Below are 54,776 nucleotides of genomic sequence, written 5' to 3' on the forward strand. Positions count from 1 at the left end.
GCGCAGAGTCAGGGTGCTGCGCCAGGACATGCCCGGGTGGCGGGCCCGAAGGTGCGACAGGGCTCGGTCGCCGAGGCCGCTGGAGAGGAAGCGGTCATCGATGTCGATGCCATTGATCACACCCTCACCGCATCCGGTGCAGACCCGATAGTGGACTTGGCCGACTACCTTGCGGACGTGGACCAAAAGCAGGCACTCCTGGCCAGGCCTGGGGTCGCCAGGGAGGTGAGTGGAGAGGAAATCGATGCCACGGTAGGTGAAGATCCTGAGGCGCCACCTTCTGCCGAGCCGTTCGCGGCGGCCATGCTTCGCCGCCCGCGGAGGCGCTTGACCGTCGGGGGCAGAACGGAAGAGGGCGCTCGTGAAACGTGCGGAGTCTCCGGACATAGACTTCGTGTGCCCAGTCGGCTGCTCCTGATGCTAAGTGGTCGGCTCTCGAAGTCCTTCGGGGGTGATCAGGCTGCAGGGGCGACGGAGGATTCCTCTTGTCGATCGGCTGATGTGTGTCGGTCGAGTCGGGCCAGCAGATCGTCCAGGTCGGAGGTGATGAACTTCCACTGGAACGGCTGTGCTGTGGCGTTGTAGCGTCTTCGAATGCTCGGACCTGGTCCCGGACCTGGGTCAGGTCCGTGAAGTCATTGGGTTGGACGACCTTGCGCTGGACGATTGAGAAGAAGATTTCGATCTGGTTTGTCCAGGAAGCGTGCACGGAGGTGTGGACCATGACCGCGTTCGGAAACGCCTTGGTCAGACGATCCATGGCCTTCTTCCCCCGGTGGGAGGATCCGTTGTCGACGATCCAGAAGACGCCTCTGGCGCTCGCGTAGGGCTCGGCGGTCATGACCTGGGTGACCAGAGCCATGAAGGGGACGATGCCGGTCTTCGGTTCACAGCGGCCCAAGACCTTCGCGCGGTGGACGTCGTAGGCGGCCAGGTAGGCCACCGCACCGCCACAGCCGTACTCGTGGTTGACGCGCATCGCCCGGGCCCGGCCCGGGGCCAGGGTCGGATGGCAGCGGCAGCGGGCCTGGACAGAGGTATTCTCGTCGCTGCAGAGGACGTACTCGTCCTCGCCCAGCGGGGCGCCCTCGAACGTGCGGGCGTAAAGGTCCAGGATGTTGGACCTTGCGGCGGAAGTCCGCGTCGCGGATGAAGATCCAGGACCGATACTGCCAGGGCTTGAGCGCGTCCTCGCGCACCCAGCGGCGCACGGTGGATGCGGAGATGCTGTCGGTTATCCCGCGCGCGGTCAGCTCGGCGGCCAGCTCCGGGCAGGACCAGCGCGACAGCGGCACGCCGGTCTCGGCGGGCAGCTGGCAGGCCAACCTTGGCCTCGCGACCTGCACGGGGGTGAATCGGGCGAGGCGCCCGGAGCGCCTGCGGTCGGACAGGGCCGGCAGCCCGCCGTCGGCGAACCGGCCGCGCCAGGTCCGGACCGTGTCCACGTGCAGGCGGGTCTCGGCGGCGATCCTGCCAGCACCCCGGCCGAGTGCGGCAAGGAGGACGACTGCGGCACGCTGCCGGGCCTGGTGCGCTCCCCGCCAGCTGGCGCCAGTTCGTGGACCGCGCAAGGCGCGAGGCGTACGCGAACGACCAGGGCCAGCCGGCCTCGCTGGTCGCGGTGACCGCCCGCTCGAACCGGTCGAAGGCGGACCAGGATCCGGCGGAGTGGCTGCGACGAGGCGGAGCGAGACCTTCTGTTCGACATCGAGGCCGGCTGCGGCGGTACGGACGTGGAGTTCACCCCCGCCCCCGTAGGCGCTCTCAGCCCGCCGGCCCCGCCATCTCCGGGTGCGGGGCCGGCGGGGTGGTCGAAGAAGACCAGGAGCCACTCATTGCCCCGGGTCTCCACGGTCAGGCCTGCTGCGCGGAGCGCTGCGGCCATGGCGCGGGCGTGTCGGACCGGGCAGATCGTCGGGAGAGGGCTGGCGGCTGCGGCGGGTGCCGCGCCGCCGGGGAGGTGGGCTGATGTCTTCGGCCAGCCAACCGACCTCGACTCCGCGGGCGTGCCGGATCAGGTGCACGCCCTCAGAGCCGGGGGTTCGTCGAGTTCCCCGTCCGCGCTGATCAGGACCGAGATGCCGCACCGCATGCCCACGTTGATCAAGTTCCTTCTCCCCTCACCCGCAGGCACCGTCCTGCGGGCCTCCATCGTGGCCCGGCCTCTGCCGGAGACGGATGAGGCGCGCTCTCGCCGCCGCCGCGTGAACGAGGGGAGGGGCCCCTGGCCGGGCGTGGGACAGGGCCCCCTCCTACGCGCCTCCGTGGGGGACGGTCAGGCACGCGTCGCCGCGGACAACGACCGCCGGTGCCGGCGGGAACGACGCCAGCAGAGGTGCCTGCGACAGTGGATGGTCCGTCCGCTGCGCACGCTCCGTCGGCCTTAGAACTCCTAACGCAATGACCTGGACACCTCAGGCGCTCCCGGCTCGCGGACCTGTCGCATAGGCCAGCGGCGGCGCGATCGCCCGTACGTCTGCCTGCTCCACCACCCACAGTCCGATGAACAGCGCGGCGGTCGCCTCCAGCAGCCCGGCGCGGTCCAGTCCGCCCCCGGCCACTGGCTCACAGCCCGTGTCGCGCACCAGCTTGCGTGTCAGTGCGAGTGCCGCCTCGTCGTCCCCGCAGATCGGAACGGTCAGGGGCTGGCCGTCGAAGACCGGCGGGTTCATCCGCCACACGTCCTCATGGCAGAGGTTGAACGCCTTGACGACGTGCACGCCTGGTGCCGCCGCAGCCAGTCGGAGCGCCGCCGAGGGGCCGCCTTCCGTCAGCAGCCGGAAGCCGGACCCGACAGGATTGGCGCAGTCGAGCAGGACCTTCCCCTTCAGCGCCGATTCATGCTCCCGAGCGACGTCCGCTCCCGCGCCGTACGGCAGCGCGGCCAGCACCACCTCGCCGAAACTCACCGCCGCCTGCAGGCTCCCGTGCCCCGCAGCGCCCCCGATGCGCGTCGCGAGCCGCTGGGCCTTCTGCTCGTCCCGGCCTCCGACGAACACCTCGTGCCCGGCCCGCACCCAGTGCGTGGCCAGTGCGTCCGCCATGTTCCCCGTTCCCAGCACACCGATCTTCATCGATACGCCCCTTTCCACATCCGTTCCAACCGCTTTCGGGACGACGTTAGGAAACCCGTCAGGCACCATTTGGTACGTGACGACCGACGCCTTCCTCGCTGACTGCCGCGCCCGCCTCGCCTTCGACCTCCTCTCCAACACCTGGAACGCCGTGCTGATCTGGGTCCTGCGGGAGGGGCCCAAGCGCCCCGGCGAACTACGCGATCTCATCGGCGGCATCAGCCCCAAGGTCCTGACCGAGACGTTGCGGCGGTTGGAGTTCAATGGGCTGGTGACACGGAACGCCTATCGCGAAGTGCCACCTCGTGTCGAGTACGAACTCACTGCTGTGGGGCAGACGTTGCTCGGCCCCATCGACGCACTTGGCGCGTGGGCCTTCGAGCACGGCGATGAGGTCATGGCCGCCCGGGAACGAATGAGCGGGTGAGCTCCCAGCCCGTGACCTTCCCTGCACGCGTTGACGTACTTTCATCGGGATGAATGCAAACGCCGCCAGCAGATCAGCGCGCATCCCAGAGTGAGGACCGCTCCGCGGATGTCGTCACAGACCGCCCTGGAGGCATACCAACGAAAGGTGATCACGGAGAAGCTCACCGAGTTCCGCCTGTTCATCACCGGCACCGTCGCACCCCACGCCGCCACCCACCCGGTGACAACTGAGTCCGGCACATCACCGCCCAGCTCAGATCCGTCGAATCCACTCTCGACCTCGTCAACAGCTACTGACTCACGGCTGCCCGGGGCCCGGCCTTCGGCGGGGCCCCGGGCAGCACCGCTCGAAGGCCCGCCACCATGCGCCGACGCCGCTACCCCTCCGACACCACCGACGCCGAATAGGCCCTGCTCGAACCCCTTCTCCCAGTCCCGGCCTGCGAGACACCCACCGGCGGCCAGCCCGCGAAGCACCACCGCCGCGAGATCGTCGACGCCATCCGCTACGTCGTCGACACCGGCTGCAAATGGCGGGCCCTGCCGGTGGACTACCCGCCCTGGCGGACCGTCTGGGGGTTCATGGCCCGCTGGGCAGCTGCGGTGTCATCGGCCAGATCCGCGACGCACTCTCGCAACGGATCTGCTGCGACCTGGGCAAAGGACCCCGCGCGGTCGCCACCGTCATCGACTCCCAGTCCGTTACAGCTGCGGAGACCGTCGGCCGTGACTCGCGCGGCTACGACGTGGGCAAGAAAATCAACGGCCGCAAGTGCCACATGGTGGTCGACACCCGCGGCCTCCCACTGCTCGTCATGGTGACCCCCGCCGATCTCCACGACAGCCACGTAGCCAAGGAAGTCCCCTTCCGCCTCCGCCTCATGCACCCCGCGATTACGATCGTCTGGGCTGACTCCGCCTATGCGGGCAAGCTCGTGACCTGGGCAAAGAGGCACCTAAACCTGTCTATCAAGACCGCCAGCCGGCCCAACGACTCCTCGGGATTCGTCGTCCTGCCCCGGCGCTAGGTCGTCGAGCGGACCTGGGCCTGGATGATGCATGCCCGCCGCCATGCACGTGACTACGAACGGCTCGTCCCACACTCCGAGACGCTGATCACCTGGGCCGCCATCACGCTCATGACCAGGCGACTGACCCGCAAAGGCCCCGGCACCGGCAGCTGGACAAGGAAGCCCGAGACATCCTCAGCAGAGCCCGCAGCTCAGTCCGCCGCGGGGACCGGTCCCAACTGACGTTCCGCCCCCTCAAGCCACGTCAGATACCAGCGGGTGAAAGTCATCGGAGCATCGTGCTCATCGAGGAGCGGCTTCAGGTCCTCGTCATCCGCCCTGTTGTCGGACCAGATTCGCCCACGCTCCGGGCCGCTGATGATCAGCCACTCGCGGGCGGCACACCCCAGCGTTGAGATCACGATCGCGCCGACAGTGCGGTCCGCCGACCACATCACGGGTTCCCAGCGCTCTTCCCATGCCTCAGTGGCGTCATCGAAGTCCTCGATGTCCTCGAAGTCCTCTTCCTCGGGGTGCTCGGCCAGCAGCGACTGGACAACTTCAGGATCGGCACCTTCACGCGGAAAGGGCTCGGCCAGACGGGACAGGTCAGCCAGATCGGCTCCATCCCCCTCCCACCGCCAGCGACCCTGAATGAGTCGTACCGTATACACCCCATACGAGGGCCCGGCACCTCCGGCGCCCACCCAGAGGAGGAAGTCGCGGTACTCCCCGGGCAGCGACACACCCATCTGACCTTCCAGGTCGGCCAGCTCTGCCGGGGTCAGGGGGTCCTCGAGGAAGAACTTGTGCCCGATCGCGCCAAAAACACGGTCACCGGCCGGCGCGGCAATGAGGGACTGCACCCGTTCCCGCACCCCCACCCATATCGAGTCATCCATGGGCCGAGCCTATGCCGCACGGCGAGGCGGGGCCGAGCAGGGTGGGCTCCGGCAGGCTAGCCTTCAAAAATACGCACTGAAAGAGCGTTTTGTCCCGGCGGGGGTGTTTGAGAAGTAGCCGAGTTGGCGACTTGGGGCTCGTCGCGTGACCTAGCGCTTGCGGCTGGGGCTCCACTCGTAGGCCATGGGAGCCGTCTCCACGACCTCGCTGGGCCAGGTTGCTCGAACCTGGTCGAGGTGTTGGTTGTGGTCCTGAATCCAGGTCGCCGGAGGTTCGATTCCGAGCATGACGCTCAGTCGGTCGGGGTCCTGGACCGTCAACGCCAGCTTCCGGTCCTCGTACATGAAGAAGTCGAGGCTCAGCCCGCGGTCGCCACCGATCGTCGCGCCTTCGCCCCGCACAAGCCGGGTCAGGTCGTGCTGCCAGGTGTCGAGGTCCTGCTGGAACAGGTAGATCTCAAGCCTGGCATCGACGAAGCTCGCAGAGACCAGGACATCGGCTCGGAGGGTGTCGTGGCCGGTCAAAATCCCGGGCTGATAGCGGCCGGTTACGCGGACGACGCAGCGGTTGCCCTCCGCGTCTCCCAGATCTATGAGGTTCACCGGGGTCGGTTCAGTCACCGTGGACTCGCTCTCTCGTGTAGGGCTGAGCTGCATCTTCGCCTATCGCCGGGTGGGCTTGTCGGACAAGTCTCGTGGTTCGGCCATGACCCATTCCAGTTCGGGGTGGATTGCTGGGTGAGCCTGCGGCTCATCAGGTCGATCATTGCGACGCGGATCATGGCCTCGGAGCGATGCGGATGAGTTTCGTAGTCACGGGTCAGGCGCCGGTGGTTCATGAGCCAGCCGAAGGTCCGCTCGACGACCCAGCGCCTGGGGATGACCTCGAAGCCCTTCTGGCCCGGGGCGTCGCGTGATCTCAACGTCGATGCCGAGGCTGGTGCCATGCTCGAGGGCCTTGGTCCGGTATCCGGTGTCGGCCCAGGCCTTGGTGATTCGGGGGGTCTCCCCGTGGCTGCGGCCGGACGCCGACACGTCCTCGGACCGCTCGTTCTGTCACACCTTCGGCCGCGGCCTGGGCAAGCACCAGATGGGTGCCCGGCTGGGTACTCGATCGTCGCGGCGCTGGAGACGGGCCGCACCTCGTGGACTGCGCTGCTGGACGCGATCTGGCTGGAGCCCGGCGCGGACCTGGCATCACCGCCGGCCAGGTCCGCGAGGTCATCGAATGCCTCATCGGGGCCGGCCAGTGGCAGGACGGTGTCCTGGACGTCCAGGTCGTGCCGGAGGACGGATACGACGCACCCCGCATCGCCCACCTCCTGGCTGACCTGCCGATTGAGGTTCTGGGCCGGCTCCGTTCGAACCGAGTGATGCGCAAGCCGGCCCCGGTGCCGTGGGTCTGCCCGCCGCAGGGCGCCCGCCCAAGCACGGCGGTGAGTTCGGCTGCGGCCGCCCCGAGACCTGGGGCGAGGTGGCGGTGGTGACCGTGACCGACACCGAGCGGTACGGGACAGCGACCGCGCAGGCAGGGGGCCGGCTCCACCCTCGACTGACCCGCCGGGCGGCATGGGGTGATCACGAAGGCCCTTTGCCCATCATCGAGGGCACGGTGATCAGGTTGACGGTTGCGGAACTGCCCAGCGGCGGGGTGAACAAGCCCGTCTGGCTGTGGTGTTTCCGCACCGGAGCCCGCCCCGAGGACGTCGACCGATATTGGCATGCCTTCCTGCGAAGGTTCGACGTGGAGCACACCTTCCGCCTGCTCAAGCAGACGCTCGGTTGGACCCGCCCCAGGCTCCGGGACTCCGCCGCGGCCGACCGCTGGACCGGGATCATCCTGGCCGCACGCGCTCAGCTGCGCCTCGCTCGCCCGCTCGCGCGGGACCTTCGCCGGCCGTGGGAGAGGCCGATGGAACCGAACAGACTTACTCCCGCCCGAGTGCGCCGGGGGTTCAGGAACCTGCGCGTGAAGGCTGGCACACCAGCTCGTGCACCCAAACCCACCCGGCCCGGCCCCGGCCGCCCACCGGGCTCGAAAAACCGGCGAACCGCCACCCGCTACGAGGTCGGACGAGTCCTCGCCACCGGCGAGTCCTACACCAGACCAGCACACCACAAGCTCGGCACCACACCCCGGAGAACTGGTCAACTGGCAAGCTGAGCTGCCACCCAATCTCACTGCCGTGGCCCCGACGATGTTGGATAGCCGCATGGTGAGACGTAAGAAGGAGAAGAAGAAGCGGCCCGACTGGGGCATTCCGAAGGGGATCGTTCTGTTGGTGACGCCAGAGGGCTGGCGCCACAGCATCCTCACCATGGAAGGCGGCATGCTCTGTGGGCGCCTGGACATTCCAATCAACACTGACCCACAAGACGCGCGGGCCGCCGCAGCCCGGATGGTGACGGAACTCGCGCACGACTTTCACGACGCCAATGTCGAGGTGAGCTGGGATCCGCCCCAGGACCCCTGGTCATGGACCGCTCAAGTCGCCCTTGTCGCCGGGGACGCACCTGCTTCGTCGGACACCGAAGGTTAAACGGCAAGTTCACTGCCTGTTTCTGAACCCCAGAGCAGCAGGTCAATCAGCCATTGCCCGGAATGCGAAGTTTGGGGAAATGTTCGTCGAACGGTCACCGTGACCGTTCGACGAACGGAACTGCTGGGGTGTGTGGGACGCGCGGGGCGGTCTTCGGGGAGACCTTCATCCGGAGGTCGGCGAACGCGGTCGGTGGACCGACTCAGCCTTGATCGTTCTCAAGTTGCCCAGCAGCAACTTGGCTCTTGACTCGCCTGGTGCCAGGCTATCGACCCCGCAGAGTGCGAGGGCTCAGAAATAGGCACTCAGCAGTACGTCCGGGCCTTCTTGACTGCGGGTTCAGCCTGCTGGGGGTCGGAGGTCACGTTGAGCAGCTGCTGCGCCTCCCTCAGGGCGTCGGCGAGGGGCTGGAACTTGGCGTCCGCCAGGGCAGCCGCCCTGGCCAGTTCCTCGGCGCCGACGAGGCGCGCCACCACGATGTCGAAGGCCTGCCCGCCGTCGGTGCCCGGCATCCGTTCCGGCAGTCGGCTCACGGCCGCACAGGCCAACTCGGCGTCGGTGCCCTGGACCTTGCCGGACGCCGCCCCGGACTGGCAGGCCGTCAGAGCCATCAACAGACCGACCGCGGCCACAGCACTCGTCGGACGCCTCATCAGTTCCCCCGCTCGAAGACTTTCGGCCATCCTCGGGGGCTTCGCTTAGGGGGCATAGTCCAATCCCGGCCAGCTTGCACGGCTACCGACCCCGCAGAATCCGAGAGTTCAGCAACAGGCACCGTAAGCCCGTGTGGGGGCGCTGGGCGCGGCGAGGGAATTGCCGTCAGGTGCTGGCGTTGCCGTGGTTGTCGATCAGGGGAACGAGGACCCGGACCCGTTCGTGAAAGTCGCCGACCCCCGTGGCCGGTACGCCGGCCAGGACCTGGTCGAGGCGGGCGAGGCGGGCGCGTGATGTTGAGCGGAGCCGGGCAGCGGGGACGCGGGCGAGGACATCCAGGGCCCGCTGAGCGGCGTCCGCGGGCTGGGTGGGCGCCTCGGCCTGCGCGAGGACCAGGGTGGCCGCGGCCCAGCCGGGGGTGGCCACGGCAGTGGCCGCGATGGACGTTTCGGCGGCAGAGCGTGCGCGGTTGTGGTGGCCGAGGGCGATGGCGGACTCGGCCTGGTGGAGGGTGTACTCGGCGGCGTCGAATCCGAACCGGCCCGGGGCGAACCCTGCGGGGTCGGCTTCGAGTTCGCGGGCGGCCGCGGCGAGCGCCGTGTCGGCTTCCTGCTCCCGGCCGAGACCGGCGAGGGAGGTCAGCTGCGCCCATGCGTGTGCCTGGGCTTTCGGCAGGCCGGCGGGGGAGTGGGCGACGGCCCGCTCGGCGTATGCCAGGGCGTTTTCGTAGCGGTTCTCGGCGCGGGCGACCATGCTCTGCGCGCCCAGGGCCCAGGCGGTCAGGCGTGCGTCGTCGGTGCGGGTGCGGGTGCGGGTGCGGGTGCCGTAGGCGGTGGCGGTGGCGAGGTGGGCGCGGGCGCCGGTGTGGTCGTCGAGGTGGAAGGCCAGGTTGCCCATCAGGGCCGAGAGCCAGCCGACGTTGCGGTGAAGTCCGCCCGCGACCTGCTCGTGGACGTGGCCGGTGACCAGGCAGTCGGTGAGCAGGCCGCGGGCGGCCCGATGAACGACCCCGACAAGGGCCGCTGCACGCGCCTGACCATCAGCAAGGCGTACGCCACCCACCCCCCGTGAGGCCCCGGCACGCCGTCACCCGGAACCCTGCCAAGGGGGAGGGTCCGGGTACGGCGCTCAGCCACACGGTGGGGCTGTCCCTGCGTCATGGCCCCGGTCGGTCGTGGGTGCGGTGGGTGTCGAGGACGAGGAGCCATTGGTCGTCGTGGGTTTCGACGGTGAGGCCGGCGGCGAGGGCGAGGATGAATGCGTGCCGCAGGCCGGGGAGGTTCGCCTGGACGGGCCGGGTCCGCCGTGCTCCCCGTTGACGATGGGCCGGAGCTCCCCCTTGACGACGCGCTCACTGGCTACGCACGGCCCGGCGCCCGGGCCTGTGGGGAGTGCGCCGCCGCCGAGGTCCTCGACCGCCTCTAGCCGGCGCCGGTCCGGATACCGTGCGGCCGGTCTGTGGGAGGGCTCAAGTGTGGATGCGGCTGTTGGTGCCGTCGTGGTGGTCGGCGGTCTCGTCGTCGAACCAGTAGTCGCCGGCGGCGAGGTAGCGGAAGGAGTGGCTGCTGTGTGCGGGCAGGGCCACGTTCGCGGCGCGGGTGCCGTCGCCTCGGGGTTCGAGGGGGTGGGCGGCGGGGTTCCAGTGGTTGAAGTCCCCGACCACGCTGACCGGCCCCTCGGGGGTGTTCTCGGGCAGGACGAAGGTGACCTGGGTCTTGCCCTTGAGCTGCTTGCGTTCCAGCACAGGTGATCTCCAGCTGTAGTAGGTCACGGGGCCTGTGCATCCTCGCCCCCCGCCTGTGTCAGGCGGCGGGCCTACCGGGCGGCGCGCCGTGTACAGGTCACCCAGGGGAGGGACCGACGGGCCGAGGTCGCCTCGGGTCCGTGGCGGGGCCCGGCCGGGGTGGCTTCCACCGGCCGGGCCCCGCCGTGTATGGACCTCTCGTCGCTCTGTCACCGTGCCACGGCCGACCCCGGGCCGCCCGGTATGGGGTCCGTGTGGGGGACCGCGGTCGGGTGCCGCCCCAGGTCAGCTGTCGGCGATTGGGAAGAGCGCGTCGGCGCCACTCATCTCCAGCAGGCGCCGGAACTGGGGCTGCGGGTTGCGCAGGCTGATCCGCCGGCCGTGCTCTGCCGCGGTCGGCCGTGCGTTGACAAGGACGCTCAGGCCCGAGGAGTCGCAGAACGACAGGTCGGACAGGTCGACGACGATCTCGGCCGGGCCGCCCGGCTCAGTGATCGCCGCGTGCAGCGCGTGGCGCAACATCGGCGCCCGGTCGACGTCCATCTCGCCACCCACGTGTACGACACGGCGCTGAACATCATCGGTCACGCCCTGCTCTCCCTTCTCAAGATCTTCTACGCAGCCCATGATGAGGCAGCCGGGGTGGGGACGGGCACCAGCCCGGAAGCGGGGATGCGATCACCGGGGGGAGGCCGTGAGGTGGAAGTACGCGTTGTCGGCTGGAGGCGGTGGTGTTCATGGCGCGTCCTGTGTGGGCTGGAAATCTGTCGTTCGGGCTGGTCAGCCTGCCGGTCGGGCTCTACACGGCCACCGACAGCCACACGATCCATTTCCATCAGCTGCAGCGTGGAACCGCGGACCGGATCCGCAACCGGCGGGTGAACGAGCGGACCGGCGACGAGGTGGCCCTCTCCGACATCGTGAAGGGTTACGACGCGGGCGGCGAGTACGTGCTGGTGGAGCCGAAGGAGCTGGACGAGATCGCGCCGGGCCGCTCCCGTTCGCTGGAGATCGAAGGCTTCGTCGACCTGGCGGAGGTCGATCCGATCTTCTTCGACAAGACCTACTACCTCGGGCCGCGGGGCGCCGAGTACCGCAACGTCTACGGCCTCCTCGAACAGGCCCTCGCCAAGACCGGCAAGGCCGGTATCGCCACGTTCGTGATGCGCCAGCACGAGTACTTGGTCGCCCTCAAGGCCGAGAACGGCCTGCTTACCCTTCACACCCTGCACTGGGCCGACGAGATCAGAGACCCCGCCAAGGAGATCGACAACCTCCCCGGTAAGACGCAGGCCTCCGCCAAAGAGCTGACCATGGCCGAGCAGCTCATCGAAGCCCTGACCATGAAGTGGGACCCGGAGCAGTTCCACGACACCTTCCAGGAGAAGGTCGCCGCCATGATCGAGGCCAAGAAGGCCGGCGAGACCGTCGAGAGGGCCGAGGCCCCTGCGGAGCCGACCGGCGTGGTCGACCTCATGGAGGCGCTGCGCGCCAGCGTCGAGCGGGCCGGGAGCCCCAAAGCCATCGGCGGCAAGGCAACCGCCTCCGGAAAGGGCGTCGAGAAGAAGCAGGGCGCGAAGAAGCGGATCCGCTCCGCGCCCAAGGAAGACCTGAGCGGTCTGTCGAAGGCCGACCTGTACAGGAAGGCCGCCGCCGTCGACATCCCCGGCCGCTCGCACATGACCCGCGACGACCTCGTGAAGGCACTGTCCGCATCCCGCAAGTAAGCGACCCAGGGAGGCATCCAGGGTGGTGTTGCGACCGCCGGTGGAGCCGATGCTGGCGCAGGCCGTGGAGTCGGTGCCGGGTCCCGGCGTCCTGGGCGAACTGGCCTTCGAGCAGAAGTTCGACGGCTACCGGGCCCTGCTGTTCACTCCCACCGGATCGGGGGATGGGTTGCTGCTGCAGACCCGGCGCGGGTCGCTGATCCAGGACCATTTCCCCGACCTTGGCGCCGCCGCGGAGAGCCTGCCCGACGGCCTGGTCCTGGACGGGGAGCTCGTCGTCTGGAACCCGAAGGTGGGCGAGCTGTCCTTCGAGGGGCTGCAGCGCCGCACCGCTGCGGGCGGCCGCAGCGCGCGCCGGCTCGCCGGATCGCTGCCCGCGTTCTTCATCGCCTTCGACGTCCTGCAGCAGGACGGAAGCGAGCTGATCAACTACCCCTACCGGCAACGCCGCCTCCGGCTGGAAGCCCTCTTCGCCGAACACCACCTCTCGGCGCCCTGGACGCTCTGCCCCATGACAACCGACCTGCTCAAGGCGCAGCAGTGGCTGGAGTCCTGGACCGAGATCTCCGGAGTCGAGGGCATCGTGGTCAAAGCGATGAACCAGCCCTACCGGCCAGGACGCAGAGGCTGGTACAAACTGCGCAAGCGGAACACCGCCGAGGCGATCATCGGCGGGATCACCGGCACCCTGATCCGCCCCCAGCTCCTCCTCCTGGGCCGCCGCGACGTCTGCGGCGACCTCCGCTCGATCGGCCGCACGGCCCCCCTGCGCGCCGAGCTGGCGCGCCTGGTCGGGGGGAACCTGATCGCGGCCGATGCGGGGCATCCCTGGGAGGGCTGGCGGTTCGCGTCGGCGTGGGGCAGCCGGGACGTCCTGGATGTGACCCTCGTCCGCCCGGAACTGGTCGCGGAGATCAGCGCCGACACCGCCGTCGACCAAGGAGGCGTCTTCCGCCACCCGGCCCGCTTCAAGCGGCTGCGCCTGGACGTGACCGTGGAGGAGGTGCCGCTGTTCGGCGGCGGCCCGAGCACGGCCACCAGCTGAAAGCTCTGGGTGAGCACCTGCAGGAGGGGGGAGGTGAGGCAGGTGCCCACGCGCGACGGCCGGAGCCGCTCACCGAGCCGGCCGCCATCTCCAGCGTAAATACACCGCCCCTGCGGAGTCACACCTGATCGCGGCGGGGGCAGATCCGGAGTCCGACAGCGCGGTCCGTATGGCGTCCGGGACCCTGTTGACGCGCATGGGCCGAATGCCGACGATGCTGGTAGACGTGAAGCAGCCCCAGGTCAGGGGAGGCAGCCATGCCCGCGACCATGTACGAAGAACGCGCCTACAGCCCTGACGCGGCGGCCCTGGAAGTCGACGTGGCCCCTGGACCGCAGCCCGGGACCGTCAGTGTCTGTGTGCGCGGCGAGGTGACTTCGACAACGCCGCCACCCTGCGCACAGCCCTCCTGGCTGCCCTCGTCTCCCACCGCGGCAGCCTCCTGGTCGACCTGAGCCAGGTTCACCTTCTGTGACTGCGCCGGGCTCCACACCCTCCTGACCGCCCGAACAGCCTCCCGGCGAGCCGGCCGAAGCTTGCACATCACCGCTTCCGGCCGGCCCGTCGAGCGGCTCCTCCAGCTCACCGACACCCGGGATCTCCTCACCTGATGCCGTGCTTCGTCCCGAAAGCGAGTGATCTCCATGACCGGCCCCGCACCTCTCGCCGGAAGCCCCCAAGCCGCACCCCCCACCCCCGGCAGGCCGGTGAAAGAGGCGGTCGCGTGGGCGGTGGGCACCCTAAATCAACGGCGAAGTCGGAGGACATCAGGTACTCGCCCAGCGTCAGCTGCTGCATTCCGTCGACGGCCAGGTCCTCATTGAATCCGGCGTGGCCGGCGACTGCCTGGCCGGCCAGGACCAGGAGGAACGCACCCCCGAAAGCGAGGGTGAGGCTGTTGTCCCGCCAGAAACCCCGCCGAGGGTCCTTCTCCCGCTGTTTCACCGGTGCATCGCCCCGATTGCCATGAAGTAGCCCAGCCCGCCCACGATGACCACCAGACAGGCGACGAAGAGGCCCCGCATCTCAGCCGCCCTTCACAGCACACTGGTAGGGCTTGCCCGAAGCCGGTTCGCAGCCCGCCGCCACGATCTTCCAGCCGTCGTCGAACTGCGAAAGGAACAACGTGTCCCCCTCAAGACGCAGCAGCGCCTGCCGGCCGTACACCTGCGTGGTGCGCACCGGGTCCGCCACCGGAAGTTCTTCGTCGGCCAGGGCCGACCCGCACGGCTTGTCACTGTCCTGTTCGAGCTGCCGGCGGGTCTGCGGGGCCAGAAGCGCGCACGCCGCCACGTAGTCGGCCCGGGCGAGCGTCTCCTCGAAGCTGGTGGCTGCCCGGCGCGCGCCGTCCAGCCGCGGTTCGGGCGCCCCACACCCGCCCAGCACGACAACCGTCGTCGCCACGGTCAGGGCTACCAGGGCCGGTCGCCGACGCCTCGTTGGCCGAGTGGGCGGGGCCGGATCGGTAGGTGTCATTTGCTCGCCGCGCTCGGCACTGCGAGGGGGTCGCGCGGCGCTCTGCCCTTCTCCGCCTCCAGCTGGTCGCCGATCTCGGTGAGGCGGTTGCGGCCCATGGCCTTGCGGACGTCGGGGAACCACTCCTTCACTTCTTCTTCGACGTGGTGGCGGACATTCTCCGTGAGGACGCTCATCTTGGCCTTGAAGCGTTCATCGGCCGGGTAGAAGACCTGTTCCTCGATCCAGGCATGGACCGTGAGCTCCTCGATCACTGCGTCCGCGATGCTCCGCCGCTCGGCGAGATCGCCGTCCTCAGCCTTCTCGAACCTCTTGAACAGCTTCTCCACGGTCTTGTGGTCATCACGCAGCAGCACGATCGCGTCCATGCCGTCCCCTTCTGGCAGCGGTCCCGGACCTGGCGGCGGGCCAGGCGCAGTGATCTACGATCCCCGTGCAGGGCAGCGGGTTTAGCGACTTGGTCCACGACGCCACGGCAGACCGCCCGCCCGGTCTAAGCCGCCTACTGAGATGCGCAGGGATTCCGTGACGGGAGGTGTTCCTCGCCGGCCAAGTCCCGATACGGCGCCAGCGCCGACGTGCCAGCCAGGACCGCCCGGCGCGCACCGACGTTCTCCCCGACCGCGGTGCGCTCGATGACGGCCTCGACCCGCTCCCCGCAGCGCAGAACGCCGCCGCAGCCGGCTCAGGAGCGCCGTGGTGAGGGCGCCAGCCCCCGCCGACGTCGACCGGGAAGCCGTGACTCTGCCCGAGCACCGACATCAGCCAGCCGCGTCCACCGCTGCCCGCCGCCTCGGGGCATCGGTACAGAAGGCGAAGACGTCTGGATTGCGTCGGTCGGCCAGCTGTCCGTCATCTACTTCGCCAACCGCGTGCTGCGGCGCCTGTCCGTCCTGGACCTCGTCTGGCTCAGCCGGCCAGACGAGCAGCGGTTGCATGACGGGGCGCCCGCGCGTCGGCCCTGAGGCCTGTCATGTGGAGCAGGAAGCGGTGCTGCGGCGGGTACGAAGCCGGCGGGCACTCTTGACGGCGTAGACGCAGACCATGATCGCGACCCCGGTGGCCGCGATCCAGAACCAGGCCTCGGCCACCGTGAGACTCAGCACGAGCCCGCCCATGAGCACTAGCGTCCCGACAGTCTCCAGTACTTCGAGGCGGGCCCTGGAGCGCAGCGCGGGGTTGGGACCGCGCAGCCGGCGGACCATGGGGAGGAGACCACGGGCTTGCAGGACGGCGAGACCGACAGCGATCCAGATGTACCGGTCAGGTATGTCCACGGCGCGCACTGTACCGTCCGGCGGTGACCAGGATCTGAATGAGGGTGCCTGGGGCCGGTGTGTGCTTGGTCGTTGAAGGCCTGGCACGCACTCCGGCACCTGGAGAGCGGCCATGCCAGGCCAGCGGCACCGCAGGACCTCGCGGATGTGCCGCCGGGTGGCGTTCCTCGCACTTCATGGGGCGGGCTGCTGCCGTCGGGTCCGCTGCCCGGGGGCCGGTGGTCTGAGCGCCGGTGCCGGGGGCTTTGTCGGGCGGTCCCCGCGGTTCCCCGGCCGGGGAGGAGGCCGGGGTGCGGGGTGTCCGAGTGCCGTACGGATCCGGGCGGCAGCCTGTCGTGCGGGCGGGCCTGCCCCGTGACGCCGGGGGGAAGGGGCGTCACGGGGGCGGGGGCCCGCTCCGGAAGCCCACCCCCACGGCAAGGCCTCCGACATCAACGCGTCTGACCCGGCGCCTCCTCCCCAAACATCTTTCTTTGCAGCAGTTCTGATTGGGCGTCATGTTCTGCTGCTTCCCGGGCCGCCCGCTTGTCCGCTTCGTTGCTGGTCAGCGTGCGGAAGTGACTTTTGTTCCGGATGCCTTGGCGTCTGGGGCATCGCACGCTGGAGGGCATGGCGGACCGGACGGAAATCCTGATCCATCCCGTGTCGCCGCGGGGCGGGCGCAAGGTCACCGTGCACGCGCTCGGGGTGGACGTGGACCTCGGCAGGGCGTTCACACCCGGGGACGTGTCGGAGTTCCTGCGCCGGGCCGGCCTGGAAGACGTGGACCTGTCCGAGGACGGCCCGATCCGGTGGGAGGGCGGAGGCCCCGGGGTGTGGACTGGTGACATCTGACCCTCCGGCATCGGGCACGTGATGTTCCAGGGAGCTCTCCTGCCGGCGGGCGCTGCCGGGCTGTACCCGTCTCTCAGGTGTGCAGGCGGCTGTTGGGGCCTTCCCCGTCCTCGGCGCTGTCGTCGTTGAACCAGTAGTCCCCGGCCGCCAGGTAGCGGAAGGAGTGGGTGTTCTCGGAGGGCAGCTCGACGGTGACGGCCCGCTTCCCGTCCTCGCGCGGGGTGAGCGTGTGGACGCCGGGCTGCCAGTGGTTGAAGTCGCCGACCACGCTGACCGGCCCGTGCGGGTTGTCGGCGGGAAGGACGAAGGAGACCGCAGTTCGGTCCTTGCGCAGGGTGCGCTCCAGCATGGTGATCCGGCTCCTGACGGCGCGGGGACGGTTTGAGTGCATTCATCCTCGGCAGCCAGGCATCCTGACGCATCCGCACCGGCCACGGCTCACCTGTCCGCCACGGTATGTAGCCGAGATGGTGCGAGATGTGACTCTGCGTGGCAGCGTGGCCAAGGAAGTACCACCTCACGCACAAGGAGTCGCCGTCATGGGCGGTATGCAGGACAAGCGCCGGGAACCGGGCAAGGGCCGCGAAGAACAGCAGCGCCCCCAGCACCAGCAGCGGCCCGGTCAGGACCCGGTCCACCCCGAGCCCGGCACCCCCTCCCGCGGCCGGCGCCCGGAGGAGATGGAGCGGCGCCGCGAAGAGGACCTCCTCCGCGACGAGCACGACCAACGCGAGGACTTCTGACCCCAAGGCGGTACCCCACGCGCGCAGAGCCCGGCCAGGCGCCCGTAGTCACCCGGCCGGGCTCTGTCACGCCGCCGCCGGCCCCCGGTCAGGCGCTCCCGTCCCCGCGGTGCCGGCGGCAGGGCATGGGCGCGGCGGGGCAGGTACTCGGGGCCGCGCGTCCCGTCCCCGGCGCAGCACACAGGACGGATGAACGCGCCCGCCCCAGCGGGGTCTGCGCTGTCGGCAAGACGCAGTAGACCAGGGGGATGGTCAAGTCCGGCACGGGGATCAACGACGTCGCGTACGCCAGCACCGCAGCCCTCCACGGGGACCACGCCACGGCCCGCCGGTCTCTGCCCGCGCCATGTCCGACCCCTCAGGTCGGCGACCTCCGCCAAGCTCTCCGGCGGCTGAGACGCCGTGGCCGCGCCCCGGCCGGCCCGGTGGGGCGGGATGTCCCGGCGATGGGTGTCCGGGCAGGGCCGCATCGCCGGGAAGGCGCCACACGGGATGCGGGGGGAGGCGACCGGTGCGGCAGACAGGTAACGCCGCATCGCGACGGCGGTCACGCACAGGGTTGTTCGATGTTGACGCGGCCCACGCCCTCGGCTCGGGGGGCCGGGGGCGAGGGGGCTGGCGCACCTGGAGCAGTTCGGCTGCACCGGGCCGGCGGGCGTGGTGGGATCGGCGGGTGAAGGATCCCTTTGGATGTGACGCGCCGGCTGTTCTCGCCTGTTCGGGGAGGGCGGATCGTGCGGCGGCGCGCCGGGCTGTGGCTTCCCGCGCCGTAGACGCGGAAGATCTGGTGCTGCTGCTTGACATGCTCGGCCTGCTGCCCGGCGCCGGCCCCGAGCGACCACGCCCACCGGAGGGGGAGGCGGACCCCTGTCGGTGAGGCCGAGGACACGTTTCCCCCGCTCGGCCGGCAGAGCCGGCCGAGCGGGCGCGGTGCCCGGTGTCCGGGGCTCGTGTCAGACTTCGCCGCGCCAGGCGCCGGTCTCGCTGCCGCGGTCTTCGACGTATTCCTTGAACCGCTTCAGGTCGCCGGTGATGCGCCGCTTGACCAGGCCGAGCTTGTCGCCGATGTTCTCTGCGAAGCCGTCCGGGTCGTAGTCGAGCTGCAGCATCACCTTGGTCTTGTTGTCGGCGAGGTGGTGGAAGGTGACGACGCCCGCCTGCTTCACCTCGCCGCCCAGGGTGGTCCAGGCGACGCGTTCGTCGGGGATCTGCTCGGTGATCTCCGCCTCGAATTCCTTGGTCACCCCGCCGATCTTCGTCACCCAGTGCGTCATGGTGTCGGTGCGCTGTTCGATGCGCTCCACGCCTTCCATGAAGTGGGGGAACGACTCGAACTGCGTCCACTGGTTGTACGCGGTGCGTACGGGGACGTCGACCTCGACGGACTCTTCGACCTGAGACATCAGAGCGACCTTTCGTCTTCGCCGGCCGGCGGCGGGCCGACCGTATGCGGGGAGCCTTTCCCTGGACGCGCTCGTGCCCGCGCTCGGCCTTTTCATCACCCCCGAACAGGCGCACTCATCCCGAAGTCGGTGCGTACAGCGCCGGGCCATGCCGACACTTGCCCGTAGCCGCCCGTCTGCGGACCAGCCCCGGTACGCAGCTCGGGGGTCGGGGTCCGGTGCTGGGAAGGGCATCCCTGCGTCCACCGCATCACCTTCACCGCCGGGACACAGCGGGTTCGTTCGCACCGGCCCCGTCGGCTTTACTGTCCGTCGCATGGATGATCACAGCGACGAGTTCCTGCTGCGCGTGCGTGCTGCGCTGGCCGAGGCCGGTTTCGAGCCCTCCGGCCCCGGCGGGGACGGCGTGCACCTGATCCGGCAAGCTCGTGGAGTGATGATCGGATGGTGGCCGGTGGAGATCACCCCCGCACCCGCCGTCCTCCCCCCGGACATCGACGATGCTGCAGAGCAACCTGCCCTGCGACACGCTTTCCGCCTCGCGGTAGCGGCCGCCCTGCGCGCGGCCGGGTCCGCGGTCGAGACGCGCGCGGACGACGGGCTCCTCGTCATTGACCCCGAGTACACCGGCAGGATGTAAAACGTCCGCAGCCACCACTTTTGGTGTGGGCCCGGAACGCGTTGCAGCCGCGATAGTGCCGCTGGGGTGTGCCCGCTGGTGCCTGGAAGTGTCGGTGCGGGTTGTGCCCGGCCCGCGTGCTGCTCGGGCTGGCGGCGTTCGTCAGGGTGCCGGGGGAGGGCTGCCGTGGGTGGGGACGATGGCGGTGATGGTTTTGCCGGTGCGGTGGAAGCGGATGAAGGTGCCGGGTGCGAGGGTTTTCACCACGCGCCATCCGAAGCCGCCGGGGGTGTGCGGTGAGGGCGGCCGCAGGTGCGGTGGGAGAGTCGAGCCGTCGGAGACCTTGATGGTGACCTGGCCGGCCCGGACGGTGATGTGGAAGCCGGTGACGCCGCCTGCGTGGCGGATGGCGTTGGAGACGAGTTCGCTGACCACCGTCAGCACGTCGGTGACCAGGGCTTCGGGCGCGTTGTGTTCGGCGAGGACATGGCGGGCGGTCTCCCGGGCCTGCGCGCAGTTCATCTTCGCCGGGAGACCTGTGCGGACTGACCGTGGCCTCACACGCAGCGCCTGCCCCAGGCGCTGCCAGAGATTCCGTCTGCCCGCTGCGAGCGGTTCAGCCGGCACGGTGGGGGGTGTCGCGGATGTCGAACAGGGTCAGGGCGCCGGTCATCTCCATCATGCGCCGCAGTTGCGACGGGAGCGGGCCCTGGAGGGCGACGGGGCGGGTGTTACGGAGGCGTATGAGGGCGTTGAGGAAGCTGGAGTCGCCGAAGTCAACCTGCCGGACGTCCACGACAAGGAGGCTGGCCGGCACTGGCTGGACGTCGCAGGCGTCGATCAGCAGGCCGGTGGTGTCGAGGTCGAATTCGCCGGAGCAGACGACCACGCGCACACCGTCGGCCTCGGCCCTGACCGTCACCTGGGGTGTCTTCACGCGTCCTCCCGAAGATGCGAGCGGATGGGCACGCAGTGACGGTAATGGATGTCCCTCGCGCCCCGGTACCCGGCTTGAGGGGGCGGTTCAGGGTCCGGTGCGGAGGGTGGAGAGGTCGCGAGGTGCCGACGGCCGGTCCGTCCGCTTGCGCAAGGGCTCCTGCGGCGGACGGCCACTGGGCTTCGACGAGGAGCGGTACAAGTAGCGCAACACCGTCGAACAAGTCATCAAAGGCTCAAGCACGCCCGAGTGGTGGCTACGCGCAACGACATACGCGGCCACGTCTACCTCGGCAGGTCACCGCAGCCGCCCTCGTCATCCGGCTCCGCGCGTGATCGACCGGACAGGTCCTTAGGTCGTGTCCGCAAAGTCCCGCCTGCGCGGCGGCCCTCCGGGCGGCCGACGCTACTTTGCGGACACACCCTAGCCGTGCTCGGGGGCGTCATGGACGGTCAGCGCTCCGGCGAGGTCCAGGTCGGCGGCGGTGCCGTTCGCCCCGGCGCGGACGAGGAGCACCGCGCCGAGTGCGGTGCTCCAGAACGTCCTGGTCTCCACGCTGAGCGGTCGGCGGGTTGTCCAGCCGCGACTGTCGAGGAGCCGGCCCATGAAACGTTCGGACTGCCGGAACAGTAGCTGGAGGTGCCGGTCGACCACGAGCGCGAGTTCGGGTTTGGAGACTCCGGCGGCGAGTGCCTGCGCGACCGATGGAAGCGAAGGCATGGCCAGGACGGCACGGGCGATGTTGCGCCGGAACGCCGCCGGATCGGGGGCCTGGCGACCGATGCGCTCGATCCGTCGGGCGTCGTGCAGCAGGCCGAGGAAGGCGGCGTGCACCAGCAGCGAGTCCTTGGAGCCGAAGTAGTAGGTGACCTGGTTGGGGAAGGCCCCTGCCGCGTTCGCGATCTCCGCGACGCTCACCTCGGCCCCGGACCGCTCCTCGCAGAGCCGCGCAGTCGCCTCGATCAGCCGGCGTCTGGTCGCGCGACCGCGGTCTCGTGACCGGGCCGATTTTGATCCTGCTTCGGTTCGCTTGTTCTCCACCTCTTAATTGTATGTGATACAACAAGGCGTCGTTCGCTTGTATCGCATACAAGAAAGGTCCAAGGGAAGATGTACCGCACTGAAGTCGTCGTGACCGGACTCGGGGCGATCACCCCGCTCGGTGGAGACGTGAAGTCCACCTGGGACGCCCTGCTCGCGGGCCAGTCCGGCATCCGCGGCAGCGTTCTGCCAAGGCACGAGGGCACTGAACTTCCCGTCACCGTTGCGGGCACCATGGCGGCCGACCCCGCCGAGCGGCTGCTACCGGTGCAGGCCAGACGGCTCGACCGCTCGCAACAAGCAGCCCTCACCGCGGCGGCCGAAGCCTGGGCCGACGCCGGTGCCCCGGAGGTGGACGCGGACCGGCTCGCATCGGCCGTCGGCACGGGCATCGGTGGCGTCGGGACGCTGCTCAAACAGGACGACGCACTGGAGGCGTCCGGGATACGGCGCGTGTCACCGCGCACGGTTCCGATGCTCATGCCCAATGCGGCGGCAGCACTGATCAGCATCGAATACGGCGCGCGGGCCGGGGTCTACACGCCTGTCTCGGCGTGCTCCTCCGGCGCCGAGGCGATCGCCCTGGGCGCCAGGCTCATCCGCGCCGGCGAGGCGGACGTGGTCATCGCCGGCGGGACCGAAGCCGCCATCACCCCTGTCACCGTCGCCGGCTTCACCCAGGCACAGGCACTGTCGCGGCACACCGGCGACCCCGCCTCGGCATCACGGCCGTTCGCTGCGGACCGCAGCGGATTCGTCATCAGCGAAGGCGCGGCAGTCGTGGTGCTCGAAAGCGCCGAGCACGCCAGCGCCCGCGGCGCCCACGTCCACGCAGTGCTCGCCGGCGCCGGAATCGCCGCAGACGCCCACCACATCACCGCGCCCGCTCCCGACGGCTCCGGCCAGATCGCGGCCATGCACAAAGCCCTCGCGCAGGCCGGCTTGGCCCCCGAGCAGATCAGCCACATCAACGCCCATGCCACCGGAACCGAGGTCGGTGACGTCGCCGAGGCACGCGCGATCGGCAAGGTCTTCGGCCGCGCCACCGTGACAGCCCCCAAGGCGGCTCTCGGCCACCTCTTCGGCGCCGCCGGCGCCATCGAAGCCCTCATCGCCGTCCTCAGCGTGGAGCACGACGTCATCCCGCCGACCCGTAACCTCACCGTGGTCGGCGTCGGCGACGACATCGACCTTGATGTCGTCGCGGAGCGACGAGACGTCCCCCAAGAGGCCGTACTCAGCAACTCCTTCGGCTTCGGCGGCCAGAACGTCTCACTCATCGTCACCCACGCACGGCACCACCCGTCCCGAACCGCCTCGACCACACCCATGACCTGCCCCGTCCGGCCATCCGCCCTCTGACCCCCTCGGTAACCGGCACCGGGCCCCAAGGGAGCCCGCGTAGGGTTCCCCCTACGCGGGCTTTCTGGAGGCACGGGCCGCGGCCTCGCCCGTACCGGGCGCGGTCGCCACCACTTTGAGCGGCATACTGCGGGCACCGGGTTCGTTGCCGCGCCGCTGTGATGCAGATGCCGAGGCGTGAGACGTGCCGACCGGTGGTCGGGGTGTGGAGGTCATAGGCCATGTTCTGCTCTTTGGAGTGTGTTTCCGGCGGGAAGAAGCCGCCGGAACGAGCTGGCCTCGTCGCGTTCGGGTAGGCCACGCCTCCAGTAGGCCCGGTGCGCAATCCACTGCCTGCCACGAAAAGAAGTGACTTGACGAACTTCCGGCCCAACCGGCCCTTGGTCCTACCCGGGCCACCGCCGGATGTGATCAGTCGCTGGCTGAGGGCTTCTCGTTCTGACCGTGGGCGAAGATCGGTAAGAGCCTGGTCCCTTCACCGGCCGGCGGCCGGTGGTTGAGCCCGGCGCGCAAGCTCATCGTGGACGATCCGGCCGACAAGAGCGCCGCCCAAGACCACAACTCCGACGCCGACGAGCCAGGTCTGTATGACGAGGACCGTTCCGAACGGGCCATATGTGACGACGCTGGACGCGATCAGCGGCGAGAAGACGAGCCGGGAGAAGATCCGAAGTCCGAGCAGCCCGATCATGGTGGCCACGGCCCCGGGCAGGAGAGCCAGCCACCCGACCCGGCCACCCAGCAGCAGCCGCTGGGACCAGCAGAAGACCATGGTGCCGATCACGACCGTGACGAACCCCCGCGGAGGGGAGTCGCGCCACGGTGGCGTGATGGCCGACATGTAGAGGACGACGACCAGCATGCTCAGCCACAGGACGTGCCGCCATCGGGCCCACCAGCCTGCCGGAGGCAGGTCCCAGATCCTTTCGTAGCCGCTTTGCAGCACGGTGCCGAAGGACAGGCCGAACACGGCGAGCAGTGCCAAGCCGAACGCCGTTGTCGTCCGCCACGCCTCGCCGGGCAGGGCGAAGAGCCGGTCGATCTCGGCCCTGGCGGCCGGTGACGCAGGGGCAAGGCCCCGTAGCCAGCTCAGTAGCTTCTTCTCCGGGCGTACGACCGCTACGACCGGCAGTACGCGGACACATGCCTCGCTGCCAGCCCTTACCGGCACGACGCCGTCCGGGCAATGGTCGAAGACGGCGTGTTGACCGTTACCCCGGTGAGCGGCGGGTCGACGCTGCGCCTGGGCCCTGCCAAGGACGGCAGCATGCACCCGCTACGCCCGCTCGACCAGGCGACCCGGGCGGTGCTCGACGAACACGGGTGTTGACGCGGCTCGCACGACAGTCGGATGTCAGGACGGTGTGACGCTCTTGAAGGCGGAGGCCGCGCCAGCGATGCCGCTGCCGTAGGGGGCGCGGACCCGGTCAAGGGCGGATTCCAGGCGGTGGAGCTTGTCGTCGCGGTCGTCGAGGGTGAGTTGGTGGGTGGCCTGCGCGGCGGGGCGAAGTCGTTCGGCTCGCAGGCCGATTCCTCGGACGCGAGCGCGCTGGAGACCCAGGTCGGCCAAGAGCTGGCGGGCGGTGCTTGCCAGGGCGGGGGTGTGTGCGGTGGCCTCGGGAAGGGTTCGCGTGCGCGTCGTCTGGGTGCGGTCGGCGTACGTCACGGTGAGCGTGAGCGCCTGCGCGATTTCGGCAGCTTCGCGCAGGCGCGCGCCGAGGTCCTCGGCGAGGGCAAGTACGGTGCGCTGGTGCCGGTCGGTGTGGAGTTCGTCCTGGTCGAAGCGGTGGCTTGCGCTCAGGGACCGTGGAGCGGCGGCGGGAATGACGGGGCGCTCGTCCACGCCGCGGGCCAGGTCCTGGATCTGGCGGGCGGGGCACCGAGGATTCGTTGCAGGGTCTCGGGCTGGGTGTCAGCCAGGTCTCCGACAGTGGTGATGCCTTATCGGGCGAGCGTCCGGGCTGTCTTCGGTCCGACCCCTGGGAGAGCAGCGGCCTGCCGGGGGCGGAGGAAGGCGGCAATCTGGTCGGGGGTGTCGCCGACGATGGTGGCGGAGCCGGGTGGAGCAACGGCGGCGGCCATGGCAGCGATCGATCGCGTGGGACCTGCTCCCGCCGAGCTCTGCACGCCGTGGAGCGCTGGGAGTCGCAGGCGTACCACGGCGACCAGCCCGTCGACGTCGCGGTCCCAGTATTTCAACGAGCCGCTGACGTCCATGTAGGCGGACCAGTCAGCGGGGAGAGGTTCGATGGTCGGGCTGATGTCGCCGAGCACATCCAGCAGATGCGCGAACAGCTCTTCGCTGCGCTGCTCCACATGGAAGTGGATCCGGACGATGGCCCGCGTGCGGCGGACCGGCCGCGTGGTGCTCAACCTGCGCTCCCTTGACTGCGGTGGCCGAGACGTGTGAGGTCGGCGGCACGACTGCCGGCAGGCTCAAGATCCGCGTAGGGGTGGAGCCGGGCGCCGGCAGTGCCGTCCGGGATGGTCCGTGAAGGCGTTGAGTGGGCGGGTGTGGGGGCGGGGGTCTGGCCGAGGAGGTCGAGGACGGCCTGAGGGCCGTGGGTGGCGCGGGTGGTCGCGAGGAAGTCGAGGTCCCAGAGCATTTCGCCCACCATGGTGCGGCGGGGACCGCGGGCTTCGACGGTGCCGCGGACCGGGAGCAGTCCGCTGTGGAAAACGGTGTGGGCACACTGCTCGTGGGTGTCCTCGAAGAAGGCCAGATCGACGAGGCCCGATCCGTCTTCGAGGGTGGCGAAAATGATCCGTTTCCCGGACGGGATGGGAGGGGTCTGGGTGGAGGCCCGAACGCCGGCGACGAGGACTTTCGGTCCGGGGTGCATGGCTTTGAGGTGGGCAGCGTCCGTGGCCCCGATCTCGCGCAGGAGCCGGTGATGGTCCTCCATCAGGTGGCGGGAGACGTCGATCTTGAGGACCCCGAGCTCGGCCTCCAGACGTTCGCGGGTGGTCATCTCCTTCAGCCCTGCGGGGCCGGCGGTCACCAGGGTGGTGTCGATAGGGAGCTGGCCGGCGCCGGGTTTGGGGCGGGCGTGGCGGTGCAGCTCGGTTGCCTGCAGCAGCAAGTCCCGTCGTGACGCCTCACCCTTGAGAGGGTCCAGTGCGCCGACTGGGATCGGCCGCTCGACGGTCGCACTTACCGGCATGTTTCCCGCCCTCGAACGCGCTCTCGTCCTCACCAGCACCGGCCCGCTCGTGCTCCTCGACGGCTACCAGACCCCGGCCGCGATCCGCCGTATGGGCACCACCCGGCTGACTCGCTGGCTCCGCGCTCGGGGTGTCCGCAGTCCGGAGGAGCTCGCGGCGACGGCAGTCGGGGCCGCCGAACAGCAGCACACCGCAGTCCTCGGCGAGACGGTCATCGCCCAGCTGGTGCGGAGCCTTGCTGGAGACGTGCGGGTGCTGAACGACAAGGTCGCGGAGGTCGACCGGGTCATCGAGGACCGCTTCCGCGCCCACGACCTTGCGGAGATCATCACGAGTATGCCCGGCATCGGACCGCTCCTCGGCGCCGAGTTCCTCGCCGGAGTTGGCAGCGACCTCACCTTCTTCGGGACCCCGGACCGGCTGGCCGCGTTCGCCGGGCTTGCGCCGGCGCCGCACGACTCGGGGAAGAAGAGTGGCAACCTCCACCGGCCCCGCCACTATCACCGCGGCCTCCAGCGCGTCTTCTACATGTCCGCGCTAACCAGCGTCCGCTACGGCCCCAACTCCCGGGCCTTCTACGACCGCAAGCGAGCCGAGGGGAAGCGCCATACCCAGGCCGTGATCGCCCTCGCTCGCTGCTGCGTCAACGTCCTGTGGGCCCTGATCCGTGACCGGCGCCTTTACGACGTGGTAGCACCCGAGCCATCCAGCCAGCCGTTGTCACAGCGATGGGATTTGTCATTGCGGTCCCAGAAACTTGCTGGTCAGCACCGGATCCATAGTGGATGCTGCACGCGTGATCGAGCGAGAGACCGCGGTTCGTATCGTCGAGGACGAGCTGGACCGCGAGACCCAGAAGTGGGCGGATCGGGGCGTGGCCCCGATCCGCACGACAGTGCTGCAGGTCGAGGAACACGAGCTGGTCTGGAAGGTGTACTGGCAGTCCGAGGAATACGCGCGTACCCGGGATCCTGCCACGATGTTGATCGGCCACGGCCCCTACCTGGTCGACCGCATCGATGGCGGGCTGCACCAAATTGGAGTGGTCTCCGAGATTGAGGGAGCCTGGGAGGCTGACTACCGCGCTCGCATCCGCGGGCAGGCCGTCCGCACCCCTGTGGACGATCTACACGATGAGGTACGCGAAGCCGCCGCTCAGCGTGGGCGCATGCAAGCGGTACGCATCCTGCGCCAGAGACTGCCCATACTGTCCCCATCGCAGGCCCTTGAGTACGTGAGCGCGTTGCTGCACGCCGATGCCCCAGCCCACCTTGTGGCTGTCGCCGTTGAACAACTCATCGAGCCCATGAACACAGTGCTCGCCGTGAAGACCATCCGTCGGGGAAGGCTCGGCTAGTGGAAACGACTCAGGGCGATTGACTTCTCCATTGGGTAGCCAGTTAGGGGTCTAGGTGGCCGGTGTTGGTGTCGAAGTTGGCCCGCAGGGTAGTGGTTGCAGCACTTTCCGTGATGGCTTAGTACGGCGGGACCGCCCGCCAGAGGTGTGAGCTGGCGGCATGGCTTCCGCCTTCGCCCAGACCCGCTGTGGGACCGGTGTGGTCCCACAACTGCTCAGGAGGTCGAGAGCCGGGCGGCCGACCTCACCCGCACACTTCTTCAACGATGTCCGCCCCACCGTCCTCGCCATCTGTGCCGCATGGCCCGCCGCCGCCGAGGCCTTCCCCGGTTTTGAGCATGTGGACCTGATCGCCGCCCTCGCCGAGGCCGCCCTGCACCGCACCCCCGCCGAACGCCTCGGACCTCAGGGCAGCGGCTGGCTGGCCCGCTCCATAGATCACCCTCCCGCCGCCGCACGGCAAGGCGCTGCCCTGATGAGCCTCGTCGTGCAAGTGCTCGATGACACGGACGGCAAGACGGCGCTCGCTCGAATGCTGTCCCGGCTCCCGTCACGCAGGGCCTACCGCCTGAGGACGCTCACACCGCACTGCTCACCCGCCATGAACGCCGCGATCGGCGAGAGCCTCCGCCTTGGGCGTGAAGCCGCCGGACCGCCCGCTCTCTTCCCCCAGCCGCCCACCCATCAGGGTCGCCTCGATCCGCGTAGCATCCCAGCCCCTGCCGGACGCCTGGGCAGCGCCGCTGGACGAACTGGGTGGGCCCGCGCGACTCCTGCGGCGCGATGCCGTGATCCGCCTGGTCCAGATGGTCCGAGGCGGATCACGAACCGGAGCGGTCCGCTACCTCGGCATCCCGCCCGGGACCCTGGAGTCCACCGCTCTCCGGATCCGCACCTGGCAGAAGGAACCGGGCAACGCCGACGCGTACCAGACAGCACTCCGACAGATCGCCGAGATCGCCATCTACGGAGGTCGGAGCGGCGCGGCATCGGCTGATTAGAGGGGGCAAACCGAGGCTGCGGCGTCCAGCAGCTGGCTCGCGAGCTACGCCGCGAGGTCGCGGGTGAGTCGGTCCAGGAGCTACGGTTGATTTACAGGAGAACTCGGAATTCTGCCCCTCAATCGGGCAGAGTTACGCTCTCCGGCCGAAAGCGTTCTTAGCTCAGGAAGAGCTGTAAAGCTCAAGGAGGGTCAGAGCACCGTGCTCTTAACACGGAGGTCATCGGTTCGAATCCGATAGGACGCCGTCGGCGGGCTTCCTTCCGCGTTCGGCAACGAGGGAAGCCCAGCGACCTTCACACGAGGTGATCGCGGGTGTTCCTGGTGACACAATTCCCGATCGCCGACCTGCGCCCTCTGCTCGCCCGGGAGACCCGCCGACTCGATGTTCCGTGCTGGCCGCTGGTGCAGTCAGGCGAGTTCGTCAGGTCCACCGGGCCCGTACGCGCCCGGAAGGAGGGCGGACTGGTCCCGTGGCGCGGGGAGGGCGTCTTCTGTGACGCCGCCAGCGTATTCCGCTTTCCGCCGTGTTTCTCGGGGGTCACCCTTGTGCCCGGGGACGAGCGCACATCCGGTTTCGCGTGCGCCTACCGGCGTCTGATCGCGGACGGGTTCGTCAGCACCCGGTTCGAGCTGGCCGTCGTCGGCGGAAGGTCAGGAAGACGGGGGCGGGCGAGGCTGCCCAGCCAGGACTTCGTCGCACTCCTGATCAACTGGCTCGATCTTCCCGTCGCCATCACGTCCTGCGGTGAGGGAGATCGCCGCAGCAGTTGTCATCTCGGACAAGCCGGAAGGCCGCTCACGGCGCACATGCTCCGGGCGACCACCAGATTTCCCCCCGCCGTCGACCGTTCCTGGCTCCAGCCCGGCAGACCACTGCTGCTGGCCGAGTACTCGCAGAAGGAAGCCGAGCTACCGCCCGACGCCATGACCGTGGACCTGGGGCAGGACATCGGGGTGCGCCTGGCGCACTGTCGGATCAGCTGCCGCGGAACGCTGGTGGGCGTCTGGCTGCTCGAACGGACGAGCCCGAGTCCGGATAAGGACGCCTTGCGCCGCCTGCGGGTGCACCTGCTCCGTCTCCACACGGAGTACGAGTGCGTGCGACTCGTACTCCGCTTCCTCACGAGACAGGCACAGGACGGCAGGAATACCGAGGCGGTAGCGCGTTTCCTGAATCGAGGACTCGATCTGCTGTCTAGCCCGCAGAGGTATGGGTTCGACCAGAATCCGATCCTGGCTGCCGCATACGAGGCAGAGCAACTCGTGACCGCGGACGAATGGCAGACCGTATTGCACATGCTGAGCGAGAAACGGGCGCACGAGCTGGCCCGGATCGACAACGCCACGTACGGATGGGCCCGCTTGGAAAGCGACGCCGCCGCAGGTGGCGGTTCGCAGCCGGTCTACATCGCGGACCGGATCGTGGTGGCAGGGAAAGGCGGAACCGTGAACGAGTTCCATACACGCGCAGGCGGGGACATCCACGGCGTCATAGGCAGCGGAAACATCGTGACGAGCAGCTTCAATCGGATAGACAGCTCGAACCTGCCCGACGAAGCCAAGGTCTTGCTGAAGCAGCTCACGGAAGCCGTCGCACTGACGGCGAGCAGGCTGCCCGCCGAAGAGGCCGAGCAAGTGAGCAGGGACCTCACCGCCTTCCAGGACGAAGCGCTGTCCGGAACACCGCGCAGGAATGTGCTCCAGGTCTTCGGGCAGTCGCTCCAGAAGGCGGCCGACTTCGTCGGCGACGTCGGCGCCCCGATCGCGAACCTCGTCACCGCCGTGATCGGCTTGATCGCGTAAGTCCCGTCCCTGGGGCGGTGTCCGCCGCGGCGGGACGCGTTAGGTCTATTCGTCCAGTAAGTACCCAGGCGCGGCCGCCGTCCGCAGAGAACTCCTGCTTCCAGCGTGCCCGCCCTGGCGGCCGAGGGTCGAGAAGGTGATGGCAAGCTGATCTCGTCGATGTTGCCGGCACCGCGAGCAGTGGCTGGGGCTACCGCGACGTCGAGGCCCCACCGGACCCGGTCACCGGGCTGCCCGCGGCGAGGCGCGGGCAGCATTCCTTGCCGCGCACTCCGGTACGGCCCGCCGAACTCGGCCTGGGCGAGGCGCTCGCGACCGTCCAGCTCAAGTCTCGGGTCGCCCGCCCTTTGGCGGGGCTGCGCGAGCACTGAGCATTCCAGTTGTCCGTTGGGGCCAAGTAGCGTGCTCCTTACCTTGTTGGCGGGTTGATTCCGGTCCTTCGTACGATCGGGAGACCCGGGGGCCTGGCGTGCGCATCGCAGCCCTGGACGACCATGGACGGATCGCTCTGGTGGAGGAGAACGTCTACGTGTGTGGTCAGCGGCTGCTGATGTGCCCTGGTGGCGGATGCGAGCCCGGCGAGGATCCACGGGAGGCCGCGCGCCGAGAGCTGGCCGAGGAGGCTGGCATCCGCGCCGCAGAGATCGAGCTGCTGACGATGATGTGGCGGATGTCCGCTGGCGCGCGTACCCGTGAGCATCTGTACTGCGACAGCGGGCCGCCGCCGGGGACGGCGTCCGTCCACCAGCCGACGGCCGCGGCGACGGCTTCCGGACTACACCGGCCCCGGGCCCGGAGCAAGCCGGACGAGGAGGCGGGGACGCCGGTCCGTCACGGTGCGGCGGGGGTGTTGGCGGTGAACGGACACCGGGCTGCCCGGTGGTCTTCGGGCGGTGGGTCCGCAGCGGGCCGGTGGTCGCCGGGCCGGTCGCCGGGTGGGTGGGGACGGACCGAGACGTCGAGGGTGAGGTCGTGGGGCTGGAGGATGGTACGCGTGTGGAAGACGGGTGTCGTGCCGGGTGATCGGGTGACCTCGTAGTGGGGGGTGAGGGTTGCGGTGACGATGGTCATGGCGGTGGTGGCGAAGTGGGTTCCGAGGCAGTTGCGCGGCCCTCCGCCGAACGGCATGAACGCGTACTTGGGCAGCGGGTTGGCGGCGCGGTCGGTCCAGCGGTCCGGGTCGAACGTGGTGGGCCGGTGGTAGTGGCGGGGGTCGCGGTGGAGGACGAAGGGGCTGACGGCGACCTTCTGGCCGGGGCGCAGGGGGTAGCCGGCGAGTTCGGTGGGTTCCTCGATGGTCCGCTGGAGGAACCAGAGCGGGGGGTAGAGGCGCAGGGTCTCCTTCACGACGGCTTCGGTGACGGCCAGCCGGGGCACGTCGGCCGCGGTGGGGAGCGCGCCGGCGAGTTCCCGGTCGGCCTCGTCCCGTACCCGCCGACGGACTTCCGGGTGCCGGTCGAGGAGGAGGAGCAGCCAGGCGAGCGCGGCGGCGGTGGTCTCGTGGGCGGCGAAGAGGTTGGCGACGATGACGCTGGTCGCGCCCTCGTGGGTGAGGGCGCCTTCGTCGCACGCGGTGTTCAGGAGGTCCGCGACCACGGAGGGCGAGTCGTCCCGCCTCGTCGTACGCCGCCGGCGTATCAGGGAGGAGACTTCGTCGGCTAGGTCGCGCCCGGCGCGCTGGAGGCGGCGTCGGCGCAGCGCGTGCCAGCGGGCCGGCAGGGGCAGTGTGGGGGGCAGCAGCGCGTCCTGCAGGCGGGCCAAGAGGTCGGGGACGTCGCCGGTCTCGGGCCCGAGGCAGAACTCGGCGATCAGGTGGGCGGTGAGGTCTTCCAGTGCGGGGATCGCTACGATCCTGCCGCGTGCGTGCCAGGTGTCCGCGTGGCGGACGACGGTCGACGCGAGGCTGTCCCGGGCGGCGCGCATGCTGGTCCGGTTCAGGCCGCGTCCCGCCAGGCTGCGGGCCCGCATCCACAGGGCCAGGTCTTCGGAGCCGCGGCTTCCGTCGGTCGCCTCGCCCAGCAGGTCGCTGGAGATGCCGTAGGTGGTGTTGGTGTGCTTGAGGACCTCCTCAGCCAGGGCGGGCGAGTTCACGATGTACAGGTCGTCGTCGAAGCGGACCAGGTCGCCGTACTGCTGCTGGTCGAGGAGGAAACCGAGGTGGTCCCGCTCGAACGCGCGCCGGTTGCCGTACCGCCCGGCCCCCGAGGGGCCGGGCGGCACACGGGAAGACAGCATCTGCTACCGCGCCTGTACGTAGTAGTAGTAATACGCACTGGAGTGGTCCGACCCTCCGAGCGTGCTGCTGCGTTGCACCTTCGCCCCGGAGGGATCGTTGGCCAGGTGGGCGGAGCTCGACGCGGCCTGTGCCGATCCGGCGCTGAGGAGCGCGGCGACGGCGGAGGCGGCGATGAGGAGCGACTTGCGGAGGGGGATCAGGGCAGCCATGGCTGTCCTCCTTCGGGGTGGGATGGGCGGCGGTTCCGCCCGGTTCGTTGCCCTTATTAGTCCACCCGCGGCATCCGGGGGTCATGCCCCGGGAACGCGTGGCATGACCCCCGCGCCCGCGTCTGCCACAATGCGGGCTTTCGCGCGCCCCCGGCTCCGCCCGGCCGAGGCCGCCCCCACGCCCAGCGGAGCGGTTCAGCCCGAGGACGTGGTCGGGCGGCCCCGCCCGGCGGAGGACGTCCCGAAGGCGGGAGCGGCCGCGGCGCCGCCCGTCGTGGCGGGGCGCGCCGGGACTCCACCGGAGACCGGGATCCCGTTGCCCGCCGGGGTCGGTCCGGCGGTGGTGGCCGGCCGGGCCGCGCTGCGCCCGGTGCGGGGCGAGGTCCTCGCCCACGGTCACGCCGGGGACCAGGCTGCCGGCCCCCAGCAACCCACCGACTCCAGCCTGAAATTCTCAGTAATGGTGGAGTCGGATGTTGCAACTCTCGGAATAGATCCTGACGGCCAGATCGGTCTGGCCACTCATGACTGAGGACCGCTTCACCGCGGCACGTGCAAAGGCGGGCATCGCCCATTTCCCTCCCGCAGGGGCCGCCGCGGGTGCCGTGCGCAGGGCTTCGGCGATCAGCAGCTCGTTGTAGTAGTGATACCGGCATGAAAGGTGTGGAAGGGGCGAAGGGTGAGCGAGAACGTCTACTTCGACATCACCATCGCCGACAAGCCCGCAGGGCGGATCGTCTTCAAGCTGTTTGACGATGTCGTTCCCAGGACCGCCCGGAACTTCCGCGGGCTGGCCACCGGCCAGAACGGGTACGGCTACGCGGGTTCCGGCTTCCACCGGGTCATCCCCAACTTCATGCTCCAGGGCGGTGACTTCACCCACCACAACGGCACCGGCGGCAAGAGCATCTACGGGGTCCAGTTCAAGGACGAGTTCACGCTCAAGCACACCAAGCCTGGCCTCCTATCCATGGCGAACTCGGGCAAGAACGCCAACGGCTCGCAGTTCTTCATCACCACCGTCGTCACGAGCTGGCTGGACGACGCGCACGTCGCCTTCGGCGAGGTCGTCGAGGACATGACCGTTGTAAAGGCAATCGAGGCGTTGGGCTCACAGAGCGGCACGGTCAAGAAGCCAGTGAAGATCGCCGCGTCGGGCACGGCCTGATCAGATCGGCTGTTGGGGGAACCTCTCCATCGGCGCCCGCGCCCCCGCTCACCGTGCTACCTGGGCACAGTCAGTTCCCTACCTGCGATCTGGATTCGGAACAGGCAGTAGTTGGAGGGCGTCGCGCTGGCCTCAGGGCAGACGTTCGATTTCGATCTCTCCATGGCGCCTCCCGAAGTGGGGCTCTGGCACGACTTCCGTGAAACCACGCCGACCGGGCTCGTGCCCACCTCTGGATGAGCCGTGACCTGCCGGTTCACCAGGACTGCCGACCGCAGCCCCTGAGGCTCGCTTCGACTTCACGGAAGTTGTGCCAGAACCCGAGAAGTGGCAGCACTCCGCCGGATCGCGCAGGCGAACCTGTGGCGCACACAAGGGGATGGCTCCGCCGTCGGGGTGCGACGGCGGAGCAGGTCAGCCGGTCCTGCTGCTCGTGCGGGCGCCCGTCGGGAAGCGGGTGAATCAGGCGTTGCCGAAGAACAGGTTGCCCGGAGCGTCGGGGTTGTCCGAGAGGTAGTACTCGCGGACCGCGCGGATGAACTCCATGCGCGAGATGGAGCCGTCTCCGTCGGTGTCGAGCTGGTGGAACACGTTCATCGCGTCGGGCGAGTCGGTCCGCCACACGTCCTTCAGGAAGCGCGCGAACTCGTCCTTGCTGATCTGGTTGTCCTGGTCCACGTCGATGACGTCGAAGATGACGTGCCCGGCACCGTCGGCGAGGTTGAGCCGGCTGGTGTCGATGGACGCGAGACGGCTGGCCGTGACGAACTCAGCCTTGGTCAGCCTGTCCTGCTGCGTGCCCGCGTGCCGCAGCAGCTCCAGCCAGTGCGTCTGGAAGAACGCCTGGAGCGCCCGGGCCCGGCGGTCGTCCTTCTGAAGCTTGTAGGCCGTGATGTACCGCTCGGCCAGCTTCTGGTAGTCCGTCCAGTCCAGGTAGCCGTCCTGGTTGGCGTCCAGGGTGTCGAACGTGCGGTCATGCTTGCCGGTGATGACGTCCTGCGCCGTCGTGGTCATGGTGGCGAGTCCTTCCGTGATCTTGCTTCGGGAACGCCAGCATGGGGCAAACCATCCGGAATTTGCACTGCACACCGCATACAGCACCCGATTTAGTGATCGTTTTCGAGCCACTGCACAGTGCGTGCCACAAGCGGATGAGGTGAGTCGGCCCAACACCCGCTCGCCGACGCCCGGCCATGGAGCGCCGTCCTCCCCGAGGTGCTGGCCGCGGTCGGGGAGCGGGTCGTGCTCGCCTACAACAGCGACTTCGACAGGCGGATGACCGTCGGCCACGCCCAGTCCAGGCCGTCTTCGCTTGGCGCAGGCGTGGCAGTGCCTGATGAAACGCCGCTCTGTGTGGCTGAGCACCACCAGCCGCCTCTGGCTCGGCGGCGGGCACCGCGCCCTGGGTGACGCGGTGGCGGCGCGCGACCTGCTGCTGTCCCTGCGGGAACGGCCGCCGCACACCCTGCCTGCGCCGCTGCGCGATCAGGAACAGGCTCCGCCAGCGTGAGCCGACGGCGCTCTGGGGCCGCCGGGACGACCTCGGGGCCCAGTCGCGGTGACCGGACTGCCAGAATTTCGCCGACGTTGCCAACACCACCTTCGGCTGGGGGAAGCCTGTGAGCGACAACATCGACGGGGAGGCGACCAGGCTCCCGGACGGCACCCTCGTCCTCCCTCTGCCCACGGTCACCGCGATCTTCCGGCAGATCGCGGACGGGGCCGAATCCCGGCAGTCGGGGCGAGCCGCGGATCCCATCTCTGAGATCCGCGCGATCGCCGACCAGATCGATGCCGCTGGTCTCATCGATCTGGTCGGGCCATCCGCACAGCCGCCCGCTACGGCCGCGTCGACCTGCTCTGCATCGACGAACTCGGCTACATGGAACTCGACCGCCGCGGAGCCGAACTCCTCTTCCAGGTCCTGACCGAACGCGAGGAGAAGAACAGCGTCGCCATCGCCTCCAACGAGTCCTTCTCCGGCTGGACCAAGACGTTCGACCCCCGCCTTTGCGCGGCCATCGTCGACCGACTCACCTTCGGCGGCAACATCATCGAAACCGGCACCGACTCCTACCGCCTCGCCACCACCCGAGCACGCGCCGAACAGCAAGCAGCCGACTGACAAACACGCCGAGCAGCACCACACAGGACGGTCAGCCAGAGAACAACCGCCGTACCTCTTCGAGACGCGCACGCTGATCATCGATCCAGCCAGTCGCCGGAAAGAGGGGCACGCTGACCGTCACCTGTGACGACGGCCCGTCATGGACTGATACCGCGATCACGCCAGGACTCACCGGCTTGATCTTGAACTGCACGGTCCGTCCCGAGTTCAGCCACGACACGAACCGATTCCCCGCAAGCGCCCCCAGAGCTTCCTCCCAGTCATCGAGGTCATCGGACGTCACATAGACAGGGAAGCTGCCCTTGACTGTCTCGGTCTCCACAACGAACTCACAGTCCAAGACATCCCCGCCTGGGGCAGGCCGCTCCAGCACCCGCAGCGAGACAACGTGACCGCTCGTCCCCGGCGGATCGGCCAGATAAATCAGCTCGCCCAGATCGTCTTCCACCACAGCCCCTCCCACCGGCCTCGAACAGAAGCATCTTTCCTGAGCCCGCCGACACACACGGCGCCGAGGTGGGTGTTACTGATTCTCGCCAACATTCCGCAGCCAGTTGATCACCTTCTGCTGCCGAAACTCCACGACAAACGTTCTCCGTTGCCACCTAGGTCCCGCCCACGGACTGCTCGGACGTGGCCGAGTGGGCGGCGGCGCAGTACAAGGCCGGAATGCGCGGCGGCCGCGATGTCGCCGCCGGGGTGTGCCCGCTGGTCCTGGAGGTCCCGGTGCGGCTGTGGCCAGCCCGCGTGCTGCTCGGGTTGGCGGCGGTCGTCAGGCAGCCGGGGGAGGGTTTCCGTGGGCGGCGAGGTGGCGACATGCCGTCGTGGCGCAGCGACAAAGCGATGCTGCCGACCCTCGCACCCGGCGCCTTCATCCGTTCCACCGCGGCGGCAAAACCATCAAGGTCCGAGTCCTGGCTCCAGCTCCGCGACGCCGGCGATCGCAGCTGCGGCCAAGAGTCCTGAGCGCCGCATCGGCCGAATGCCGCCGCCCTGGGGTGCCGTACGCGGGTCCGGGGGAGGGCGCGCGGGCAGGAGACACGTCTGCGGCGGGGTGGTGTTGCCGGTCTCCTGCAGCGCCTGCCGCGCGTTGTCCAGGTCGCTGTGGAGGACAAGGAGCCGGTCCTTCGCCTCCACGAGTTCCCCGCACATCGGCACTCCGGCTCGGACCGGGGTCGGCGCCGTCTCGGCCCTCTCAAAGAGTGCGTCGACTGCCTGGGGCCGTACCTCGTCGAGTCGGGGATCCCCTTCGAGGCCCGAGCAGACGTCGATCACCGCGTGCGCGATCGCGCGTGTGAGGTCCCTGCCGTCCATGACGTCGTGCATCCGCCGCCGGTCCGGCGCCGGAGTTCCGGCCGGGAGCATCTCGGGTGTGACCGCCTCGTGCACGGCCTTGATCGACAGCCCCGCTGTACCGGCGTACTCGTGTAGGAGCTCGGCCAACGCGTTGATCTCCACGACCGGACCCTTCGGACTGGTTCAGCTCCGCCCCGCCCGTCTGCCGTTCTCCACGACTGAAGCCGTGGGACCGCCTAAGTGGGCCATCAGGGCCTCCGAGAGGTCCCAGGAGCTCGCCGGCGTATGCAACCGAAGGCGGGCCGGGACGCCAACTCGCCTGTGCGAGCTGGCGATTAGGCCATCCCTGCGGGGGCTGAAGGACTGCGTCCACCGGGTGGTCCGGGACGACGAGGCCCCGTCCCGTAGTGGAGCAGAAGATTCCGAGTTATGGCCCTCGGCGCCGGGATCTCCGGTGCCGCCGCTCGGTCATGCCCTGTTGTTGCTGGGTGGCTGGAACCGCTAGCATCCATCCGAATTGAACGCGCTCAAATTTCGGGGGGATGGTGCAGAAAGAGAGGTTGTGCCGCCGGCCCGACGGTGTGTCGTGGTCGGCGTGCGCGGTGGTGGTCGCGGGTCTGGTGGGGACGCGCGCCTGGACCGACACCTCTGTGCCAGTGCCGGAGTTCGGTGAGATGTTCACGCCGGTGTGCGTGGCGCTCCTCGGTACTGTTCTGGCATGCATGCCGCTCGTGGTTGCCGTGCAGCTGCGGCGGCGGCCGCGTAACACTGCGGCTGTGTGGTGGGCCGGGGTCGGCGGCCCTCGTGCCGGCGTTCCTGATGGTGCTGGCCGCGGCGGGGGCGGGCATGTGGCTCGTCTGCTGCGTCGTCGTAGTGCTCGCCTCCTGCGCGGCCACGCTCGCAGCTGTCCGGGGCGAAGGGCGGGGTTCGCCCCGCGCCGCCCGAGCAGCGGGGGCCGTTGCCCTCGTCGTTCTCCTGGCGGCAGCCGGCTCCCTCTCCGGACCGTACACGGACTATCCAGGAGTCTGGGCCGCCCCGCAGGGCGACGCGTCCCTTTCCCTGACCGAGCCGCAGGGGCCGGAACAGGGCGGGCAGTACACCCTGCGGATCGGAACCTGCACCGAGCAGGGCGGGTGGGCCTTCGACTACCCGCTGACCTCGGAGTCGGTCCTGATCTGGCTCAGCCGTGATGAAGCGACCGCGTGCCTCCCCGGGGGCTCGTCGATTCTTGCGTACATCGCCGGCGGAACCCAGATGGCCCCGATCATCCAACTCCCCGGGCTGCGCCTGACCAAGCAGTCGGGCGCCCAGAGGGCATGACGGCTCCTCCTGCACGGCCGGTTTCCGGTCCGGGGCGGGTGGCCTGTGCCTGACGCTGGCCTGGCCCGCCGACCTGCGCGGCACTGCCGCCCCGGGGGCCGGCGGGTGGGGTGGTCCGCCACGGGATCGCGTACGCGGGTCCGGCTGATCGCGCTGCGGCGCGCTCCCCATCACCAGCTCGGCTTTGTGGTGCAGATGTGCACCGTCCGGTACGTCGGCCGGTTCCTGGTGGACGACCCGCTGGACGTGCCGTGGTCTGTGGTCGATCACCTGGCCGGGCAGCTGGGGATCGAGGACCCGTCGGTGGTGAAGCGGGATGCCGAGCGGCCGAAGACGGCGTACGAGCACGCCTGGGAGATCCGGGACGCCTACGGCTACCACCAGTTCGAGGACCCCGCGTGGGGCCGGAGGTTCCGTACCTTCCTGCACGGCCGGGCGTGGACGCACGCCGAGGGGCCGGTGGCGCTGGTCAACCAGGCGGTGGGGTGGCTGCGGCGCAACCGGGTGCTGCTGCCCAGGGTGTCGGTGCCGGCCAAGCAGGTCGCCATGGTGCGTTCGGTGGCGGAGAAGCGGCTCTACGCCACGGTGGCCCGGGCCGCCGGGCGGGCGGACGGTGCGCTGCCCGGCGACCTGGTGGCGCTCCTGGCCGTGCCGGAGGGCGCGCGGGTCTCGGAGCTGGAGCGGCTGCGTCGGCCGCCGACGCGGACGACCGGCACCAGCATGGCCGAGGCGCTGGAGCGGGTGGCTCTCGGAAACGACCGTTTTTGAGACCGGCGCAGACTCGGTAGAGCTTGAGATCGCAGGTCCGCGAGCGGCCGGTCGATCAGCGGGGCAGGATGCGCAGTACTGCCTCGCGTTCGCCGCTGAGCCGCAGGCCTTGCTGTACTGCGGCGCTCAGATCGAGGTCGCCGAGCAGGGTCGCAGCCAGCAGGTGCGGCGGTCCGGTCAGTGACGCGGTGGGGTGGTCGACCCGGCCGACGTGTGTGTGCACGGAGCCGTCCTTGACTTCGATGACCAGGTCCTCGTTGCCGTCGGCGTGCAGTTGCAGGGCGATTGCCGGCTGGTCGGGGCGGTGGTCGGTCAGTGCCCGGGCGGGCATGTCCAGCCAGTGGGTGCGGAAGGTGTTGTTGCCGTCCGGCTCACGCAACAGCGGAATTCCCCATCGGCTCAGCTCCCGCAGCACCGGCTCCAGCTCGCGGCCGCGCTCGGTGAGGGAGAACAGGGTGGTGGCCACCGGCGGCGGGGCGGCCTCGCGGTGGATCAGGCCGGCTTCCTCGAGTTCGCGGAGCCGGTCGACCAGCAGGTTGCTGGCGATCCCGGGCAGTCCGTTGCGCAGGTCGGTGTGCCGGCAAGGACCCAGGGCGAGCAGTTCACGGACGATCAGCAGGGTCCATCGGTCGCCGACGGTGTCCAGTGTTTTCGCGATGCCGCAGTACTGCCCGTAGGTGCGCATGCCACCACCCTACATCGTGGTGTTGAGATTCAAAACTCTCTTGTTGACTTTCTCAACAACGTCGGTCTAGCGTCGCTGCCCATGACCCCCACACTTTCCGTGCGTCGGCTGGCCTGGGCCGGCGTCGAGATCCGTCTCGGCGACACCCGCCTGCTGATCGACCCGCTCGAGAACGTCGCTGCGCTGGCGCCGGTGATGGGGCCGCCGCACCGGCCGGTCGACCCGGTCGATACCCCGCCCGGCACCCACGCCCTCATCACCCACCTGCACCCCGACCACTACGACCACGACCTGATCGCCCGGATCGCGGCCACCGGCACGATCGGCTGCCACACCCCGAGCGCGGCGGCGCTGCACGAGGCGGGCATCACCCCCGTCGCCCAGGACCTGGGCCAGTCACGCCGCATCGGAAAGCTGACCGTCACCCCGGTGACCTCGCTGGACTGGCGCGGCAACGACTGTGACCAGGTCGCCTGGGTCGTCGAAGGCGCCGGCCGGCGGATCATCCACTGCGGCGACACCCAGTGGCACGGCAGCTGGTGGCAGATCGCCCGCGACCACGGCCCGTTCGACGTCGCGTTCGTCCCGGTCAACGGCGTCATCGCCCACTTCGAGGGCTACGCGGCCAACGTCCCGGCGACCATGACCCCCGAGCAGGGCGTCGAGGCCGCCGTCGCACTAGGCGCCGGCACCGTCTGCGCCATGCACTACGGCCTGTTCCACAACCCGCCGTTCTACACCGAACAACCCGACATCGAGCAGCGCTTCCAGCACGCCGCCGACGAGCGCGGCATCACCGCGGCCATCGTCGCCGACGGCCAGCCCGTCCTGTGACCATCAGAAACAAGGAGCAACACATGAAGATCGTCCTGTTCGGTGCCAGCGGCAACATCGGCCGGCCCACCACCGAGGAACTACTGCGTCGCGGCCACACCGTCACCGCGGTCACCCGAGCCGGCCACGTCGACGGCCTCGAGCACAAGGCCCTGACCGTGACCACCGGTGACGTCACCGACCCCGCCGCGGTCGCCGGCCTCGCCGCCTCCCACGACGCCGTACTGTCGGCCGTCGGCCCCCGGATCGGCCAGGAGAACGACCGCGCCACGATCGTCGGTGCCGCCCGTGCGCTGATCGACGGACTCCGCCGAGCCGGCGTCACCCGCCTGGTCACCATCGGCGGCGCCGGGAGCCTACGCACGCCGACCGGCGCCCGCGTCATGGACGACCCGGACTTCCCCGCGCTGTGGAAAGCCAACGCCGAGGCCCAGTCCGAAGCGCTCGACCTCTACCGCGGCGTGCACGACCTCGACTGGACGTACGTGTCTCCCGCCGCGGTCATCGGAGCGGGCGAGCGGACCGGGGCCTACCGCAGCGCCGGGGACACCCTGCTCACCGACAACGACGGCAACAGCCGCATCTCGTACGCCGACTACGCGATCGCCCTGGCCGACACGATCGAGAGCGGCACCGCGATCCGCCGCCGCATCACCGTGGCGTACTGAGCCATGAGCAACGACGCCGCCGGCCGGCACACCCGATTCATCGTCCTGCTCGCAGCGCTCGTGGCCCTGGGACCACTGTCCATCGACGGCTACCTGCCCGGACTGCCGGACCTCGCCGGCGACCTGCGCGCCAGCGCCGCGGCCACCCAGCTCACCATCACCGCCTGCCTGGCCGGGCTGGCCATCGGGCAGCTGATCGCCGGGCCGCTGAGCGACACCTACGGCCGGCGGCGTCCGTTGCTGGCGGGCCTCGCCCTCTACACGATCGCCAGCGCGCTCTGCGCGGTGGCGCCCGACATCCGGACCTTCGTCGGCCTACGCCTGGTCCAGGGCATCGGCGGGGCGTTCGGCATCGTCATCGCCAACGCCATGGTCCGCGACCGCACCTCCGGAACCCGCACCGCACGTCTCTTCTCCGCACTGACCTTGATCACCGGCCTGGCGCCGGTGTTCGCGCCGGTCCTCGGCGGCCAGCTACTGCGCGTCACGGCCTGGCCGGGGATCTTCGTGAGCCTGGCCGTACTCGGCGCCGTGATGCTGGCGGCCTCCGCCGCAGGACTGCCAGAGACCCGGTCCTCCGCGTCACGCCAGCCGCTGCTGGCTGTCGTCGGGCAGCTGCTCAGCGACCGGGTCTTCACCGGGTACGTCCTGGCCAACGGCCTGGTCTTCGCGGCGATGTTCGCCTACATCTCCGGCTCGCCGTTCGTCCTGCAGGAAATCCACGGCCTGTCACCGCAGCAGTACAGCGCCGTGTTCGCCGTCAACGCCGCCGGACTCATTGCGGCCGCCCAGATCAGCGGCCGGCTGGTGGCCCGGGCCGGCGCCCGCGTGCTGCTGCTCGCCGGTCTGCTGGGCGCGACAGCCGGTGGCACCACGGTCCTGGGCACGGTGCTGACACAGGCACCCCTGCCCGCGCTCCTGATCGGCCTGTTCGTCCTGGTCTCCAGCGTGGGCCTCGTCATGCCGAACGCCGCGGCCCAGGCCCTGGCCGACCACGGCGGACACGCCGGGTCGGCAGCCGCTCTGCTCGGCTTCAGCCAGTTCATGATCGGCGGGGCACTTGCTCCACTGGCCGGCGCGGGTGGCGCCACCGACGCCTTGCCGATGGGAATCATCGTCGCCGTGCTGCCGGCGCTCGCTCTGCTCACACTCGGCGTCCTCACCCGGTCGATGCCCGGAGAGCGCACTCGCAGGCCGGCTCGCCAAGGACTTGCCGGGCACCGGCGACCGCGCACGGCCTCCCACGGCACCGCGAGCGGGTCCTCACCCAGGAACCAGCCGATGTAGCGGACCGTAACAGACGCATCCACGACGACCCTGGATACGACGGTTCGCCCCGTCCCAACGTCCGGGGCGTCTGCGCCGGAGGCCTCCGTGCTCTGTTTGCTTTCTCGCAGCCGAACCTTGCCCACGAGCCCGCGGTCGCCGCGTCCTGGGACCTGTGGCACAACTTGTCCGCCCTCCGCTCTCCTGCCGTACCCCTCGCGGTCTTCGTCGATCACTGGTGAAACGACCCGGGGTTCGTAGGCCCTGACGGTCCCCAGGAGCACCCGGTGATCGGTTACGACGGAACCCGTGCCGAGTACATCCTGGGCTCACTCGATCACATCCACCGGACACGGACGTGCTCACGTTGGACGGTTGGTGGTTTGAGGGCGGCAGCAACGCCGTGCACGCCTCCTGTGATCCGGGTTCCTGCCCTCACGACCCTCCGAAGCCCACCGTATGGCGTGGCAGCGAGGCGTACTTCGCGGACCTTCCCGGCGACACCATCCTTGTCCGGCTCCGCTGCCACGCCGGATACCCACTCCCGGCGCACGCTCCACGGAATGTGAGCCAGAACCCGAAACTCGTGAACACAACCCAGCGCCCGGTTGGCCGCCCGGATGACACCCCTGTCGCTGGCCCATGGCCTGGGCAGCTGCCGCCATCGGCATCAGGAAAGATCTCGTGCATAGCGGGACGCCTTCTTCCCAGGCGGGAAGACAGCGATAGGTGCGGTGCCTGCACCCCCCGGCCGACAGCCAGGCCCGGCAAGACGCGGCGATGCACCGAGACGGTCACTGTGCCGTGTGAAACCTCAGGCCGCTCCACGCTGTGCACGACGGCGCTACCTCCCGCCGATGCCCGCGGATAGATTCCACGAGTCCTCTCTGCAGGAGGGGTAATTCGTGCCGTCGGCCGGGCCGTTAGATGGACAGTTCATTCGCAGTTCTGGCCGCACCGATCCGTTCGGATCATTCACGCTTTTCTCACGAGGGGGGACTCGTGCGCAGAAGAAGTGCACTTCCTATGTGTGCCATGGCGTCTTTGTCTCTGCTGCTACCGCAGCAGATGGCCGGGCGACACATGCGGCAGCATCGCCCGCGGCGGGGTCCGCAGTCGTCGATCCGCCCCTGGCGGACGGCCAAGTCCAGCAGGTCGGTCCCGGCGTGTACTCGACGGCGGACAAGTTGTTCGAGATCTACGAAACCGATGTGGCAGTGGGCCGGATGAGCCGCAGTCACACCGTCACCGTTCAGCGGGACGGCGTGTCCAAGCCGGAGTCCGCACCGGTGGCCCGTGCGGACATGGGGATCTTGGGCCCGGGCTGGGAAGCCGAGTTCGTGGGTGGCCAGCTCAACCGCAAGCTGGAGCAGAGCGGCAACACGGCCGTCGTCACCGACCTCACCATGAACGCCGCGGTCACCTACGCTCTGAAGAGCAGTCTCGACTTCCCGGATGGGGGGCGGGGTCAGGAAGTACGCGACCCCCGAGGGCGACACCCTCACCGAGACCACCCGGTTCAACGAGGCGACGGGCACGATGGTGTCCACCGCCGTCGAGAGCGCCAACGCGGCCACCTCGGTACCGGACGCGGACCTGTCCGCTGACGCCGATGCCACCGCGCCCAGCAATTTCGCTCAGCTGGCACCGACCTACACCTGGAAGCAGGTGGGTACGGGAGCCAACAGCTGGCGCGTCACCGGGGTCGGTACTGCCGCCAACAGCGCCCTGTCCACGGTCACGTACGACACCGCGGGCCGGGTCGCCCCCGTCAAGGACGCCGAGATCGGGGAAACCACCTCCCGGCTCCTGACGGTCAAGTACTCGACCGCCACCACGGCCACCGGCACGACCCCCGGGGAGTTCACGGGCCGAGTCCGGGAGATCACCCTCACCGAGGGCGCCGCGGTGCAGACCCTCGCCCGGTACCCCTACGACGCCACCGGTCGGCTCCGTTCGGTGGCCAACCCGGCCGAGGGAATCGACGCGGCTTCCTCGTATTCCTACGACACCACCGGGCGGGTCTCCGCGGTGGCTACGCCGGCCAACGGCAACTGGGAGCTGACGTTCCCGGTCGGCTCGGCCTCGCCGAACGTCGAGCCCGTCGGTCCCGCGCGTCCGGCTGCGGACGCACCGGCCACGCGGCGGCGGGATCACCGACCCCGCCGCCGCCAACCCGCTGTCGACGGACTTCAGCAACGGAGAGATCACCGACCCGCAGGCCTACCCGCGCCACTGCTCCGCCGCGACGGACTGGCTGTGGTACCTCAAGAGGAACTGTGCAGCCGGCTTCAACTTCCGCACCGCGTGCGACATGCACGACTACGGCTACGGCCTCATCGGCAACACGTACAAGGGCTACTCGTACTACCTCGACCGGAGCAAGAAGTCGAACGTCGAGAACGCTTTCCACACCACGATGAGGACCTACAGCTGCAAGGTGTACTTCATCCTGAGGCGGCCAGGCTGCAACAACTGGGCGTACGCCTACTACAAGGCCGTGAGCAACCAGAGGTGGGGCGGCAACCCGAAGAACGGCGCTGACGCCACGTAAGGGCGCCGGCTCTTCATAACAGCGTGCCGCACATCAGCCGGACCGGGTGCGGCCGGGCATGACGGGGCCGGGGCGGAACCTCTCCGCCCCGGCCCACCCCTCCGACCAGCCCGTGCACCATCTCGGCTACCTCGCTTCGCCAACTCGGCATCGCTGCGATCCGAATCGGGTCCCGCTAGACGAGTCAGGACGTGCCCCGGCCTCCGCGGCAGTTCCCTTGCACACGACGGCCGGATGAACTGCCACAGCCGTGATGACGACGAGGTCCCTCGGCGCTTCGGATCGATCCGTGCAGTCGCGCCGCTCATTCCCGCGGCAGCTGCAGAGCCACCCTCGGCGGCCATGACCCGATGCCGCCGACCACATTCTTCCTTCCTGGTGCGAGCCCGCACCCGCTATATGTTCATGGAGCAGCAAGTGAAAATTCGCATGGGCGGATTGGTCGCCGCCGCAGCAGCGGCCATGGTGATCACCGCGATACCGGTGGGCATCAACCCCCTGTCCGGAACCGCCACCGCCTCCGCCGAGGAGGGCGGACCGGTCGACCCTCCGCTGTTCGACGACACCCAGGACGGGGGTACGGTCCGCGTCAACGTCGTCACCGCCCAGCGGGCCGACCTGGCTTCCGCCGCCGGTGCGGGCGAGACCCTCGTCTCGTACGACACCCTGCCGATGGTCACCCTCCGCGTGGACAGGGCGGGCCTTCAGGAGCTGAACACCAGGCCGGGCGTCATCAGCGTCACCGAGGACGTCCCGGTCCCGCCCACACTGAACGAATCCACCGTCAAGATCGGCGCCGACCAGGCCGTCGCCGCAGGCAAGACTGGCGCCGGCACCACTGTCGCGATCCTCGACACCGGCGTTGCCGTCAACCACCCGTTCCTCTCGGGCCGCGTGAGGACCGAAGCGTGCTTCTCCGTCAATGACGCGGAGTCGGGCGTCTCGAGTCTGTGCCCCAACGGCTCCGACCAGCAGGACGGCGCCGGCAGCGCCGACGCCGACAGCGGCCCGTGCGTCACCACGGGCATCGACTGCTCTCACGGAACCCACGTCGCCGGTATCGCCGCCGGCAACGGAGCCGGCATGAGCGGGGCACCGCGGCACGGTGTCGCGCCCGGTGCGGACATCATCGCCGTCCAGGTGTTCTCCAAGTTCGACTCCGACGACTTCTGCGGAGCGGGGATGAGCCCCTGCGTGCTCAGCTACACCAGCTCCCAGATCAAGGGTCTGGAGAAGGTCCTCGCGCTGAAGAAGGCAGGGACCAACGTCGTCGCGGCCAACCTGAGCCTGGGCGGCGGGCACTACACAACCCCCTGCGACCAGGACTTGCGTACGGTCGTCGTGGACACCCTGCGTGCCGCCGGCGTTGCCACGGTCGTGGCCGCCGGCAACAGCGGTCACACCGATGCCGTCAACGCTCCCGGCTGCGTTCCCTCCGCGATCACGGTCGGCTCGACCACCGACGACGATCAGCTCTCCGCCTTCTCCAACCGCGGACCGCTGCTGGACCTCCTAGCCCCCGGCACGAGCATCATCTCCTCGCTTCCCGGCGGCGGCTACGGTTCGAGGAACGGCACCTCCATGGCCGCCCCCCACGTCGCCGGGGCCCTCGCAGTGCTGAAGCAGACCTACCCCGCGAAGAGCATCGACCAGCTCGAAACGATGCTCGAGAACGACGGCAAGGCCATCGCGTACGAAGGCGCCACCACTCCGCGGATCCAGCTCGGCCAGAGCGTGACGCCCGCCGCTCCCGGCGACATGACCGGCGACAAGAAGCCCGACCTCGTCGCGATCGACGACACCGGCAAGCTGCGCCTCTACCCCGGCACGGGTACCGGCGCCCTCGGTACGCACAGCATCATCGGCACCGGCGGCTGGTCGGGATCTTCCGTGACGCACCGCGGCGACTGGACCGGCGACGCCAAGGAGGACATCGTCGCCCGCGTCGGCGGGGAACTGCGGGTCTACCCCAACCGGGGCGACGGCACGATCGGCGCGCCGATCAAGATCGGTAGCGGCCTTCCCACCACCGCCCAGGTCGTCGGCGCCGGCGATGTCACGAAGGACGGCCACCCCGACCTCCTCGTCCAGCACTCCAACAAGCTGTACCTCTACGCTGGTGCCGCGGGCCCCGCGCCGTCCGTCGCCGCCCCCGTCGTCATCGGCACGTCCGGGTGGGACGTCATGGACCTGACCGCCCCCGGTGACGCCGACAACGACGGCCGCATCGACCTGCTCGCCCGCGACACCCGGGACGGCATCCTCTACCACTACCTCGGCCAGCCCGACGGAAAGACCTTCAGCGACCGCACCGAGTACGGCCGCGGGTACACCACCGCTTTCCGGCCGCTGATCGCCGGCGCCGCCGACGCCAACCGGGACGGCATCGCCGACATGTGGGCCACCGCCCCCGACGGCACCCTGAAGTTCTACAAGGGCGACACCTCCATCCACGGCCCGGTCGACGGCCCGAGCATCCAGGTCGGCAGCGGCGGCTGGGGCGCCATCAAGTCCATCAGCTGACCCGGCCCCTCGCGGCTGCACGACGTTCCCAGGCGGCCAGGAGAGCCACCCACGCTTCCGGCCGGGAGCGCGGACAGGATGCATGTCGGCGCGGGCCGCCGCCACCCGGTGGCGGCCCGCGCGCCGGCGGCCGTCGAAGACGACCTGGAGGACTGCACGTGCAGCAGGACCCACCCATCCAGGGTTCGCTGATCCCCTTCACCGAGGACAGCGACTTCCAGCCCGCCGGCAGCCGGGCCGCCGACCTCACGTCCCTCGGCTATGCCGCACCCCCCATACCCCGGCCCGGGTCTGTTCGATCCGGTGGTCGGCGGCGGATCGGTTCACGTCGACCTGGAGAACGGGTACGCCGTGCCGGCGGGCGTCGGAGACGAGGTCGTGCGCGCGGCAGAACCCGTACGCGCCGAACCCTTTGATGATCTCCCACACCTCCTCCAGCACGGCGGGTGCGTAGCCGCGGGCGCCGGCCTCCCGCTCGAACCAGCCCTCCAACAGCGCCAGCCGCTCGTTGCCAGCGAGCGCGCGGCGGGCAACCTCGGCGAGCGCACGGTCGCAGCCGGTCAGGACGAAAAGCCGCCTCCCGGTCCCGGGTCTCCCCGGCCGCCTCCCGCTCCTGCTCCATCCCCCCGCGGCCGCGGATCTCGGTACGCCGGTCCCGGCCGCACCCTGCTCTGCACACGACACCCCCGCGCTGCGCCGGCGCGAGGACGCTATAGCCTCCCGCCTGTGACACATCGCCGCAGTCGGACCGGGAGCCCTCGTCGCCACGAGCTGCCGCACTACCAAGTGATCCTGGACAACACAGACTGGGCGTCGCTCGCCACCGTGTGTGGGACGGGTGAAGCCCTGCCGACGGAGCTGGCAGGCATCCTCAACCCCGACCCGGCCGTGAGGGCGGCCGCTACCGACAACGCCCTGAGGGAAGTGACTCACCAGAACACCATCTACGAAGCCACCGGGCCCGTGGCGCTCTTCACAGCAGCCATCCTCAACCATCCGATCATCGCGGCAGACGACTTCAGGCACGATGCCGACACAGCACCGTACCGCCCGACTCTCATGAGACTGCTTGAGTGGCTCGGCGACACCGCCTACGACGCCAACGACGAGTGCTTCGCCCTCAGTGAGGGCCACTGCGACAAGGGTTTCCTCTACGAGGACAGGGATATGCGCGCGTTCAGAGACCTGCGCCCGGCCATCTTCTCCGCTGTCCATCCCCTTCTCGGTCACGAGAACGCAGAGGTACACGGCGCGGCCCTCCTCGCTGCAATCCCCCTCACAGAGCACCCCTTCCTCAGCACACACCGGGCCCTGCTGGTCGACCACGCTCGGCGACTGCTGGCAACCAGCACCGACCGCCACCACAGAGACCGTGTATTGGACGCCATGAGAGCCTGGGGTCACGACACCACCGCTCTGGAGAACGCGGACGACATCGCAGCCCACGAGCGCTACGTTCGTCTCAAGGCGGAACGTGATTCCTGGTCGGCGGCCGACGGCGCAGACGGCTACTCCGAAGACCCACCGTTCTGACTCAAGGGCACGCATCGCCCCCAGAATTCCTGAACTCGTTCATCGGGTGGGGGCTGGAGGCAGCGGATGCTCCGTAAGGACGAGGTCCACGACCTGGGTCGCCCCGCGCCGAGGGTTGGAGCGCCGGGAGTCCTGGACGGCAGCGGCTGGCGACGGCACTCGCCCGAGGGGACACGAACCGCCTCGGCTGCGATGCCGGGCGCAATCGCCGACTCTGCCGGCGTCACCGGTTTCTTTCAGGGTTTGATTCTGGTGCTGTGCTGATGGTCGAGCCGATTGACGCGTGCGACGTTCTCCCGGTCCTTGGCGTTAACGGTTCGAATTGCCCCACGTTTCCGGTCGCAGCTGGCCCAGCCCTGGCGCTCGGTAGGGGCGGCCTGATGTCGCGGGGTGGTCATAGGAGGGAATGCTGCGCATGACGACTTGAAGAGCACCGACTGGGCGGCAGCACTGGGTCAAGGTCGCGTCCTGGGACACTGTCAAGGACGGCGATCGCCGAATCTGCGCCACTTGCGAAACCGAGGTCTGCTCCTACCAGTTCCGTTTCCATCCGCGACGACGGGCAAGGCATCCTTCAGGTTCAGCCATGATCGTGCTCTCGTCCGACAGTCAGCCGGCGTAACCTTCGACGGGCCATCGTCCGAGCTCACGAGCATCTGACACCTCTCCCTCCGCGTTTGTGGCACCACCGATTGACCCCGGTAGGAAGTGGAGCACTACCGATCCGGCTCGTACGAACGGCCCCTCGGGAATCAGTGGACGACAAACCGCCCACATGGGGAGTTCCGGCTCCGATGGCACGAAGAGCATCGAACATGCCTTATGGCGAACGAAGTTCAACGAACTGGCTGATTCATCCGTAGCCGCTCAATCGGTGTACCCACCAGACTTCTCGGTGGCAGCCCGAGCCTTGAGGGTGCAGGCCGCCCCGCAATCTCGCCTCAGTCGAAGGAGGGGTAATGAACCGTCGGACAAAGTTCAGCCTGGCAGTAACGACGGCACTCGTCGGTGCAGCGCTTGCACTCGCGCCCGCGGCCCATGCCGACGACGTCTCGATCAGCGGCTACGACAACTGCGGGCCCGGCTGGATCTGCTTCTACTCGGAGAGGGATGGGGGCGGACAGAAATGCCAGTGGTCCCAGAGCTCCACCGACACCCGTTCCCAGTGTTCATGGATGCGAGCCGGCACGAACACCCGGTCCGTCTACAACCGCACCAACAGCAGGTTCCACTACTACCACAGCGTCAACTACACGAATCGGATCGGCAGCACCACCGCCGGCACCAGGGGAAATCTCGCGGGGACCTACACCATCGGCTCCCTCTGCGCCGGCTCCTGCCCGGGCTGACATCGGCCTACGGTGCGTGTGCCGGGACGAGATCCACGACAGCCGGGCCGCGAGCTGCGCGAGGCTCCAGGGTGTCGGGGTGGGGTGGCTTCGGGGGCGTGTGGGCCCTCGCCTCCTGACCCGTCATGGCCTCCAGGACCGGCGGGGCTGCGCCCCGGCGCCGGCCGGGGTTTGCCCGGCCGGCGCTGGTGGGGGTGCGTGGTTGGCTGTCCGTCAGGGGCAGCTGATGCGGGTGTCGCCGGTGTCGGTGGTGCAGGTGTCGACGCCGGAGCCGCCGTTGGCGGTGTCGTTGGCGCCCACGCCGTCGGTGGTGGTCAGGCGGTCGTTGCCGTAGTAGCCGGTGAGGACGTCGTTGCCGCGGTCGCCGTTCATGGTGTCGTCACCGAACCCGCCGTCGAGGTTGTCGTTGCCCGGGCCGCCGTAGACGGTGTCGTTGCCGAAGCCCGCACGCACGGTGTCGTTGCCGGAGAGCGCGCAGATGACGTCGTTGCCGTAGCCACCGGTGAGGGTGTCGGTGCCGGACGTGCCGACGATCGTGCAGCCCCGGGCGTTGTTGGCCGAGGTGGTGGCGGTGGCGCTGTTGTCGCCGGTGTTCGGGTCCTGCGGCGAGCCGGTCACGGACGCGGTGTCCCGGAGGGTGCCGGTCGTGCGCGGTTCGGCGGTCACGGTGACCGTGGCGCTCGCGCCGGGGGCCAGGCTGCCCAGGGCGCAGGTCGCGCCCGTCGCGGTGGTGGTGCAGGTGCCCTGGGAGGGCACGGCCGAGATCAGGGTGCCGCCGGCTCCGGAGAGAGAGTCGGTCAGGGAGACGCCCGTCGCGGTCGCCGTGGAGGAGACCGCGTTGGTCACCCGGACCGTGTACGTCGCCTGGTCGCCGATGCTCACCGTCGTCGTACCGGACTTGGTGACGGACAGGTCCGCCGACTGCGGCGGGGGCGTGGTGCCGCCACCGCCGAGGTAGCGGGCCACGCCGCGGTCGGCGGCGAGGCTGTTGGCCTGGCCGACGACCCCGCCGGCGACGATCTTGCCGTCAGGCTGCAGGGCCACTTGGGAGGCCTGCTCGGAGGGGCCGCCGAAGTCGGTCGTCAGCCGGCCGTCGCCGTCGAAGGAGGCGTCCGCGGCGCCGTTGGTGTTGTACCGGGCCAGCGCCCAGTCGCCCGCGTACCGGCCCGCGACGACGATCCGGCCGTCGGACTGCAGGGCGACGTCCGCGGCGTCGGCGATGTCCGGCCCGAAGGTGGTGGTGACCCGGCCGGCGCTGCCGAACGTCGGGTCCACGGCGCCTCCGGCGGTGAATCGGGCCAGCCCGAAGACGTTGTCATCGCCGGTCGCGACGACGATCCGGCCGTCGGACTGCAGGGCCACGCCCCGGGCCCTGGCCCCGAAGCCGGGGGCCGCCCGGCCGTCGCCGTCGAAGGTGGGGTCGAGGCTGCCGTCGGTGTTGTAACGGGCGAGCGTGACGCCGCCGGGGCCGGCCCCGGCGACGACGACCCGGCCGTCGGGCTGGAGGGCCAGGTCGGCGGCCGAGGCGAAGGTTCCGCCCGGGAAGGTGGTGACGGCCTTGCCGTCGCCGTCGAAGGTCGGGTCCAGGGAGCCGTTGGCGTTCCAGCGGACCACGACCCAGCTCGCGAAGCTCTGGCCCGCCGCCACGATGCGGCCGTCGGGCTGCACGGCCACGGTCATGGCGGTCTCGATCGCGTCCGGGTCGATATCGGTGACCGCCTTGCCGCCGGTGCCGAAGGTCGGGTCGAGGCTGCCGTCGGGGTTGTAGCGGGCGGCCACCCAGTCGCCGTTGCCGGCGATCGAGGTGGACCCGCCGACCGCGATGATCTTGCCGTCGGGTTGCAGGGCCAGGGCCCTGGCCTCGTCGTTGTTGAAGTCGAAGTCGGTGTTGACGATGCCGTCGCCGCCGAAGGTCGTGTCGAGGCTGCCGTCGGCGTTGTAGCGCACCAGCACGAAGTCGCCGCCGGTCTCGTCGAAGTAGCCGTCGCCCACCGTGATGATCTTGCCATCGGGCTGGACGGCCATGCCCGAGACGTTCTCGTAGCCGGTCACGTCCGTGACGACCTTGCCGTCGCCGCTGAAGGCGGGGTCCAGATCGCCGGGAGCCGCCGTGGCCGCCGTGGGCAGTCCGAGTACGAGCGCCAAGGCGGCGACGCCGGCGGCGCCGGCGCGCCCGGCCCGGCGCCGTGGGGAGTGCTGGGGCATGCGCGAACCACTTCCGTCCGTCGGTTCCTCGGGTGCCCCAGCTTTCTGGGACACCGGGTCGGGACGGGGCCGCGGCGGGCCGGGGCTGCGCCCACTGGACCGCTGTGTTCCACCCTCAGGAGTGACGGACCGGTCATCCGAACGGCCCGGTACGGGCCGCCGTCAGTGCCCCGCCGGAGGACTCGCCCCTGCCGGTGGGGCAGCGGTGTCAGGACGCCACCGGCGACGCGTAGCCCGGCTCAGCGTCCTTCGGAGCCGCCGCGCCCGTCACACTGCCGTACTGAAACGTCAAAGCGCCAGCGGACTTACTTGGCAGGTTCTGCAAGAGCTTCGGCCAGGGTTTGCAGCATGCCGAGATTCGGTGCGGCCTCGTGGAGGGTTTGACAGCTTCTGTCGGTGGCTCCCGAAAGCTGTCCCAGACGTTTGTCCAGCTCTTTCTCCGCGTGGGGCTGCGTCATGGGCATCGAAGCCTCCCAAGAGCAGCGCACCTGCACCGACGGCGAACGGCGAACGGCGCCACGGGAAGCGAGATCGGGGTCCCACGCAACTGCCCCACAGGCACGTACTTTCCTGTCGTCTGTCTAACGACGGCAGACGTAGCGGCCGTGATCGCCGATGTTGCCGAAGACAGCAAGCTCATACGCTTTGGGGACCGGAAGCGGGACCGGACGTGCTCCTCAAGCCGACCGATCCGGCCGTGGACGTCCTCGATGCTCGCGCGGAGCCCTGAGACGGACTTGGTGACCTGCTCAGACCGTGTCCTGGCTACGTCAGGTTTTCCCTCGTGGTAGTCGAAGGCGATCCGCGCGAGACCGAACTGGACCGTGCCCACGTAACACTGCGCCGTCAGATCGAGGTGCAGCAGCACCTCATCCACAGACGCCTCGTGCAGACCCTTCTGGGCCTGGCGCACAGACCCTTGTTCTTGATCACCGAGAAGTCGCTCGCCTCAACGCCCCGCTCCCCATGAGCACGCAGCCGCGCCACCGGATCCTCGACCTGCTCGACGACATTCTCGACAGCACCGAGCTGGTCGGACTGCAGGCGCTGGGACAGTTCATCCACCCGCTGGCGGATGGCCTTGATATCCCGGGCCATCTCGGCCATCTCGGCCATCTCGGCCGCCTGGGCCTGAGCCGCGATGGCACCCAGAACAGCTGTTCCGCCCGACAGGGCGGAGATGGCCGTGACGCCACGGACCCGCAGCAGACGCGACACCTGGCCCCGGTCGTTCCTGATGCTGCCCGGTCCGCGAGAGCATCCGCAGCAGCAACGACGTACTCGGTAATTGCCCCGCAGCCGCCCCCTTCACTACCGCCGCGTGGTCCGTGCGGAAGATCCGCGCAGTCCGTAGCGCACGTCGCAACCCGAACTCCGCTGAGCAGGCGGACCCGGCTGCTGCCATCTGGTCGATTCCGGTGGGGCCGACCAGCAAGGGTCCGGTGCCATCAGCTGCGGGTTGCGCCACGCCCAGGACGAGCTCACCACCTAGCCTCACCGCCCGGTGTGCCAGCGCCTCCACCTGGGCAGTGGTCGTAGCAGGCCCGGCTCCCGCCTCGGATACCGTGTTCCTCTACGGGGTGCCATAACGGATGTGACGCCCTTACCGGAGGTAGTCAGCGTATGAGTTCAAAGCGCAGCAAGAATCCAGCCCTACCCGTACTTGACGACGCATTCCGTCTCGCGTCGGTCAAGGACGCCGAAGAATCCACCCGTGACTTGGTCGCGCGGCTGGCCACCACCGAGCTGCGCCGTGTTTCCCATCCGGGCCGGGTCACCTGGGAGCCCACCGATCAGGCCGAGCCCGTACCGGTCCCGCCGACTGTGGTCGACGGTGACGGGGACCTGTGGCTGCGGGACCGGGGCACTGGCACCTGGACCATGCCCGA

General features: G+C 69.4%; 57 protein-coding genes, 1 tRNA gene and 11 pseudogenes (1 of these 69 cut by a window edge). 35 read left to right on the plus strand and 34 right to left on the minus strand.

What is annotated here, in order from left to right; translation table 11 throughout:
* Positions 1 to 124 precede the first annotated feature (124 nt).
* Positions 125 to 1,168: a transposase gene (locus IG86_RS44610; RefSeq protein WP_420894125.1), complete on the minus strand. Its 1,044-nt coding sequence runs from the start codon at positions 1,166 to 1,168 to the stop codon at positions 125 to 127.
* A 43-nt stretch (positions 1,169 to 1,211) separates the two neighbouring features.
* A pseudogene (locus IG86_RS45560) lies at positions 1,212 to 1,517 on the minus strand (helix-turn-helix domain-containing protein); the annotation flags it as partial.
* A gap of 24 nt (positions 1,518 to 1,541) precedes the next feature.
* Here IG86_RS45560 and IG86_RS44620 point away from each other — a divergent pair.
* Positions 1,542 to 1,675, plus strand: a pseudogene (locus IG86_RS44620) (HNH endonuclease); the annotation flags it as partial.
* Positions 1,676 to 2,414: 739 nt separating this feature from the next.
* Here IG86_RS44620 and IG86_RS0127745 read toward each other — a convergent pair.
* Positions 2,415 to 3,074 carry an NADPH-dependent F420 reductase gene (locus IG86_RS0127745; protein WP_030900463.1) on the minus strand — a complete coding sequence of 220 codons (660 nt, stop codon included), beginning with the start codon at positions 3,072 to 3,074 and terminating at the stop codon, positions 2,415 to 2,417.
* A gap of 76 nt (positions 3,075 to 3,150) precedes the next feature.
* Here IG86_RS0127745 and IG86_RS0127750 point away from each other — a divergent pair, with 76 nt between their 5' ends.
* The 3 genes and pseudogenes from IG86_RS0127750 to IG86_RS42480 all read left to right on the plus strand — a co-directional run.
* On the plus strand, positions 3,151 to 3,501 hold the full coding sequence (locus tag IG86_RS0127750) for a winged helix-turn-helix transcriptional regulator (RefSeq protein ID WP_030900464.1): 351 nt from the start codon (positions 3,151 to 3,153) through the stop codon (positions 3,499 to 3,501).
* Positions 3,502 to 3,612: 111 nt separating this feature from the next.
* Positions 3,613 to 3,800 (plus strand): annotated as a pseudogene (locus IG86_RS44625) (RacP protein); the annotation flags it as partial.
* Positions 3,801 to 3,914: 114 nt separating this feature from the next.
* A pseudogene (locus IG86_RS42480) lies at positions 3,915 to 4,747 on the plus strand (IS5 family transposase); the annotation flags it as partial.
* On the opposite strand, the gene IG86_RS0127760 reads toward IG86_RS42480, so the two are convergent.
* The 3 genes from IG86_RS0127760 to IG86_RS45565 form a co-directional block, all read right to left on the minus strand.
* Entirely contained in the window at positions 4,726 to 5,415 is a 690-nt protein-coding gene (locus IG86_RS0127760) for an SMI1/KNR4 family protein (protein WP_030900466.1), read from the minus strand. The pseudogene IG86_RS42480 and the gene IG86_RS0127760 overlap by 22 nt on opposite strands.
* A 150-nt stretch (positions 5,416 to 5,565) precedes the next feature.
* Complete coding sequence (locus IG86_RS0127765; RefSeq protein WP_157854907.1) at positions 5,566 to 6,036, minus strand: DUF5959 family protein; 471 nt, start codon at positions 6,034 to 6,036, stop codon at positions 5,566 to 5,568.
* A complete protein-coding gene (locus tag IG86_RS45565; protein ID WP_385872062.1) occupies positions 6,033 to 6,557 on the minus strand; it encodes a transposase in 525 nt (174 codons plus the stop codon). The genes IG86_RS0127765 and IG86_RS45565 overlap by 4 nt, the downstream gene beginning before the upstream one ends.
* A gap of 3 nt (positions 6,558 to 6,560) precedes the next feature.
* Here IG86_RS45565 and IG86_RS45570 point away from each other — a divergent pair, with 3 nt between their 5' ends.
* The 3 genes from IG86_RS45570 to IG86_RS0127775 are packed head-to-tail and all read left to right on the plus strand — an operon-like array spanning position 6,561 to position 7,955.
* A complete protein-coding gene (locus tag IG86_RS45570) occupies positions 6,561 to 6,902 on the plus strand; it encodes a transposase (protein WP_051785449.1) in 342 nt (113 codons plus the stop codon).
* Positions 6,899 to 7,579: a hypothetical protein gene (locus IG86_RS45575; RefSeq protein ID WP_157854908.1), complete on the plus strand. Its 681-nt coding sequence runs from the start codon at positions 6,899 to 6,901 to the stop codon at positions 7,577 to 7,579. Before IG86_RS45570 ends, IG86_RS45575 begins: the two co-directional genes overlap by 4 nt.
* 49 nt (positions 7,580 to 7,628) lie before the next feature.
* Positions 7,629 to 7,955 (plus strand): hypothetical protein, encoded by a 327-nt coding sequence (locus IG86_RS0127775; RefSeq protein ID WP_158718622.1) that lies wholly within the window; start codon positions 7,629 to 7,631, stop codon positions 7,953 to 7,955.
* Between the two features lie 305 nt (positions 7,956 to 8,260).
* On the opposite strand, the gene IG86_RS0127780 is transcribed toward IG86_RS0127775, so the two are convergent.
* Together IG86_RS0127780 and IG86_RS0127785 are read right to left on the minus strand one after the other, a co-directional pair.
* Entirely contained in the window at positions 8,261 to 8,566 is a 306-nt protein-coding gene (locus IG86_RS0127780; RefSeq protein WP_157854909.1) for a hypothetical protein, read from the minus strand.
* A gap of 208 nt (positions 8,567 to 8,774) precedes the next feature.
* Positions 8,775 to 9,506: a hypothetical protein gene (locus IG86_RS0127785; RefSeq protein WP_051785450.1), complete on the minus strand. Its 732-nt coding sequence runs from the start codon at positions 9,504 to 9,506 to the stop codon at positions 8,775 to 8,777.
* 27 nt (positions 9,507 to 9,533) lie between these two features.
* Here IG86_RS0127785 and IG86_RS43165 point away from each other — a divergent pair, with 27 nt between their 5' ends.
* Entirely contained in the window at positions 9,534 to 9,680 is a 147-nt protein-coding gene (locus IG86_RS43165) for a hypothetical protein (protein WP_157854910.1), read from the plus strand.
* Positions 9,681 to 10,077: 397 nt separating this feature from the next.
* Here IG86_RS43165 and IG86_RS0127795 read toward each other — a convergent pair whose 3' ends face one another.
* Entirely contained in the window at positions 10,078 to 10,380 is a 303-nt protein-coding gene (locus tag IG86_RS0127795) for an isoamylase early set domain-containing protein (protein WP_234316260.1), read from the minus strand.
* A 258-nt stretch (positions 10,381 to 10,638) separates the two neighbouring features.
* Positions 10,639 to 10,941, minus strand: a complete 303-nt coding sequence (locus IG86_RS0127800) for an STAS domain-containing protein (RefSeq protein ID WP_045937141.1) — start codon at positions 10,939 to 10,941, stop codon at positions 10,639 to 10,641.
* 149 nt (positions 10,942 to 11,090) lie between these two features.
* Between IG86_RS0127800 and ku the strand changes: the two genes are divergently transcribed.
* The 3 genes and pseudogenes from ku to IG86_RS45580 form a co-directional block, all read left to right on the plus strand.
* Complete coding sequence (gene ku / locus IG86_RS0127805; RefSeq protein ID WP_030830693.1) at positions 11,091 to 12,080, plus strand: non-homologous end joining protein Ku; 990 nt, start codon at positions 11,091 to 11,093, stop codon at positions 12,078 to 12,080.
* Between the two features lie 22 nt (positions 12,081 to 12,102).
* Complete coding sequence (locus IG86_RS0127810) at positions 12,103 to 13,125, plus strand: ATP-dependent DNA ligase (protein WP_030900477.1); 1,023 nt, start codon at positions 12,103 to 12,105, stop codon at positions 13,123 to 13,125.
* 473 nt (positions 13,126 to 13,598) lie between these two features.
* A pseudogene (locus IG86_RS45580) lies at positions 13,599 to 13,736 on the plus strand (STAS domain-containing protein); the annotation flags it as partial.
* Here IG86_RS45580 and IG86_RS45415 read toward each other — a convergent pair.
* The 5 genes and pseudogenes from IG86_RS45415 to IG86_RS0127840 all read right to left on the minus strand — a co-directional run bounded on the left by IG86_RS45415 (position 13,729) and on the right by IG86_RS0127840 (position 15,878).
* Positions 13,729 to 14,070, minus strand: a complete 342-nt coding sequence (locus tag IG86_RS45415) for a DUF6766 family protein (protein WP_051785451.1) — start codon at positions 14,068 to 14,070, stop codon at positions 13,729 to 13,731. The pseudogene IG86_RS45580 and the gene IG86_RS45415 overlap by 8 nt on opposite strands.
* Before the next feature lie 81 nt (positions 14,071 to 14,151).
* The gene (locus IG86_RS0127830) at positions 14,152 to 14,529 is read right to left on the minus strand and encodes a hypothetical protein (RefSeq protein WP_244306103.1); all 378 of its coding nucleotides are present in this window, start codon (positions 14,527 to 14,529) and stop codon (positions 14,152 to 14,154) included.
* Positions 14,530 to 14,597: 68 nt separating this feature from the next.
* Positions 14,598 to 14,969 carry a hemerythrin domain-containing protein gene (locus IG86_RS0127835; RefSeq protein ID WP_030830677.1) on the minus strand — a complete coding sequence of 124 codons (372 nt, stop codon included), beginning with the start codon at positions 14,967 to 14,969 and terminating at the stop codon, positions 14,598 to 14,600.
* Positions 14,970 to 15,124: 155 nt separating this feature from the next.
* A pseudogene (locus IG86_RS44635) lies at positions 15,125 to 15,399 on the minus strand (NAD(P)/FAD-dependent oxidoreductase); the annotation flags it as partial.
* A 173-nt stretch (positions 15,400 to 15,572) separates the two neighbouring features.
* Positions 15,573 to 15,878, minus strand: coding sequence for a hypothetical protein (locus tag IG86_RS0127840; protein ID WP_030900485.1), 306 nt, complete (start codon positions 15,876 to 15,878; stop codon positions 15,573 to 15,575).
* Between the two features lie 609 nt (positions 15,879 to 16,487).
* Between IG86_RS0127840 and IG86_RS0127845 the strand changes: the two genes are divergently transcribed.
* Positions 16,488 to 16,712, plus strand: a complete 225-nt coding sequence (locus IG86_RS0127845) for a hypothetical protein (RefSeq protein WP_030830671.1) — start codon at positions 16,488 to 16,490, stop codon at positions 16,710 to 16,712.
* A 73-nt stretch (positions 16,713 to 16,785) separates the two neighbouring features.
* On the opposite strand, the gene IG86_RS0127850 is transcribed toward IG86_RS0127845, so the two are convergent.
* Positions 16,786 to 17,061: an isoamylase early set domain-containing protein gene (locus tag IG86_RS0127850; protein WP_030900489.1), complete on the minus strand. Its 276-nt coding sequence runs from the start codon at positions 17,059 to 17,061 to the stop codon at positions 16,786 to 16,788.
* A 190-nt stretch (positions 17,062 to 17,251) separates the two neighbouring features.
* On the opposite strand from IG86_RS0127850, the gene IG86_RS0127855 reads away from it, so the two are divergent.
* Complete coding sequence (locus tag IG86_RS0127855) at positions 17,252 to 17,455, plus strand: hypothetical protein (protein ID WP_030830665.1); 204 nt, start codon at positions 17,252 to 17,254, stop codon at positions 17,453 to 17,455.
* A 953-nt stretch (positions 17,456 to 18,408) separates the two neighbouring features.
* On the opposite strand, the gene IG86_RS0127860 is transcribed toward IG86_RS0127855, so the two are convergent.
* The gene (locus tag IG86_RS0127860) at positions 18,409 to 18,858 is read right to left on the minus strand and encodes an SRPBCC family protein (RefSeq protein ID WP_030900492.1); all 450 of its coding nucleotides are present in this window, start codon (positions 18,856 to 18,858) and stop codon (positions 18,409 to 18,411) included.
* Between the two features lie 316 nt (positions 18,859 to 19,174).
* Here IG86_RS0127860 and IG86_RS0127865 point away from each other — a divergent pair, with 316 nt between their 5' ends.
* Complete coding sequence (locus IG86_RS0127865; protein ID WP_030830659.1) at positions 19,175 to 19,498, plus strand: hypothetical protein; 324 nt, start codon at positions 19,175 to 19,177, stop codon at positions 19,496 to 19,498.
* A gap of 141 nt (positions 19,499 to 19,639) precedes the next feature.
* On the opposite strand, the gene IG86_RS0127870 is transcribed toward IG86_RS0127865, so the two are convergent.
* The 3 genes from IG86_RS0127870 to IG86_RS0127880 all read right to left on the minus strand — a co-directional run bounded on the left by IG86_RS0127870 (position 19,640) and on the right by IG86_RS0127880 (position 21,455).
* A complete protein-coding gene (locus IG86_RS0127870; protein WP_051785453.1) occupies positions 19,640 to 19,999 on the minus strand; it encodes an ATP-binding protein in 360 nt (119 codons plus the stop codon).
* 94 nt (positions 20,000 to 20,093) lie between these two features.
* Positions 20,094 to 20,414 (minus strand): STAS domain-containing protein, encoded by a 321-nt coding sequence (locus IG86_RS0127875; protein WP_051785454.1) that lies wholly within the window; start codon positions 20,412 to 20,414, stop codon positions 20,094 to 20,096.
* 423 nt (positions 20,415 to 20,837) lie between these two features.
* Positions 20,838 to 21,455: a TetR/AcrR family transcriptional regulator C-terminal domain-containing protein gene (locus IG86_RS0127880; protein WP_030830649.1), complete on the minus strand. Its 618-nt coding sequence runs from the start codon at positions 21,453 to 21,455 to the stop codon at positions 20,838 to 20,840.
* Positions 21,456 to 21,524: 69 nt separating this feature from the next.
* On the opposite strand from IG86_RS0127880, the gene IG86_RS0127885 reads away from it, so the two are divergent.
* Positions 21,525 to 22,817 (plus strand): beta-ketoacyl-[acyl-carrier-protein] synthase family protein, encoded by a 1,293-nt coding sequence (locus IG86_RS0127885; protein WP_051785455.1) that lies wholly within the window; start codon positions 21,525 to 21,527, stop codon positions 22,815 to 22,817.
* 475 nt (positions 22,818 to 23,292) lie between these two features.
* Here the strand turns inward: IG86_RS0127885 and IG86_RS0127890 are convergent, their stop codons facing one another.
* The 4 genes and pseudogenes from IG86_RS0127890 to IG86_RS0127905 form a co-directional block, all read right to left on the minus strand.
* Positions 23,293 to 23,802 (minus strand): ribonuclease BN, encoded by a 510-nt coding sequence (locus tag IG86_RS0127890; protein ID WP_385872070.1) that lies wholly within the window; start codon positions 23,800 to 23,802, stop codon positions 23,293 to 23,295.
* 369 nt (positions 23,803 to 24,171) lie between these two features.
* Complete coding sequence (locus IG86_RS44640) at positions 24,172 to 24,660, minus strand: DinB/UmuC family translesion DNA polymerase (protein ID WP_234316266.1); 489 nt, start codon at positions 24,658 to 24,660, stop codon at positions 24,172 to 24,174.
* A 98-nt stretch (positions 24,661 to 24,758) separates the two neighbouring features.
* Positions 24,759 to 25,190 (minus strand): DNA polymerase Y subunit UmuC family protein, encoded by a 432-nt coding sequence (locus tag IG86_RS44645; protein WP_234316267.1) that lies wholly within the window; start codon positions 25,188 to 25,190, stop codon positions 24,759 to 24,761.
* A pseudogene (locus IG86_RS0127905) lies at positions 25,187 to 25,978 on the minus strand (DNA polymerase III subunit alpha); the annotation flags it as partial. The pseudogene IG86_RS0127905 and the gene IG86_RS44645, both read right to left, overlap by 4 nt.
* On the opposite strand from IG86_RS0127905, the pseudogene IG86_RS41585 reads away from it, so the two are divergent.
* From IG86_RS41585 to IG86_RS45585, 6 genes and pseudogenes are all read left to right on the plus strand, one after another.
* A pseudogene (locus IG86_RS41585) lies at positions 25,971 to 26,681 on the plus strand (transposase); the annotation flags it as partial. The pseudogenes IG86_RS0127905 and IG86_RS41585 overlap by 8 nt on opposite strands.
* A 97-nt stretch (positions 26,682 to 26,778) precedes the next feature.
* Positions 26,779 to 27,339, plus strand: coding sequence for a YrhB domain-containing protein (locus tag IG86_RS0127915; protein WP_030900509.1), 561 nt, complete (start codon positions 26,779 to 26,781; stop codon positions 27,337 to 27,339).
* Between the two features lie 788 nt (positions 27,340 to 28,127).
* Positions 28,128 to 28,340 (plus strand): hypothetical protein, encoded by a 213-nt coding sequence (locus IG86_RS43170; RefSeq protein ID WP_157854911.1) that lies wholly within the window; start codon positions 28,128 to 28,130, stop codon positions 28,338 to 28,340.
* Positions 28,341 to 28,491: 151 nt separating this feature from the next.
* Positions 28,492 to 28,586 (plus strand) — tRNA-Lys (locus IG86_RS43175).
* Positions 28,587 to 28,654: 68 nt separating this feature from the next.
* Positions 28,655 to 30,145, plus strand: a complete 1,491-nt coding sequence (locus IG86_RS0127930; protein WP_030830627.1) for a hypothetical protein — start codon at positions 28,655 to 28,657, stop codon at positions 30,143 to 30,145.
* A 511-nt stretch (positions 30,146 to 30,656) separates the two neighbouring features.
* Positions 30,657 to 30,779 (plus strand): annotated as a pseudogene (locus IG86_RS45585) (NUDIX domain-containing protein); the annotation flags it as partial.
* A gap of 197 nt (positions 30,780 to 30,976) precedes the next feature.
* On the opposite strand, the gene IG86_RS0127935 reads toward IG86_RS45585, so the two are convergent.
* Together IG86_RS0127935 and IG86_RS0127940 are read right to left on the minus strand one after the other, a co-directional pair.
* Entirely contained in the window at positions 30,977 to 32,380 is a 1,404-nt protein-coding gene (locus IG86_RS0127935; RefSeq protein WP_030900512.1) for a cytochrome P450, read from the minus strand.
* A 3-nt stretch (positions 32,381 to 32,383) separates the two neighbouring features.
* On the minus strand, positions 32,384 to 32,590 hold the full coding sequence (locus IG86_RS0127940) for a hypothetical protein (RefSeq protein WP_030711774.1): 207 nt from the start codon (positions 32,588 to 32,590) through the stop codon (positions 32,384 to 32,386).
* 679 nt (positions 32,591 to 33,269) lie between these two features.
* On the opposite strand from IG86_RS0127940, the gene IG86_RS0127950 reads away from it, so the two are divergent.
* On the plus strand, positions 33,270 to 33,758 hold the full coding sequence (locus tag IG86_RS0127950; protein ID WP_030830620.1) for a peptidylprolyl isomerase: 489 nt from the start codon (positions 33,270 to 33,272) through the stop codon (positions 33,756 to 33,758).
* A 462-nt stretch (positions 33,759 to 34,220) separates the two neighbouring features.
* Here the strand turns inward: IG86_RS0127950 and IG86_RS0127955 are convergent, their stop codons facing one another.
* Positions 34,221 to 34,772 (minus strand): EF-hand domain-containing protein, encoded by a 552-nt coding sequence (locus IG86_RS0127955; RefSeq protein WP_030830618.1) that lies wholly within the window; start codon positions 34,770 to 34,772, stop codon positions 34,221 to 34,223.
* A gap of 322 nt (positions 34,773 to 35,094) precedes the next feature.
* Here IG86_RS0127955 and IG86_RS43180 point away from each other — a divergent pair, with 322 nt between their 5' ends.
* Together IG86_RS43180 and IG86_RS0127970 are read left to right on the plus strand one after the other, a co-directional pair.
* A complete protein-coding gene (locus tag IG86_RS43180) occupies positions 35,095 to 35,268 on the plus strand; it encodes a hypothetical protein (protein ID WP_157854912.1) in 174 nt (57 codons plus the stop codon).
* Between the two features lie 315 nt (positions 35,269 to 35,583).
* Positions 35,584 to 35,883: pseudogene (locus tag IG86_RS0127970) on the plus strand (ATP-binding protein); the annotation flags it as partial.
* Between the two features lie 31 nt (positions 35,884 to 35,914).
* Here the strand turns inward: IG86_RS0127970 and IG86_RS0127975 are convergent.
* Both IG86_RS0127975 and IG86_RS0127980 read right to left on the minus strand, forming a co-directional pair.
* Positions 35,915 to 36,334 carry a DUF5959 family protein gene (locus tag IG86_RS0127975; protein WP_157854913.1) on the minus strand — a complete coding sequence of 140 codons (420 nt, stop codon included), beginning with the start codon at positions 36,332 to 36,334 and terminating at the stop codon, positions 35,915 to 35,917.
* A gap of 452 nt (positions 36,335 to 36,786) precedes the next feature.
* Complete coding sequence (locus IG86_RS0127980) at positions 36,787 to 37,344, minus strand: hypothetical protein (protein ID WP_030900518.1); 558 nt, start codon at positions 37,342 to 37,344, stop codon at positions 36,787 to 36,789.
* A gap of 642 nt (positions 37,345 to 37,986) precedes the next feature.
* Here IG86_RS0127980 and IG86_RS0127985 point away from each other — a divergent pair.
* Together IG86_RS0127985 and IG86_RS0127990 are read left to right on the plus strand one after the other, a co-directional pair.
* Entirely contained in the window at positions 37,987 to 38,502 is a 516-nt protein-coding gene (locus tag IG86_RS0127985; RefSeq protein ID WP_030900521.1) for a hypothetical protein, read from the plus strand.
* 144 nt (positions 38,503 to 38,646) lie between these two features.
* Positions 38,647 to 39,246 (plus strand): annotated as a pseudogene (locus tag IG86_RS0127990) (DUF4158 domain-containing protein); the annotation flags it as partial.
* 79 nt (positions 39,247 to 39,325) lie between these two features.
* Here the strand turns inward: IG86_RS0127990 and IG86_RS0127995 are convergent.
* Entirely contained in the window at positions 39,326 to 39,955 is a 630-nt protein-coding gene (locus IG86_RS0127995; protein ID WP_030830600.1) for a winged helix-turn-helix transcriptional regulator, read from the minus strand.
* Between the two features lie 81 nt (positions 39,956 to 40,036).
* Here IG86_RS0127995 and IG86_RS0128000 point away from each other — a divergent pair, with 81 nt between their 5' ends.
* The 6 genes from IG86_RS0128000 to IG86_RS44655 all read left to right on the plus strand — a co-directional run bounded on the left by IG86_RS0128000 (position 40,037) and on the right by IG86_RS44655 (position 47,800).
* Positions 40,037 to 40,789: an MBL fold metallo-hydrolase gene (locus tag IG86_RS0128000; RefSeq protein ID WP_030830596.1), complete on the plus strand. Its 753-nt coding sequence runs from the start codon at positions 40,037 to 40,039 to the stop codon at positions 40,787 to 40,789.
* Between the two features lie 23 nt (positions 40,790 to 40,812).
* Complete coding sequence (locus tag IG86_RS0128005; protein WP_030900528.1) at positions 40,813 to 41,457, plus strand: NAD(P)-dependent oxidoreductase; 645 nt, start codon at positions 40,813 to 40,815, stop codon at positions 41,455 to 41,457.
* 3 nt (positions 41,458 to 41,460) lie between these two features.
* On the plus strand, positions 41,461 to 42,744 hold the full coding sequence (locus tag IG86_RS0128010) for a multidrug effflux MFS transporter (protein ID WP_063761573.1): 1,284 nt from the start codon (positions 41,461 to 41,463) through the stop codon (positions 42,742 to 42,744).
* A gap of 1,166 nt (positions 42,745 to 43,910) precedes the next feature.
* On the plus strand, positions 43,911 to 44,330 hold the full coding sequence (locus tag IG86_RS44000; RefSeq protein ID WP_208864278.1) for a hypothetical protein: 420 nt from the start codon (positions 43,911 to 43,913) through the stop codon (positions 44,328 to 44,330).
* Positions 44,331 to 45,037: 707 nt separating this feature from the next.
* Complete coding sequence (locus IG86_RS42495) at positions 45,038 to 45,277, plus strand: hypothetical protein (RefSeq protein WP_051785458.1); 240 nt, start codon at positions 45,038 to 45,040, stop codon at positions 45,275 to 45,277.
* A 429-nt stretch (positions 45,278 to 45,706) separates the two neighbouring features.
* The gene (locus IG86_RS44655) at positions 45,707 to 47,800 is read left to right on the plus strand and encodes a S8 family serine peptidase (RefSeq protein WP_244306108.1); all 2,094 of its coding nucleotides are present in this window, start codon (positions 45,707 to 45,709) and stop codon (positions 47,798 to 47,800) included.
* Positions 47,801 to 48,046: 246 nt separating this feature from the next.
* On the opposite strand, the gene IG86_RS0128025 is transcribed toward IG86_RS44655, so the two are convergent.
* Positions 48,047 to 48,292, minus strand: coding sequence for a hypothetical protein (locus IG86_RS0128025; RefSeq protein ID WP_030900537.1), 246 nt, complete (start codon positions 48,290 to 48,292; stop codon positions 48,047 to 48,049).
* Between the two features lie 294 nt (positions 48,293 to 48,586).
* Between IG86_RS0128025 and IG86_RS0128030 the strand changes: the two genes are divergently transcribed.
* Both IG86_RS0128030 and IG86_RS40610 read left to right on the plus strand, forming a co-directional pair.
* On the plus strand, positions 48,587 to 49,333 hold the full coding sequence (locus IG86_RS0128030; protein WP_244306110.1) for a hypothetical protein: 747 nt from the start codon (positions 48,587 to 48,589) through the stop codon (positions 49,331 to 49,333).
* Positions 49,334 to 50,292: 959 nt separating this feature from the next.
* Positions 50,293 to 50,682, plus strand: a complete 390-nt coding sequence (locus IG86_RS40610; protein ID WP_030830579.1) for a peptidase inhibitor family I36 protein — start codon at positions 50,293 to 50,295, stop codon at positions 50,680 to 50,682.
* Positions 50,683 to 50,895: 213 nt separating this feature from the next.
* Here the strand turns inward: IG86_RS40610 and IG86_RS0128040 are convergent, their stop codons facing one another.
* The 3 genes from IG86_RS0128040 to IG86_RS0128045 all read right to left on the minus strand — a co-directional run bounded on the left by IG86_RS0128040 (position 50,896) and on the right by IG86_RS0128045 (position 54,105).
* Positions 50,896 to 52,887 carry a DUF11 domain-containing protein gene (locus IG86_RS0128040; protein WP_030900543.1) on the minus strand — a complete coding sequence of 664 codons (1,992 nt, stop codon included), beginning with the start codon at positions 52,885 to 52,887 and terminating at the stop codon, positions 50,896 to 50,898.
* A gap of 305 nt (positions 52,888 to 53,192) precedes the next feature.
* A complete protein-coding gene (locus tag IG86_RS43185; RefSeq protein WP_157854914.1) occupies positions 53,193 to 53,351 on the minus strand; it encodes a hypothetical protein in 159 nt (52 codons plus the stop codon).
* A 382-nt stretch (positions 53,352 to 53,733) separates the two neighbouring features.
* Entirely contained in the window at positions 53,734 to 54,105 is a 372-nt protein-coding gene (locus IG86_RS0128045) for a hypothetical protein (RefSeq protein WP_030830572.1), read from the minus strand.
* Between the two features lie 405 nt (positions 54,106 to 54,510).
* Between IG86_RS0128045 and IG86_RS0128050 the strand changes: the two genes are divergently transcribed.
* Positions 54,511 to 54,776: the 5' portion of a hypothetical protein gene (locus IG86_RS0128050; RefSeq protein WP_030830569.1), read on the plus strand. The gene runs 124 nt beyond the window's last position; 266 of the gene's 390 nt are visible here — the first part of the coding sequence; it begins with the start codon at positions 54,511 to 54,513; its stop codon lies off the right edge, out of view.

This window comes from Streptomyces virginiae, assembly GCF_000720455.1.
Classification (GTDB): Bacteria; Actinomycetota; Actinomycetes; order Streptomycetales; family Streptomycetaceae; genus Streptomyces; species Streptomyces virginiae.

Excerpts from the sequence above, each read along its gene's own strand:
- IG86_RS0127860 (WP_030900492.1), bottom strand. The coding sequence starts at position 18,858 with ATGTCTCAGGTCGAAGAGTCCGTCGAGGTCGACGTCCCCGTACGCACC.
- IG86_RS0127845 (WP_030830671.1), top strand. The coding sequence starts at position 16,488 with ATGGCGGACCGGACGGAAATCCTGATCCATCCCGTGTCGCCGCGGGGC.
- IG86_RS0127835 (WP_030830677.1), bottom strand. The coding sequence starts at position 14,969 with ATGGACGCGATCGTGCTGCTGCGTGATGACCACAAGACCGTGGAGAAG.
- IG86_RS0127760 (WP_030900466.1), bottom strand. The coding sequence starts at position 5,415 with ATGGATGACTCGATATGGGTGGGGGTGCGGGAACGGGTGCAGTCCCTC.
- IG86_RS44655 (WP_244306108.1), top strand. The coding sequence starts at position 45,707 with ATGGGCGGATTGGTCGCCGCCGCAGCAGCGGCCATGGTGATCACCGCG.
- IG86_RS0127775 (WP_158718622.1), top strand. The coding sequence starts at position 7,629 with ATGGTGAGACGTAAGAAGGAGAAGAAGAAGCGGCCCGACTGGGGCATT.
- IG86_RS43180 (WP_157854912.1), top strand. The coding sequence starts at position 35,095 with ATGAAACGCCGCTCTGTGTGGCTGAGCACCACCAGCCGCCTCTGGCTC.
- IG86_RS0128000 (WP_030830596.1), top strand. The coding sequence starts at position 40,037 with ATGACCCCCACACTTTCCGTGCGTCGGCTGGCCTGGGCCGGCGTCGAG.
- IG86_RS0127995 (WP_030830600.1), bottom strand. The coding sequence starts at position 39,955 with ATGCGCACCTACGGGCAGTACTGCGGCATCGCGAAAACACTGGACACC.
- IG86_RS0127745 (WP_030900463.1), bottom strand. The coding sequence starts at position 3,074 with ATGAAGATCGGTGTGCTGGGAACGGGGAACATGGCGGACGCACTGGCC.
- IG86_RS0128005 (WP_030900528.1), top strand. The coding sequence starts at position 40,813 with ATGAAGATCGTCCTGTTCGGTGCCAGCGGCAACATCGGCCGGCCCACC.
- IG86_RS0127850 (WP_030900489.1), bottom strand. The coding sequence starts at position 17,061 with ATGCTGGAGCGCACCCTGCGCAAGGACCGAACTGCGGTCTCCTTCGTC.
- IG86_RS0127885 (WP_051785455.1), top strand. The coding sequence starts at position 21,525 with ATGTACCGCACTGAAGTCGTCGTGACCGGACTCGGGGCGATCACCCCG.
- IG86_RS0127855 (WP_030830665.1), top strand. The coding sequence starts at position 17,252 with ATGGGCGGTATGCAGGACAAGCGCCGGGAACCGGGCAAGGGCCGCGAA.
- ku (WP_030830693.1), top strand. The coding sequence starts at position 11,091 with ATGGCGCGTCCTGTGTGGGCTGGAAATCTGTCGTTCGGGCTGGTCAGC.
- IG86_RS43185 (WP_157854914.1), bottom strand. The coding sequence starts at position 53,351 with ATGCCCATGACGCAGCCCCACGCGGAGAAAGAGCTGGACAAACGTCTG.
- IG86_RS42495 (WP_051785458.1), top strand. The coding sequence starts at position 45,038 with ATGCACGACTACGGCTACGGCCTCATCGGCAACACGTACAAGGGCTAC.
- IG86_RS0127865 (WP_030830659.1), top strand. The coding sequence starts at position 19,175 with ATGGATGATCACAGCGACGAGTTCCTGCTGCGCGTGCGTGCTGCGCTG.
- IG86_RS40610 (WP_030830579.1), top strand. The coding sequence starts at position 50,293 with ATGAACCGTCGGACAAAGTTCAGCCTGGCAGTAACGACGGCACTCGTC.
- IG86_RS0127780 (WP_157854909.1), bottom strand. The coding sequence starts at position 8,566 with ATGGCTCTGACGGCCTGCCAGTCCGGGGCGGCGTCCGGCAAGGTCCAG.
- IG86_RS0127955 (WP_030830618.1), bottom strand. The coding sequence starts at position 34,772 with ATGACCACGACGGCGCAGGACGTCATCACCGGCAAGCATGACCGCACG.
- IG86_RS0127785 (WP_051785450.1), bottom strand. The coding sequence starts at position 9,506 with ATGGGCAACCTGGCCTTCCACCTCGACGACCACACCGGCGCCCGCGCC.
- IG86_RS0127940 (WP_030711774.1), bottom strand. The coding sequence starts at position 32,590 with ATGGCTGCCCTGATCCCCCTCCGCAAGTCGCTCCTCATCGCCGCCTCC.
- IG86_RS0127870 (WP_051785453.1), bottom strand. The coding sequence starts at position 19,999 with ATGAACTGCGCGCAGGCCCGGGAGACCGCCCGCCATGTCCTCGCCGAA.
- IG86_RS0128040 (WP_030900543.1), bottom strand. The coding sequence starts at position 52,887 with ATGCCCCAGCACTCCCCACGGCGCCGGGCCGGGCGCGCCGGCGCCGCC.
- IG86_RS0128010 (WP_063761573.1), top strand. The coding sequence starts at position 41,461 with ATGAGCAACGACGCCGCCGGCCGGCACACCCGATTCATCGTCCTGCTC.
- IG86_RS0127935 (WP_030900512.1), bottom strand. The coding sequence starts at position 32,380 with ATGCTGTCTTCCCGTGTGCCGCCCGGCCCCTCGGGGGCCGGGCGGTAC.